This window comes from Bacteroides sp. 4_1_36, assembly GCF_003466325.1.
Classification (GTDB): Bacteria; Bacteroidota; Bacteroidia; order Bacteroidales; family Bacteroidaceae; genus Bacteroides; species Bacteroides uniformis.
The window spans coordinates 56,382-114,052 of the sequence record NZ_QSOX01000006.1; the positions used below are offsets into that span (position 1 = coordinate 56,382).

Consider the following 57,671-nt stretch of genomic DNA (forward strand, 5'->3'; position numbering starts at 1 on the left):
AACAGCAGGCGGTAATCGAGAAAGATAAAGAGTTGCACGATATGGAAAGGGAGTACGAAGAGGAGAAAGCCCGTCAGGAAAAGCAGATTATGCAGCTGGAGAAAGAAAAATTGGAATACGATTTGCAACATAAGAGTCAGGAAATGGCCAATCTGATGATAAACTTTGTCCGTAAGAATGAAATGCTGACTGAAATCAAGTCAGAGATACTTAAAGTATCCGCCTTGCTGAAGGGTGAGGGGGCTCGGGAAGGAAAACAGCAACTCATACTTATTAATAATAAAATAGACGGTAATATACAGAGTGATGAGGTTTTGAAGCGTATTGAAGACCAGTTCGATTTGATACATAACAATTTTATGAAACGTCTTCATGCCAAGCATCCTGAACTTTCCCACAACGAACGCATGATGTGCGCTTATCTAAAGATGAATCTTTCCACGAAAGAAATAGCACCTCTGCTGAACATTTCGGTTCGTGGAGTTGAAACAATCCGTTATCGTCTTCGTAAGAAGTTCGCTTTAGAGAGAGAGGATAGTTTGACGGATTATTTAAGCAATAAACTGTAGCCTTTAGATATTAACTTCCTTTAAAAGAAGGAAGAGTATGAAAGGGAGGAATGTTAAATTTCTCCCTTTTGTGTTATATAACATGTTGTGACGTAATACTTAAAAGTATATATTAATTATTGATTATTAGTAAGTTATTTGCTGATGACGTATTGATAACGTATTTGAATTTCAGATTTGACGTATTTAAGAATGATTGTTTTTTATTTGTTTTATTGCATTTTACTCTATGTTTGCACTGTTCGATTGAGAACAAAACCGAGAAACGTTAATCTTAATTTAGTAAAACTTATGAAAAAGTTATTATCAGTTTTATTTCTGTTAAGCTTTACCTTGGCTTCTGTATATGCCCAAAATATACAGGTAAAAGGTACAGTGGTAAGCGGTTCGGATAATGAACCGTTGCCTGGAGTAAATGTGGTAGTTAAAGGAACTACCAATGGTGGAATTACTGATTTGGACGGTAATTTTACATTGTCGGTTCCTGCCGACGCAACACTTTCTATTACCTATATTGGTTTTAAGTCGCAAGAAGTAGCGGTAAATGGAAAAAATTCCTTGAAAATAGTTCTTCAGGAAGATTCAGAAACGCTGGACGAAGTAGTAGTGGTGGGGTATGGTGTTCAGAAAAAAAGTGTGGTAACAGCATCTATTGCCAAAGTTAGTAGTGAGGATTTGGAAAACAAATCTCCGGTGCGTATGGATAATGCATTGAAAGGTTTGGCTGCAGGTGTGGATGTAACTTCAGCTTCTGGTCAGCCGGGTGATTCTCCTCGTGTACGTGTACGTGGTATTGGTACTATCAACAATAGTGATCCGCTCTACATTGTAGACGGTATGCCTATTGGGGGTGGTCTTGATTTTGTAAATCCTAATGATATCGAGTCTATCGAAGTGTTGAAAGATGCTGCTTCTGGTGCTATCTATGGTGCGCGTGCTGCTAATGGCGTTATTCTAGTAACTACCAAAAAAGGTAAGATGGGTAAGGCACAAATTAATTACAATTTTTCTTATGGCTGGCAGAGTGCATGGAAGAGACGTGATGTGACTAGTGCGACAGACTATGCTATCCTTCAGAATGAAGCCAATGTGAATGGTGGTCAGGCTCCAATTTATGCAGATCCTTATAATTTGATTGATGCTAATGGAAATTCTATCAAAGGATTTGGCACTGATTGGCAAGATCTTGTTTTCTATGACAATGCTCCGGTAGTGAATCATGATGTGACAGTTAGTGGTGCATCGGAAAAAGTAAATTATTATTTGTCTTTGGGGTATTATTCACAAGATGGTATTGTTGGTGGTAATCACGGACATTCTAATTATGACCGTTTGACTATTCGTTCCAATACTCAATATAATCTAATTGATGCATCTAAAGAACGCGGTTTCCTTAATAAATTGGATTTAGGTGTAAATTTGGCTTATATGCGTACGCATTCAACAGGTGTTGGTACTAACTCTGAATTCGGTTCAATTTTGGGATCGGCTCTTTATCTGTCTCCTATTTTGACCCCTACATTGACTGGTGATGCAGCTGAAAAGATGATTGAAACTTATAAAGATTTTGATTTGCCTCGTGATGCAAATGGTGATCCTTATACAGTACCTGGCTATGGAGGAGCTTATCAGGAAATGAATAATCCGCTGGCTATGATGACATTGACTCCTACAAAGAATTGGTCGCATAAGTTTGTTCCAAAGTTTTCTATTGATCTTCAATTGTGGGATAATTTGAAGTATCACTTCAATTATAGTGCTGATATGGGATTTTGGGGTAATGAAGGGGCTACTAAGAGCAAGTATTATCTCTCAGCTAATAATAAGGCAACACATACTAATGCATCTTCATTCAAGGCACAGAATGTGACATGGCAGATTGAAAATACATTGACTTATGATAAAACTATCGGCAAACATACATTTGGTGTTGTATTAGGACAGTCTGCCCTTAAATATAAGGGAGATCAACTTGGTGGTAACCGTTGGAATCTGGTGAATCCTAATAAACCTTCTATTGATTATGCTACAGGGAATGTTGAATATACAAAGGATGCAGATGGTAATATTACTGGTGCTACAGTTCAGTATGGCGTTTATGGAGGTCCTTATACAGAACATAGAATGTCATCTATGTTTGCTCGTTTGAGTTATAACTATAATGAACGCTATATGATTCAGGCTACAATCCGTCGTGATGGTTCAAGTCGTTTTGGTATTAATAATAAATATGGTACATTCCCTTCAGTATCTGTGGGATGGAATGTGACAAATGAGGAATTTATGGCTGATACGCGAGAATGGTTGTCTAACCTAAAGGTTCGTGCCAGTTGGGGTAAGAATGGTAATGATAACATAGCCGAATTTGGTTATACTTCATTGACAGCCATGGGTAATAATGTCCTTTTGGGCAAAGATGCCATCAAATGGAATGGTTCTAAAGCACAACGTTTGGCAAATCCTGATTTGAAATGGGAAGAGAGTGAACAAACTGACTTGGGTATTGATTTGGGATTCTTTAATAATGCTTTAACATTCAGTGCCGACTATTACATAAAGAAAACCAATGGCATGATTATTACGATGCCTATCCCGAGTTATGTAGGTGAAACTAAGCCTCTTGGTAACGTAGGTGATATGGAAAATAGTGGTTTTGAGTTTGAACTTGGCTATAAATGGAATATTGCTGATGCTAAATTTGCAGTAAAGGGAAATGCTACTTATCTTAAAAATGAATTGAAGAATTTGGGAAATGATACTGGCTATATGGATTTAGATGGTATTCAAGGATTCTCTGGCGGCGGTACACGCGGCTCTAACGGACAACCTTTCCCCTATTTCTATGGTTACAAGACTGACGGTGTTTTCCAGAATATGGATGAAGTTCGTGCTTATGTCAATAAAGATGGTAAAATGATTATGCCGGATGCGGTTCCTGGTGATACACGTTTTGTGGATGTAAATGGTGATGGCAGCATCTCGGCAGATGACCGTACTAACATTGGTAATGGTACTCCGGATTGGACTTATGGTTTGAATCTCAATGCTGATTGGAAAGGCTTTGATTTTAATATTTTCTTCCAAGGTGTGGCTGGTGCTGATGTGTTTGATGGCACTTATCGTACAGATGTTGCTTCTGGTAACTATCCTTCTTGGATGTTGGGACGTTGGACTGGTGAAGGTACTTCTAATAAGTATCCTCGTCTGGCTGTCGGTAATGCAACGAACTGGATGGTATCTGATCTTTATGTTTGTGATGGTTCATATCTTCGTCTTAAGAATATTACTTTGGGATATACATTGCCTAAGACTCTTACTCGCAAACTTACTATTGAACGTCTGCGTGTGTATGTGCAAGCTGAAAATCTTGTGACTTGGACCAAATATTGGGGATTTGATCCTGAAATTTCTTCAGGTGCAACTTCTCTTGGTGTTGACCGTGGTATTTATCCGCAGGCTCGCACATATACAGTAGGTGTAAATGTTTCTTTCTAATCTAAAAATAAGAACTATATGAAAACAAATAAAATATTAGCAATAGGCTTACTTGCTGCCGCTACAGTGTTGACTACCGGTTGCAGTGACAGTTTTCTTGAGGTGGAAAATCCGACAGGTGAACCATTGGAAGATTATTATACTACGGATGAGCATATTCAGGAAGCTCTGATTGCCGCCTATGACCCTCTCCATTGGCCAGATTGGGGATTGGGACAGTACAATGCCTTGAATATTGACGGTGAAATTATGGGCGATAATTTTTGGGTAGGTGGTGCAACCAAGACCGATATGCAGAATTGGCATATGTTGTTTAATTATGAGGCTAATGAAAATAATACACTTGGCTCTCTTTGGACAGTGGACTATTCTGGTATCAAACGTTGTAATGACTTACTGAAATATCTTGATTGGGGTACTGATGTTACTGAGGCCAATCGTAAACTCTATGAGATGCAAGCCCGTTTACTACGTGTTTTCTATTATAATATGTTGTGGCATTATTTTGGTAATGTACCTTTCTATTTGGAGAATCTTTCCGAACCTCCTTATACGGCTCCGCAATATACTGCCGATCAGGTTTATGCTGAGTTGATCGCAGAACTTGAAGCTGTAATTGACTCTAAGGTGTTACCTTTGAAATATTATAAAACAATCAAAGAAGGTAAAGAAGTTGACGACGAAGGTCAGTTGGGACGTGTCACTCAAGCTATGGCTTATATGGTATATGCTGAAATGGTAATGTATCAGAATGATGAAAGTCGTTTCTCAAAAGCTTTAGGTTATATGAAGGAGCTTATTGATAGTCCTAGCTTTAGATTGAATCCTAGTTTTGCCAACATCTGGGAAACGGAAGGTGAATGGTGTGACGAATCTATCTGGGAAATTAATTATGAGCAAACTAATAACGAACGTGGCTGGGGAAGTCCGTTAGCTGTTGGTGGTACAGTGCTTCCTACTCTGATTTCTCCTAACTCTTTCCCAGGTGATGATGGTTGGTCAAAGGGTAATGATGGCTGGGGATTTATGCCCATGCGTCTTGAAACTTATCAAATGTTTAGTGAACAAGACAAACGTCGTGATGCAACTTGCTGGGTGATTGCCGAAGATGTAGAATATACGAAACGTTATCAAGATACTCATATTTGGTTACAAAAATATCGTCCGTATGATAAGAACTTCAAGCAGTCTTCCGGTGACCAGAATTTGAACTATAATAACAATTATCGTTATTATCGTTATGCTGAGACATTACTAAATGCTGCAGAACTTTCTCTTCGTACAGGTGGAAGTGGTACAGGTGAGGCTAAGACATGGTTGAACGAAGTTCGCACCCGTGCCGGTTTGGCTGGACTTGCAAACGTTACGGTTGACGATGTACTTACAGAACGTCGTTTGGAATTTGTAGGTGAAGGCAAGCGTTATTTTGATTTGGTACGTGCTGAAGGAATCAGTGGAGCATCAGCCAGCAATAAGGCTACTACTGCACTGGTCCCCGATGAATATGGTTACCGTACTAATTCTTGGACTGCCAAGAAGAAATACATTCCTATTGCACAAGGAGAGTTGGATTCCGATCCGGCTTTGGTTCAGAATGCTTATAAATAGTTTACCATAACTCCATTAATAAATAATTGATATGAAAAATATATTTAAATATATGGCAGGCGTGTTGGTTGCTGGTTTTGCAATGACTTCATGTTCGCCTGAAGATTTTACGGGAGCCAATGGCAATATCCCACAAGCATCGGATTATACTGATAACTTTAAAGTTACTGTAGATCAGACAACCAATTATGCAAACTTTGAATTTACTTCTGCTCCTGGAGTGTCTCCTATTTGGATAATTGACGGCGCTTATCAAGCCTCATATGGTTTTTCCAAATATTATCGTAAAAAAGGTTCATATACAGTAGAATGTAAAGTAAAGAACGCAAATGGCATTAGTGATGGTTCGATAACCAAAACCTTTGAAATAGAGAAGACTATTATGAACGGTTTTGGTGGTTTTGTGGAAGATAGTGAATTTAACATGTTTAAGGGAGTAACTTTCAATGTGGCATCTTTCTACTATGCTCCAGGATGGGGGCAGATTGCAGATCCAAAATATACTTATCAGAATGGTGCATTTGTTGTTTCCTTACCGGAAGCTACTACCGATCAGTGGCAAGCTCAGATGCATGTGGAATTGGATAAGGTAATTGCTTTGTCAGTGGATAAAACCTATGATTTTTCGGTGATAATCACTTCTACTACCAAACATCCGGGCGTGACGGTTAAAGTACAGCAGAAAGGTGATGACAATACGTTTATCAATATGCAGCGTGTGGCTTTAGATGCTAATGAGCCTAAGTGTATATGGTTCAGTAACGTACCCGGTGTGAATATTACCGATTTGAAGTTTGCACTTGATTTTGGTGGTAATGAAGCTAATACGGATATTACTTTGGAAAGCTTTGTCTTGAAAGACCATGCTAATGATGACGGTACGGAAATTCCTGAAGTACAAGAGCCTGAACCTTCTTGGGTGAAGGTGGATAGTGAAGACAATCTTTGGAACGGGGCAACCTTTACCAATACTTTCTTCTATGCAAACCCGGATTGGAGTGCTAGACCTAATCCAGATTTAGTGGTGGATGGAAATGCTTATACACTCACTTTCCCTGATGCTACTGAAGCACAATGGCAGAACCAGTTCTCGTTTGTTACAGATTTGTCAGCCGATACAGAAACTGCCTATGATTTCTGTGTCACTCTAAATCCTAGTACTGATTTGAAGGGGGTAACAGTAAAACTGGTTCAGACTGATGAACCTGATGTCAAACATGATGATAACTTCTTCTTTGCAGAACAGACGGATTTGTTGGGTAATGAAGATAATAAATTTTGGGTTGCAAATAAAAAGGCGCCTAAAGATATGCATGCTATATCTTTAGTCTTGGATTTTGGTGGAAATCCTGCTGACACAAAAGTGACTATTAAAGATATTATTTTCCAGACTCATAGAGATTGATGGCTAGTATTAGATAGAATATTGGTCTGCTAAAAGCAGTGAATAATAAAAAGGGGGAAGGATGTGGGTTATCTTGGCAATTGCTGGAGTTTCATCCTTTCCCTTTTTCTCTACTTATGTTGTAAAATATATATATATATGAAATACTATTGTCTATTATCTATTCTTTTGTTTTCGTTGATTGCTTGTGGCAGTAGCGATGACAAGGAACCGCAATCCGAGGATGTTACCATTAAATGTTCTCCTGAAAAGATAGAGGCTGTTGCACAAGCTAGCCAATATGTGGTGAATGTGGTTTGTTCTGGTAAAGAGTGGACAGCTTTTGCCTCTGATGATTGCAGTTCATGGGTCAAAGTAAATGTAATGGGTTCTTCTTCTAGCCAAGGCACAGCGACAGTTATAGTCAGTGCTCATACGGGTACTACTTCTCGTACTGGTACGGTGGTGGTTAAATCTGGTGCTACTCGTGTATCTATTCCTCTTACGCAAGCGGCTCCTTTATCAGTGTCACAGACTGAGTTGTATTCTAATTCTATAGGAGAATCTTTTGTCTTATCTGTTATTGCTTCTGGCGAATGGAATGTGAAATCCAATGATAGTTGGATTAGCGCAGAAAAAAATAGTGGGGAAATTGTTGTGACCACTTTAGCTAATGATGCAAAGATTTCCCGTACGGGTACAGTTGAGGTTGTGGCTGGTGCAGAGAAAGTAACGGTAACAGTTATTCAAGAATCGGCTGAAGATCTGGATATCAATACTCCTGAGGGGTATCGGTTGGTTTGGCATGATGAATTTAATGAGGGCACATCTCTTGGCAATGATTGGACACACGAGGTTCAAGGAGCAGGGTGGGTAAATAATGAACTTCAAAATTACGTCAATGGTTCTGCTGACGGAAAGCGTGTGACAGAACTTGTGGACGGTAAGTTGAATATTAATTGTTTCAAAGGCTCCGATGGTAAAATTTACTCTGGTCGTGTGTATGCTAAAGTGAATACTGGTTGGGAATATGGCTATTTTGAAGCACGTATCATGTTGCCTGAAGGCAAGGGGACGTGGCCGGCTTTTTGGATGATGCCAGTTGGTAATGACTGGAATACTAACCCATGGCCCATGTGTGGTGAAATAGACATTATGGAGGAAGTGGGAGTCGTACCCAACGAAGTCTCTTCGTCTATCCATACGCAAGATTATAATCATACTATAGGTACGCAGAAAACACATGCCATGACTATAGAACAGGCAGAAGGAGAATTTCATCTCTATGCTTTAGAGTGGACAGAAGATGCCATCACTACATACGTGGATGGCAAGGTACAGTTGGCTGTTACCAAGCAACAATTGGGAGCTGGTCATAATCAATGGCCTTTCCATTATGCTTTCTATCCCATTCTGAATCTGGCTTGGGGCGGTGATTGGGGTGGAATGAACGGTGTGGATGAGTCTGCTCTTCCTGTAACGATGAAGGTGGACTATGTACGCGTGTTTCAGAAAAAATAGAGCCTTCATATTTAAATTTTATTTAAATATGAAGGCTGAATGTTTTTTATTTATAACATAAATACCTTATGCTTTAGGACAATTGATAATGAAAAAAGAAAAAATATTTATTTTTATCTGTTTAGTTTTGTTGTCTGCCTGTTCTCCTTCTTCTCTAGACGGTATTGTAATAGAGAAAGCGGCAGACGGTTATAAACTTTCCATTGACGGAAGAGAAACCTATATTAAAGGCGTAGGCGGCACATATCGGTTGGACATTGCCGCCCAGAGTGGTGCCAATGCCTTCAGAACCTGGGGAGGTAATGTGGAGGAGATAAAGAAAAACCTGGCATTGGCTTCGGAGCACAACATGTACGTAATGCAGGGAATAGGCATGACCAAAGACTCTATACGCTATTACGATGATGAATATAAGAACAAGATGCGCGAAGAAGTCCGCTTGTTGGCAGAAACGTTCAAGAATGATACGAGTTTGCTGGCTTGGGGTATTGGCAATGAAATTGAGTTGGGAAATGCTAATATAGCTGCCGCATGGAATTTTGTGGAAGAACTGGCACAGCTGATTAAGTCGATAGACAAGCGTCATCTGGTTTCGACAGTGATTTCCTACAATCCGTCGGCATTGGACTCTGTGGCAAAGTATGCTCCGTCTCTCGATTATGTGGGCATCAATGTATATGGTCCGATGGGAGAGGTGCAGGCTGTTGTTGACCGGTCGGACTACAAGGGTGCATTTATGATTACCGAGTGGGGACCGACCGGTTGGTGGGAAACAGCGTCAACCGAGTGGAAGGCACCCATAGAGCAGACCAGTGAAGAAAAACGGCAGGTATACGAAGAGCGTTATACGCAATATATTTCTGCCAATACCCGTTGCTTGGGCTCTTTTGTATTCTTGTGGGGACAAAAAGAAGAACGTACGCCTACTTGGTTCAGTATGTTTGTAGAGGATAAGGTGGATTCACTGCCATTGAAAGGAGAGAAAACTCCTATGGTGGAGGCCATGCAAAGAGTGTGGACCGGCAAGGAATTGGATGAAACGGCTCCGATAGTTCGGGGCATGACTATCGATGGTAAAAGTGCCATTGATAATGTCCGTATCAAAGCAGGTACTTTATTTAAGGCGGAGGTTTCCGTCACAGATAAGGAGAACGATTCTTTGGCTTATGTGTGGGAAGTACTGAAAGAGGCTACAGTCTTGGGTTTTGGAGGTTCTTATGAGCCACGTCCGGAAAGAATGGGTGACGTGGCCGTGTCAGACAAGAATGTGTATGAGACTATGATTAAAGTTCCCGGGGAATATCGTTTGTACGTATATGTACTTGATAATACGGGCTTTGTCTCAACAGCAAATATTCCATTTCAAGTAATAGATTAAAGATGAAAACAATGAAAATGCTCTCTGCTTGTTTATTGCTGCTTCCTTTTATATCTTGTACTCAAGTGCAGGATACAAAAAATGACGCAGTCATCGAGCAGAAAATAGAAACGCTGTTGTCCAGTATGACATTGGAGGAAAAGATAGGGCAGATGAACCAGATTTCTTCTTATGGCAACATAGAGGATATGAGCGGATTGATAAAGAAAGGTGAAGTCGGGTCTATCCTGAATGAAGTAGATCCGGTGCGTGTCAATGCCTTGCAGCGTGTGGCAATGGAGGAGTCCCGCTTGGGCATCCCCTTGCTGATGGCGCGTGATGTAATCCATGGTTTCAAGACCATATTCCCTATTCCCTTGGGACAAGCGGCATCTTTCAACCCGCAGGTGGCTAAGGATGGTGCACGGGTAGCGGCTGTGGAGGCTTCTGCCGTGGGTATCCGCTGGACATTTGCGCCGATGATAGATGTGGCTCGCGATCCCCGTTGGGGGCGTATGGCCGAAGGATGTGGCGAAGATACTTATTTGACTTCAGTGATGGGTGTTGCTATGGTTGAAGGTTTCCAGGGAGATTCGCTGAACAGTCCGACTTCCATAGCCGCATGTCCTAAACATTTTGTAGGTTATGGTGCTGCCGAGGGCGGGCGTGATTATAATTCCACTTTCATTCCGGAGCGTCGTTTGAGGGATGTATACCTTCCTCCTTTTGAAGCTGTGGCCAAGGCAGGGGCAGCCACTTTCATGACTTCGTTTAATGACAATGACGGAGCACCGTCTACCGGAAACACTTTTATTTTGAAAGATGTGCTTCGTGGTGAATGGGGATTTGATGGAATAGTAGTGTCAGACTGGGCTTCGGTAGCCGAAATGATGGCACATGGCTTTGCTGCCGATTCTAAAGAGGCAGCAATGAAGGCGGTGAATGCTGGTGTGGATATGGAGATGGTCAGCTATACGTTTGTCAAGGAATTGCCGGAATTGATAAAAGAAGGTAAGGTCAAGAAGTCTGCTATAGACGATGCCGTGCGGAATATTCTGCGTATCAAATTCCGGTTGGGACTGTTTGATAATCCTTATGTGGATGAGAAACGGATAGAGGAACTTTATGCTCCTTCTCATCTGGAGGCTGCCAAGCAAGCTGCTGTGGAATCGGCCATCTTGTTGAAGAACGAAAAGGAGACATTGCCTTTGCAATCTTCGGTAAAGACGGTTGCTGTGGTAGGTCCGATGGCAAATGCACCTTATGACCAATTGGGTACCTGGATATTTGATGGTGACAAGACAAAAACCGTGACACCGTTGAAGGCTATCAAGGAACTGGTGGGGGACAAAGTGCAGGTGATATACGAGCCGGGTCTGACTTATAGCCGTGACAAGAATATGGCAGGTGTTGCCAAAGCCGCTGCTGCCGCTGCACGTGCTGATGTTATTTTGGCGTTTGTAGGCGAAGAGGCTATTCTTTCAGGAGAGGCGCATTGCCTGGCCGACCTGAACCTGCAAGGTGCGCAAAGCGAACTGATTGCCGCTTTGGCGAAAACAGGAAAACCGGTGGTTACTGTCGTAATGGCAGGGCGTCCGTTGACCATAGGAAAGGAAGTCGAACTCTCGTCAGCTGTACTTTATTCGTTCCATCCCGGAACCATGGGAGGACCGGCATTGGCCGACTTGCTGTGGGGTAAGGCTGTGCCAAGTGGCAAGACTCCGGTGACTTTCCCGAAGATGGTAGGACAGATACCGGTTTATTATGCTCATAACAGTTCCGGACGTCCGGCTACGCGGAATGAGGTTTTGCTGAATGACATTCCGTTAGAAGCGGGGCAGACTTCGTTGGGATGTACTTCTTTCTATATGGATGCAGGTTTCGATCCGCTGTATCCGTTTGGCTACGGTCTGTCGTATACGACGTTCAAATATGATAATGTGAAACTCTCGTCTGCCAATCTGAAGAAGGAAGATGTGCTGACTGTGACTTTCGACCTTGAGAATACCGGAAAGTATGAAGGTACCGAGGTAGCCCAGCTTTACGTGCAGGACAAGTTTGCTTCGGTGACCCGTCCGGTGAAAGAGCTGAAACGCTTTGCTCGCGTCACATTGAAGCCGGGTGAGAAGAAAAATGTATCGTTTGAACTTCCGATAAGTGAACTTGCTTTCTGGAATATAGATATGGTGAAGACGGTGGAAGCCGGAGACTTTGCTCTTTGGGTGGCACCGGATAGCCAAAGTGGAGAAGAAGTTTTCTTTAAGGTAGTAGATTGATTGTTGATTTAAGGTTAAAAAGAGAAGGGGCGGACCGTGACGGTTCGCCCCTTCTGCTTTCTTCTTTATAAGCCCCGCCTTCCGGCAAATAACTCATCGCTTATCACTTATAACTTTCTTATATCCATACACCGCATTGTTTCCCAACTCTTCTTCGATGCGAAGCAGTTGGTTGTACTTTGCCATACGGTCCGAGCGGCTCAGCGAACCGGTCTTGATTTGTCCGCTGTTGGTAGCTACGGCTATGTCCGCAATGGTTGCATCTTCGGTTTCGCCGGAACGGTGGGAAGTCACGGTGGTATATCCGTGGCGGTGTGCCATTTCGATGGCGTTCAGTGTCTCGGTCAGCGAACCTATCTGGTTTACTTTAATCAGTATGGAGTTGGCACAGCCTTTTTCGATACCCATTGCGAGGAAGTCCACATTGGTGACGAACAAGTCGTCGCCTACCAACTGGCAGCGGTTGCCGATACGGTCGGTCAGTTTCTTCCAGCCGTCCCAGTCGTTCTCGCTCATGCCGTCTTCAATGGAGTCGATGGGATACTTGTTGATTAACTCTTCCAGATAGTCAATCTGTTCGTCGGCAGTACGTTTCTTGCCTTTTTCGCCTTCGAATTTGGTGTAATCGTAGATGCCATCATGGTAGAACTCGGAAGAAGCGCAGTCCATGGCAATCATTACATCTTTGCCCGGTTCGTATCCGGCAGCCTTGATAGCGGCAATGATGGAGTTCAAGGCATCTTCTGTACCCTCCAGATTAGGAGCAAAGCCTCCTTCATCACCTACTGCTGTGCTGAGGCCGCGGTCTTTCAGCACTTTCTTCAGTGCGTGGAACACTTCGGCACCCATACGCAGACCTTCATGGAAAGACGTGGCACCTACGGGGCGTATCATGAATTCCTGGAACGCAATGGGAGCGTCACTGTGCGAACCGCCGTTGATGATGTTCATCATCGGTACAGGCATCACGTATGTGTTTGTTCCGCCGATATAGCGGTAGAGTGGGATGTCAAGGTAAGCGGCGGCAGCCTTGGCTACAGCAAGAGATACGCCGAGGATGGCATTGGCACCCAGATTGGCTTTCGTTTTGGTTCCGTCCAGTGCAAGCATGGCATGGTCGATACCCATCTGGTCGAGGGCGGACATACCGATGAGCTTGGGAGCAATGATATTATTGATATTGTCCACGGCTTTCAGGACACCTTTGCCTCCGTAACGTTTTTTGTCACCGTCACGCAGTTCCAATGCTTCGTGTTCTCCCGTGGATGCTCCTGACGGGACAGATGCACGGCCTATGAAGCCGGATTCCAAGGTTACGTCTACTTCTACAGTTGGGTTACCTCTTGAATCGAGGATTTCACGTCCGATAATCTTCTCTATTTTCATATTCAGTCAATTTTAATTATAAACTATCTTACTAACAAATGAAAACAAGGAATTGTTTTTCGTTTTTAATCCTTTATTGTAATGCCTAAAAGAGCAGTCAACTCCATGGCTTGGGAAGTATTGACGATGGCTCCCCGTATGTCGGGCAGGTTGAGGCGTATACCTCCTATGTGCGAGTCGCTCAAGTCGATTCCTCTTAGAGGGGTGTGTGAAAACTCGGATTCTACCAGCTCACAGTTTTCAAAGGCGATGGAGGCAAGTTTGCAGTCGTTGACGTCGCTGTTGCGCAAGTCACAAGAGGTGAAGCGGGCTTGATTGATTTTACTCATGGAAAGATTGAGGTATCTGGCATTGCAGTCCTTCATTGTCAGATGGTTCAATATTGTTTCCGGCAGATTGGTTCCCACCAGTTTGCAGGATATGAATTCCACTCTGAACAGAGAACTTTCGGCAAATGAGATGTTGGAAAGGTCGCAATGTTCAAAACGTACATCAGTGAAATGGCAGGATTTCAGTTTGCAGGCGCTGAATTGGATATGACTGAAAGTACAGTTGGTGATGCTTTTGTAGGAATACTCCATGTGTTCCTCTGTCCGTTTACCGAAGTGAAGGTCTCTGACAGTTTCTTCCGTATTCAGCCATTCTTCCAATGATTTGGAACTTTCACTTTGTCCCTCTAAGGTAGGAGGGATGATGCGTACGGGAGGCATGACAAAAGGCTTGCTGGGTTTCATAGGGGGGGGTGGGTTATATACAGCGTCCGAAGGCGCCGCCGGCGAAGGCTGCCAGGACTCCTAATGTGATACTTAATAAGGTATATAAGGCAAACATTCCGTAGAATTCTTGCTTTATCAGAATCAGTCCGTCATTGCTGAAAGTGGAGAAGGTGGTGAATCCTCCGCACAGACCGGTAGTCAGCAACAGCCGTACCTCAGTAGAAAGGTTGAAACGGGCGGATAAGGTATAGAATAGCCCGATGAGGAAACTTCCGAGGATATTGACTGTGAATGTAGTCCATGGGAAAGAGTAGGGGACTATGCGCTCGTGGAGCATCATCTGCACGCAGTAGCGCAGTACGCTGCCGGTACCGCCGCCAAGGAATATAGCTATCAGTAATCTAGTCATAGGTTTTCTGGGGTTGGTTTTGGCTGCAAAGGTAGTGAAGACAAAGGAATTTCAGTAAATCATAGCCCGAAATTTCATAAAGCGATTCTGTACTGGGGGAAGTAGTTATTGGTGGGATGTATATAATTTTGATATTTGATATGAGTGATTGCCAATCTTGGTTCCGGATAGTTCGTGATGGGGCAGAAGCGATTTACTAAATCTTGGAGGAAGATTTAGTAAATCGTTGCCGGAGATTTAGTAAAATGTCCGGGAGATTTTAGTAAACGAGTAGAAGGGGCTTTGGAAGGATGACTGGTTTGTCTGTATTTTTGGATACGGTAATAACTAGTGAAACTTGAGCCACTCTTGAAATTGAGGTCTTAACCGTTCAAATGCCATATTGTAGAGACCTCTCTAGAACCTTGTCTTGATAATCAGCGATTTATTTTCATTGGCTGTAGAGATTGTATCCATTCCTTCTCATTCTCTTCCTGCCTTTCTTTCTTCACTTGTAGAGAAGGGTTGTTCTTAATTTGTTGTTTTTTAGAGTTTTAACGAAATTGGTTGTAGATGTCATTTCCTTGTATTCCCGTCATTCACACCCTAACTTTGCAACATCGAATTCAAGAGAATGAAAGTTTATCGTTGAGGCCTCACGATGGATCTCCACTTCTTGAAAGAGAGGAAAAGGCTTCGGCCTATTTATTACATTATTATATTAACTTTCTAAAACATTAAAAATTATGGGACTTCAGTATGTAGTGGCAAAGAGAATCTTTGGTTTTGACAAGGACAAAAATGTAAAGTATGTAGCTAAATCCGTAGGAGCGGGTGAATTGGATTTTGATAAGTTGTGTGCCAAAGTGAGCCGTATTCTTGGTATTCACAGAAAGACGGTGGACTTAGTGGCTGCAGGACTGGTGGACATCATGTCGGAAGAAATAGACGATGGAAAGACTGTTCGTTTAGGTGATTTCGGATTGTTCCGCCCTTCTTTTGTAGGGAAGAGTGCTGATACGGAGGCTGGCGTTTCGGCCAGTAACATTGTCCGTAAACGTATTCTGTTTTTTCCGGGGAAAGCTTTTAGTCAAATGTTGGGCAATATGAGCGTCACCAAGATGGTGGTTCCCGATACGGACTATACGGATGGAAGTAGCAATGGTGGAGGGGATAACTCCAATCCTTCGGGAGGCAATGACGGGGACCAAGGTGAAAATCCTTTGGGATAATTCCAGTGCACGATTAAAGTTGTAAAAATATGGAGGGCGAAGTTTTCGTAGCGATACTTCTCCTTCTATTTTGTTTGTAGGCAGGATATTGTTCAAGGGAAGTTGGTTTTCATGCAAACGTTTGCCGACAAATCATCATCATTTTAGTTTAATTGCGTCAGAGTGTATTTCTTTCCTGCCTATATTTGCATCTGGAACATAATTTTATAAATATAGCATGAGAAACATGAAAGCAATCTGTACAAAATTAGCCTGCTTCCTGCTCGTTTTGTTGGTGAGCGGCGTAGCAATGGCAGAGAGTATTACCTCTCCCAACGGACAACTTCAATTGAATTTTTCGGTAAATGCGCAAGGCGAACCCGTTTACGAACTTTCTTACAAAGGAAAGCCGGTGATTAACCCTTCCAAATTAGGACTCGAACTGAAGAACGACCCCGGTCTGATGAATGGCTTCACGATGGCGGATGCAAAGACTTCCACTTTCGACGAGACTTGGGAACCGGTATGGGGTGAAGTAAAGCAAATCCGTAACCACTACAATGAGCTGGCTGTGACGCTCAACCAAAAGGCGCAGGATAGGAACATCATTATCCGCTTCCGTTTGTTCGACGATGGTATGGGCTTCCGCTATGAATTCCCTTTGCAGAAGAACCTGAACTATTTCGTGATTAAAGAGGAGCGTACTCAGTTTGCCATGACTGGCGACCACACTGCCTTCTGGATTCCGGGCGACTACGATACGCAGGAATATGACTACACAGAATCCAAACTTTCTGAAATCCGCGGGCTGATGAAAGGGGCCATTACGCCTAACTCTTCGCAAACCCCGTTTTCGCCCACCGGTGTTCAGACTTCTTTGCAGATGAAGACTGCTGATGGTTTGTACATCAACTTGCACGAGGCTGCTTTGGTGGATTACTCTTGCATGCACTTGAATCTGGATGATAAGAATTTTGTTTTTGAATCTTGGCTTACTCCCGATGCAGTAGGCGATAAAGGTTATCTGCAAGCTCCCTGCACGTCACCGTGGCGTACGGTTATCGTAAGCGACGATGCTCGTGACATCCTTGCCTCTAAAATCACGCTGAACTTGAACGAACCTTGTGCTTACGAGGACGTTTCCTGGATTAAGCCCGTGAAATACGTAGGTGTATGGTGGGAAATGATTGCAGGTAAGAGCACCTGGGCATATACAGACGACCTTCCCTCCATCAAACTGGGTGAAGTGGACTACTCCAAAATGAAGCCCAATGGCCGTCACGGTGCCACTAACGAAAATGTAAAAAAGTACATCGACTTCGCAGCCGAGCACGGTCTGGACCAAGTATTGGTAGAAGGCTGGAATGAAGGCTGGGAAGACTGGTTTGGCAAATCCAAGGATTATGTATTCGATTTTGTGACCCCTTATCCCGATTTCGACGTGAAGATGCTGAATGAATATGCCAAGAGCAAAGGCGTGAAGCTGATGATGCATCATGAGACATCCGGTTCGGTGCGCAACTACGAACGTCACATGGACAAGGCCTATCAGTTTATGGTGGATAATGGCTACAATGCCGTGAAGAGCGGATATGTAGGTAATATGATTCCCCGTGGTGAACATCATTATGGGCAATGGCTGAACAACCACTACCTCTATGCCGTGAAGAAGGCAGCCGACTACAAAATTTGTGTAAATGCGCACGAAGCTGTACGCCCTACCGGTTTGTGCCGTACTTATCCTAACTTGATTGGCAACGAATCTGCACGAGGAACTGAATATGAGGCATTCGGCGGTAGCAAACCGTTCCATACCACATTGCTTCCATTCAACCGCTTGATTGGCGGTCCGATGGATTATACACCGGGTATCTTCGATACCAAACTTGACTTTATGGGCGATTTGCCCCACGGACAAGTGCAGACTACACTTGCTAAGCAACTCGCTCTGTATGTAACTTTATACAGCCCGTTGCAGATGGCTGCCGACTTGGTTGAGAACTACGAAAAGCACATGGATGCTTTCCAATTCATCAAGGATGTGGCAGTAGACTGGGACGACAGCAAGTACATTGAAGCAGAACCGGGTGATTACATTACCGTGGCCCGTAAGGCAAAAGGAACCGGCAACTGGTTTGTTGGAGGTATTACAGACGAGAATGCACGTACAGCCAACTTTACGCTCGACTTCCTTGAACCGGGCAAGCAATACGTAGCCACTCTCTATGCCGACGGTAAAGATGCTGATTACAAGGAGAACCCTACTTCTTATCAGATAAAGAAGGGTATCGTAACCAGCAAGACCAAAATGTCCGTGAAGGAAGCGCGTAGCGGTGGTTTTGCATTGAGCTTGATTGAAGCGACTCCGGCTGACAAGAAAGCTGTGAAGAAGTGGAGATAATTTAGGGTAGAAAGAGTTTTTATTAGGCATTAGTGAGGCCCCGCAGAAGTCCAATCTTTGCGGGGCTTTTTTTGTGTTAGGGTAAGCTCATTCTTATACCGTAAAAATAGCATCAAGACCCGAGTTTTTGGTAAGTTCGTTCTTTGGGGAAACCTTTATTTTTGCACTCAGATAACAGATTGCATAATCATTAAAAATCAGAGATATGAATACGGATAAGAAAATCAGTCGTCGGGAGGCTTTAAAGCGTATGGGATTTGCCGTGATGAGCAGTGCTATCGCATCTTCCGGCCTACTCTCGTTGGCATCCTGCGAAACAAAAAGGAGTAAGCGTATCATCTTTTATTTTACCGGAACGGGTAACAGTCTTTACATCGCCCGTCAGTTGGCTGGAGAGAACGCAGAATTGTTGAGTATCCCTCAGATGGTGAAACGGGGGAAGTATGAATTTGAGGCAGATGAAATCGGCATCGTTTATCCCATCTACGGTCATATGCCTCCCTATATGGTACGGCAGTTCATTCAGAAAGCAAAACTGAAGGCAGAATACAAGTTTGCTGTCCTCACCTATGGTGCAAGGAAGTGCGATGCGGTAGAGATTTGGGACCGTATATCCCGTAAAGCCGACAATGCGTTCGACTATATCAGCACTATCATCATGGTGGATAACTGGCTACCCAACTTCGACATGAACGAGCAACTCAAGATAGACAAGCACATCCCCGAGAACTTGCAGAAGATAACGGCAGATATCAACAGTCGGCAGCATTGGCACGAACCGGTGACGGAGGAGGAACGGCAACAGCACCAAGGTTTTATGCAGCGGAGTGGACTCGACCCCGAGGTGGGCTTCCTGATGAAAAGCGAGAAGTTCTTTACCGTGACCGATGCTTGTATTGACTGTGGCATCTGTACCTACGTTTGTCCGCGCGGCAACTATGAGCTGACGTCGAGAGGAGTGAAGACGTCCGGTGACTGCGAGTTCTGTTTTGCCTGCATACAGAATTGTCCGCAGAAGGCTATTCAGTTCATAAAGCAGGAAGATGGCTCTTTTCCTGACGGAACGGAGAAGAACCCCAATGCCCGCTATCGTAATGAGCATATTTCGCTAATAGATCTGAAACGGGCAAACAATCAAAAACTATAATCATTAACCTCTGTATTTTGTCGGATTTACACCCAGATGTTGTTGTACGTAACGGCTAAAATAAGCAGGAGAGGAAAAACCGAACATATCGGAAATACGGACGAACGTTAGTGATTTGTCGCGCAGCAAACGCGAGATGTCGAGTGTGGTATAACGGTTTATCCAGTAGTTTGCTGTATAACCGCTTACTTTCTTGGAAACTTCCGAAAGATATTTGGAGGTGACACATAGGCAGTCGGCATAATAGGTCACTTCACGATGCTCGCGGAAAGTTCCGTTCTCCAGCATGTTGAGGAAACGGCTCATGATGGAAGCATTTTGTACAGAGATATTGTCCTCGCCATATAGATGGGAGTGGAAATCGAAGAAGTCGAGTATCAACATCTGTGTGGAGGCGATAAGCATATCGCGATGGAAATGATGGTCTGTATTCCGGAGTCTGTATTCCACTTGTTCAAAATCCCGGAGACATAGCTCTTGCTGTTCGGTAGTCAGGGACATGATAGGATTGAGAAATAGGGAAAGTTGCCCTTTCATGCCGTAGTTGTTCTGTGGTGTACTCAGCACCACAAAGCCCGATGCGATATAGATGACCTTTACGCGAAAATCTTCTGAAGGTTGAATTTTCTCTACCAGTTTTCCTTTGCGGACAATCATCAGGTCGCCGGCACGTAGCTCGCGTTCCTCTCCATTGTACTTCAATCGGCAGATTCCTGACAGACAGAGGGCGTGTGCAAGATAGCCACTGTATGCGTCCGTCCCCAGACCTTGAAGAGTATCGGCTATTATAATATTTGCGGTTTCTCCCATTATACAGTTGTTTGGTTTCGATCACAAAAGTATATGTTTCCAATAATATAACTTCTATTGTGGGCAAGAAATATATTGCCTTTTTTATTCATTTCAAATCTGCCCGAATTTCGCAAATTCTTCATACCTTTGCATCCGTTAATTTTAGAAACCAATAACAAAACAGAACTTATGGGAGGTTTTTTCGGAACAGTCGCCAAGGCAACAAGCTGTGTGGCGGATTTGTTTTACGGCACAGATTATAATTCACATTTAGGGACAAAACGTGGTGGGTTGGCTACATACGATGCAGAAACGGAGCAGTTTACCCGTTCCATTCACAATCTGGAAAGCACTTATTTCCGCACGAAGTTTGAGGATGAACTGGATAAGTTCAAAGGAAATTCCGGAATAGGAATCATCAGCGATACAGACCCTCAACCCCTTATCCTCAACTCCCACCTTGGTCGCTTTGCCATTGTAACGGTAGCCAAAATAGTAAATCTGCAAGAACTGGAAACAAAACTGTTGGCCCAAAACATGCACTTCGCCGAACTCAGTTCGGGCAAAACCAATCAGACGGAACTTATCGCCCTCCTTATTATACAAGGAAAGACATTTGTCGAAGGAATTGAAAATGTGTATAAGCATATCAAAGGTTCTTGCTCCATGCTGTTATTGACGGAAGACGGCATCATTGCCGCTCGCGACCGCTGGGGACGTACTCCGATTGTGATTGGCAAGAAAGACGGAGCGTATGCCGCCACAAGTGAGTCGAGCAGCTTTCCGAATCTTGGTTATGAGATAGACCGTTATTTGGGACCCGGAGAGATTGTTCGCCTGCGTGCCGATGGTGTGGAACAGATGCGCAAGCCTGATGAGGGAATGCAGATTTGTTCCTTCCTATGGGTATATTACGGTTTTCCCACTTCCTGCTACGAAGGTAAGAATGTGGAGGAAGTGCGTTTTGCCTCCGGTTTCAAGATGGCACAGACAGATAAGTCAGAGGTGGATTGTGCCTGCGGCATTCCTGATTCGGGTGTAGGTATGGCGCTTGGGTATGCCGAAGGTAAAGGAGTTCCTTATCATCGTGCCATTTCCAAATATACTCCGACTTGGCCTCGTAGTTTTACTCCCAGCAAGCAAGAATTGCGTTCGCTGGTGGCAAAGATGAAGCTGATTCCCAATCGTGCCATGCTCGAGGGTAAGCGTCTGCTGTTCTGTGATGACTCTATTGTCCGGGGGACTCAGTTGCACGACAATGTGAAGGTGCTGTATGAGTATGGTGCCAAGGAGGTGCATATCCGGATTGCTTGTCCTCCATTGATATATAGCTGCCCGTTTGTAGGATTCACGGCTTCCAAAAGCGACATGGAGCTGATTACCCGTCGTGTCATCAAGGAGCTGGAGGGTGACGAGAATAAGAATCTCGATAAGTATGCCACTACTGGCTCACCCGAATACGAAAAGATGGTGGACGTTATCCGCGAGCGTTTCGGACTTTCATCCTTGAAGTTCAATACGTTGGAAACTCTGGTTGAAGCTATCGGATTGCCTAAGTGTAAGATATGTACGCATTGTTTTGATGGTAGCAGCCATTTTTGATTGACATTTTGTCCTTAAGAAATAAAAAAGGGGCGTGAATTGCTTGGCAGTTCACGCCCCTTTTTTTATCTTTACAGCACAAAATAGTGGTTAATGATTAGTGATTAATGATTAATGCCATTCGGATAATGCTTTTCGCCAATTACTAATCACTGACCATTAATCACTAACCATTAATCACTAATCATTATTCATCATGACTTTAGTAGAACGTTTTTTAAAGTACGTAAGCTTCGATACTCAGTCCAGTGAAGAGACTGAGATTACTCCGAGTACTCCGGGGCAAATGGTGTTTGCCCGGTATCTGAAAGAAGAATTGGAATCTTTGGGTCTGGAAGAAATCACGTTGGACGAAAATGGTTATCTGTTCGCCACTCTTCCTGCCAATACAGACAAGCCGTTGCCCGTCATCGGCTTTATTGCCCACATGGATACAAGCCCCGATATGAGTGGCAAGAATGTTTCTCCGCGTATCGTGCAGAATTATGACGGTAAGGACATTGTTCTTTGCGCCGAAGAGAATGTGGTTCTTTCTCCTGCCCAGTTCCCCGAACTGCTCGACCATCAAGGGGAAGATTTGATTGTGACCGACGGCAAGACCTTGCTTGGTGCCGATGATAAAGCCGGTATTGCCGAAATTGTATCGGCGGTGGTATATCTGAAGGAGCACCCCGAAATCAAGCACGGTAAAATTCGTATCGGCTTTAATCCGGATGAGGAAATCGGTTTGGGCGCCCATAAGTTCAATGTAGCGCAGTTCGGTTGCGAATGGGCCTATACCATGGATGGCGGAGAAGTGGGTGAACTTGAATTCGAGAACTTCAATGCGGCCTCTGCCAAGATAAGCTTCAAGGGACGGAATGTGCATCCGGGCTATGCCAAGAATAAGATGATTAACTCTATCCGCGTTGCCAACCGTTTCATGTCCATGCTTCCGGCTGACGAGGCTCCGGAGCATACCGAAGGTTACGAAGGTTTCTATCATCTGATAGGCATTACCGGCGAGGTGGAGCAGACAACAGTCTCTTACATTATCCGTGACCACGACCGCACCCGCTTTGAAGAGCGCAAGAAGGAGATGGAACGTCTTGTGGCAAAAATCAATGAAGAATACGGTCCGGGTACCGCTACTCTGGAACTTCGCGACCAATACTATAATATGCGCGAGCAGATTGAACCGGTGATGCATATCATCGACACCGCTTTTGCCGCCATGAAGGCGGTAGGTGTAGAGCCTCGTGTAAAAGCCATTCGCGGAGGTACGGACGGTGCCCAGCTCTCTTTCAAGGGCCTGCCTTGTCCCAATATCTTTGCCGGTGGCTTGAACTTCCACGGCCGCTATGAGTTCGTGCCTATCCAGAACATGGAGAAAGCCATGAACGTCATCGTCAAGATTGCCGAGCTCGTAGCAAGCAAATAGATAATTCATAACTCATAACTCTAATAGTTCCATGAAAACCACTCCGTTTACCGAAAAACACATCTCGCTGGGTGCCAAGATGCACGAGTTTGCGGGATATAATATGCCTATCGAGTATTCCGGCATCATTGACGAGCATCTTACAGTATGTCAGGGTGTCGGTGTATTCGACGTCTCACACATGGGAGAATTTTGGGTGAAAGGTCCCCATGCTTTGGACTTTCTGCAGAAAGTGACTTCCAATAACGTAGCTGCCCTCACACCGGGGAAAGTACAGTATACCTGCTTCCCAAATGAAAATGGAGGCATTGTGGACGACCTTCTGGTCTATCATTATGAGCCGGAGAAATACCTGCTTGTCGTGAATGCGTCGAACATTGAGAAAGACTGGAACTGGTGTGTGTCTCATAACACGGAAGGCGCTGAATTGGAAAATGCTTCCGAGCACATGGCACAGCTTGCTGTGCAAGGACCGAAGGCTATTCAGGCTTTGCAGAAGCTGACTTCCATTAATCTTTCCGACCTTCCTTACTATACTTTTACCCACGGTGAGTTTGCCGGAGAAAAGGATGTCATTATCTCCAATACCGGATATACCGGTGCGGGTGGTTTTGAACTTTACTTCTATCCGGAGGCTGCCATGAAGATTTGGGATGCCGTGTTCGAGGCAGGCGCGGAGTTCGGCATTAAGCCAGTTGGTCTGGGTGCGCGCGATACGCTTCGTCTGGAAATGGGCTTCTGTTTGTATGGCAATGATTTGGATGACACCACTTCGCCCATTGAAGCGGGTTTAGGATGGATTACCAAGTTTGTGGAGGGAAAGAACTTCACCAATCGCCCGATGCTGGAAAAACAGAAAGCGGAAGGCACTACCCGTAAGTTGGTGGGATTTGAAATGATAGACCGCGGTATCCCCCGTCATGGTTACGAGCTGTATAGTACAGACGGTACTGCCATCGGTGTGGTTACCTCCGGAACTATGTCGCCTACCCGCAAGATTGGTATCGGAATGGGGTATATCAGACCCGAGTACAGCAAAGTCGGTACGGAAGTCTGCATTGACATGCGGGGACGTAAGCTGAAAGCTGTGGTTGTGAAGCCGCCGTTCCGCAAACAGTAATAAGAAGAAGGAGGGTGTATCCCAAAATCACCTTATGACTGTTTCTTAGATACTGACATGGGCTTTATTTTTCAGACGGAAGAACAAAAAGACAAAAGTAAATATGTTCTTTTGTTCTTCCGCCTGAAAAAATAAAGCCTGTTTCATCCTCTATTATATTCTGCTTATCCTGTCCAGCATCCGGTTCGCCCAACCTATCTCTTTATCGGTCCATTCCTTTTCTGCTCCTTCTATACCTTGACCTTCGTAATCCGAAAGCAAGATGATGTATTCCTTCAGTATATCGGCGGCTTGGGCTTGCTTGTTCATACGCATCAGCAGTAAGATTTTTTGTTTATATATGTCCAGATTGGGGCTTGTCCCTGCCAGTTCCTTGGCTTTGTCAAGCATGGCGAGGCAGCGGTTGTTCACTTCTTCCGTATTGGACAGTGCCATTTCTGCCTTTACCAGAATAACGTAGTCATTGTCTGTGGCGAGTCTGTTGTCGATGTTCTTGCGTATCAGCCGGGCGGTTTCCTTATATTGTTTGTTGGCATAATTCATGGCTGCATTGAAGGAAATGACATCACTGGTAGTCCGGAGGTAGGGACGGGCGCTCAAGTTATGGGCTTTGCCGGCCTTTTCTATGCGCTTTTGCAGGTCGCTGATGCTGCCGTAGCGGGGAATGTCGTTACTGCGTTGGTGCAGGTTGTAATAACCGATGATTTTGCTGAGGGCGGATGCAACTCCGTCGGGGTTATAGCCCTTGAATGCCAGCAGTTGGCGTGCGATACGGTCTGAAGACGTTTCCTGGGAAGTCTTGTATTTCATCCCCAGCCGGTCTGTTGCCGGAATGCTCAAAAGAGAAGCGATGGCTCCGATGTCAGCCACCAGGCTAACGGCATAAGCGTCCTTGTCATCATCCCAATAGGCGACGTCAAGGGCTGCACTCGCGGTAGTAGCGAAGACATCTGCCCAGAAAGCCGCACGTTTGGCACGCCGCTCGGCACGGTAGATGTTGTTCACCTGATGGTCGAGAACGTAATGTCCCAGTTCGCACGCAATGACAGCCGCCAGTTCGTCTTCTGAATCAAGGATGCAGAGGAGGCCCGTACTGATAACCATCGAGCCGTTGGGAAGCATGAAGGCATCCGGTTCGGGCGACTGGATGATGCGTATGTTCAGACTCTCCCCGCGATTGCTGTCGATGGTGGTGGCGTTCAACTTGGAGAACACTCCCTGCACGTACGAAACGATGTAATCTTCCTGATAGGCTATCTCATTCAGTTTGTCGAGATAGTCCAGGCACTCTTCGTCGATTTCCTGGCGCAGTTTGTGCTTGTAGCCGCGGTCGCTGAAATATTCGTAAAGATGGTTTTTCAAATATATCTGCTGCCAGAATTCCCGGTCGGTTTGCGGAGCGGATATGGCAATGTGGTTCATCTCATTCAAAGGAATGGTCTCTTGTATGCCGTTCATTTCGACAGCATAGCAAATGTTGTTGCTGCTTTCACCGGGATTTTTCATTTTGACAACCCGGCGGATAATGACCGGTGTACCGGCGGGAGATTGCCGGTACTCTTTTGTCAATTCTCCTTTGACAGCGATGTTCCCGCTTAAATCTTTGTACTTTTTGGGCTTGGCAAATCCTGCCGTTGCGACAAGGATTGTCAGGATGAATAGGGTGGCAAGTCGTTTCATGATTAGTATATGTTTTCGGTTTTGATGATACAAAAATAGGGAAGTGTTTTTCCCCTTTCTCGTTTTTTTCCCTATTCTGTGATAGGAGATTCCCTATTTATCGGTCCTGCAGTGGGAGGCGGAAACAAAAAAGGGAACCTTTCAGTGAAAGATTCCCTTTTTTCAGTTTGCTTGAAACTGATTATTTCTTACGGTTACCGTAACGGCTCATGAACTTATCAACACGACCGGCAGTGTCAACCAGCTTAGACTTACCTGTGTAGAACGGGTGAGAGGTGCTGGAGATTTCCAGCTTTACCAGCGGATAAGTTTCACCTTCGAATTCGATAGTCTCTTTCGTGTTGCAAGTGGAACGAGACAAGAATACATCACCATTTGACATATCTTTAAATACTACCGGACGGTAATTTTCAGGATGAATACCTTTTTTCATTTTGATATTTTCTTTTAAAAATTTATATTCTGTTACTATTTTGGTAATAAATAGTGTAATGGTCTTCTTTTCAGAGCGCAAAGATAGTGCAAGTTGGAGACTCTACAAAATAAATTCAGATTTATTTTTATTTAGTAGGTTTATCGCATTTTATTTCTGATTTTTGCAGGACTTAATCTTGTGAATTTATGAGGAAACTACTTGTCTTATGCTCTTTCTGGCTGTGCGTGGCAACGCTGGGGGCACAAAATGCGGAACGGAAACTGTATAGTGTTGCGTTCTACAATCTTGAGAACTTGTTTGATACGATTCATGATGCAGGTAAGAATGACTATGAGTTCCTGCCCGACGGCAGTTACCAATGGACGGCAAAGAAGTATGAGTCCAAGCTGCAGAACCTTTCCAAAGTGTTGGGTTCCCTTTCGCGTGATTTAGTGCCGGAAGGTCCGGCATTCATCGGTGTGGCAGAGGCGGAGAACAGCCGGGTGCTGGAAGACCTCGTGAAGCAGCCGGCCATTTCCAATTATGAGTTCGTGCATTATGAAGGACCGGACAGACGGGGCATCGACTGTGCCTTGCTGTACGACCCGAAGCAGTTCAGCGTTACCCACTCAAAGTTGGTGCTTTCTACTCCTTTTGAGGGGGATACGGTGCACTTGACGCGCGGCTTCCTGATTGTGGACGGACAACTGGCGGGAGAGCGTGTCTGCGTGATAGTGAACCACTGGCCCTCCCGTGGGGCAAAGTCACCGGTGCGTGTGCATGCAGCCAGGCAGGTAAAGGCCTTGAAGGACTCTCTGATGCGTAGCGACAAGAAGCTGAAACTCATCGTGATGGGGGATATGAATGACGACCCGATGGATGAAAGCATGGAGGTGCTGGGTGCACGCAAATATCCGAAGCAGGTGAAGAAAGGCGAATTCTACAATCCCTGGTGGGAGACACTGGAAGACAAGGGAGTGGGGACATTGCTCTATCGGGGCAAGTGGAACTTGTTTGACCAGATTGTCATTTCGAAACCGTTGCTGAAGGCTAAGAAAGGGTTGCGCTATGATCACAATGAAGTTTTCATCCGCGATTATCTGATTCAGCAGGATGGCAAATACAAAGGTTCCCCCTTGCGTACGCATGGGGGCAGGACTTGGCTGAACGGTTACAGTGACCATTTGCCGACCATCATCTATCTGAAAAATTAGTATTACATAATAATGTGTAAACAGATGCCGGAGAGCAAACATGTTCTCCGGCTTTTTTGTTGATAGAAGTATAGATGGCAAAAGTATGGCTGGCAGAGATAAATGCAAAGAGTTTGTAATATAGAGATTACAATAATCTGTTAAATGAAGCCAATAGCTTTAAAATAGAATGGATTTGGTAGGATGAGCCGGATATTTTATTCCCGTCAAGTTCTTTACTTTAAAGGATAATGATTACTTTTGCGTAGAATTTTAATTCACTAACAATAAAATTTAAACAAAATGGTTAATTACAAAGATTTAGGACTGGTAAACACAAGAGAGATGTTTGCTAAGGCTATCAAAGGTGGATATGCTATTCCGGCATTCAACTTCAACAATATGGAACAGATGCAGGCTATCATCAAGGCTGCAGTTGAAACAAAGTCTCCGGTTATTCTTCAGGTATCTAAGGGTGCCCGTCAGTATGCCAACGCTACGCTGTTGCGTTACATGGCTCAGGGTGCTGTTGAGTACGCTAAGGAATTGGGTTGCAAACATCCTGAAATTGTTCTTCACCTTGACCACGGAGATACATTCGAAACTTGCAAGAGCTGTATCGACTCCGGTTTCTCTTCAGTAATGATTGACGGTTCACACCTTCCGTACGAAGAAAACGTTGCACTGACTAAGAAGGTAGTTGACTATGCCCATCAGTTCGACGTAACTGTAGAAGGCGAACTCGGTGTATTGGCCGGTGTAGAAGATGAAGTTTCTGCAGAACACCATACATATACTAATCCTGAAGAAGTTATTGACTTCGCTACCCGTACAGGTTGCGATTCACTGGCTATCTCAATCGGTACTTCTCATGGTGCATACAAGTTCAAACCCGAACAATGCCACGTTGACCCTGCTACCGGTCGTCTGGTTCCTCCTCCTTTGGAATTTGCCGTTCTGGATGCTGTAATGGAGAAACTTCCGGGATTCCCCATCGTTCTTCACGGTTCTTCTTCAGTTCCTCAGGAAGAAGTTGATACTATCAACAAGTATGGTGGTAAGCTGGAAGCTGCTATCGGTATCCCCGAAGAGCAGTTGCGTAAGGCTGCCAAGTCTGCTGTTTGCAAAATCAACATCGACTCTGACTCACGTCTGGCTATGACAGCTGCTATCCGCAAGACATTTGCTGAAAAACCGGCAGAATTCGACCCGCGTAAGTATCTGGGTCCGGCTCGTGACAATATGGAAAAACTGTACAAGCATAAAATCATCAACGTGCTTGGTTCAGAGAACAAATTGGCTCAACTGGACTAATCGAAAGATAATCCGAATATAGCGTCAGCCCTTGCAATATTGATGTTGCAAGGGCTGACTTGTTATATATAGGCCGGTGTTGTGGGATGGTTAAGTTCGCCGGTTATTTCAGAAGCGGATGTTTCAACGTGTACAACAGTCTGTTTCCTTTAACAAAACAGTCTGTTTCCCTTAACTGAACAGTTTGTTTCAATAAAGAGAACACTTCGTTCCAATATGCAAAAACACTTCGTTCCAATACGTAAGAACACTTTGTTTCTACATATCCGAACACTTTGTTTCTCTATACTGGAACAAAGTGTTCACCGTTATGAACTAACAGATTAGCTATATTTGAGACCGGTGAAAAGCATATCCCCGTGACACCTATTCCATACTAAAAATCCCTTGCAGATGGCTGGCAGGCGAGGTGTCTGCAAGCTATCTGCAAGGGAGATTTGCAAGAATGAGCTCTCTGTGTGGAGTGCGCGTTATAATTCTATCACTAATGATTCTCTGGGGCCCATCTTCAGCTCTTCACCGAAGGTGATGGCCTTGCCGCTAAGAATATCTTTTCCCTGCTTGCTGTCTTTTAGGATTTCCTTGTAGAATTTCAAAGGAACGGTGGTCTCTGCATCTGTACCGTTCAGCATCACGAATATCGTCTTGCCTTCGTACTGGCGTGCGTAGGCATAAACACCATTCTGTACCATGAACTGCACCATGCTGCCTTTGGCAATCACATCGTTTCCTTTGCGCCAGTTTAGGATGGTCTTGTAGAAGTCGTAGCACTCGTTCTGTATTTTGGTACGTCCGGCTGGGGTCAGTGCGTTTGTTGCGTCACCGGTCCATCCGCCGGGGAAGTCCTTGCGGACATAGCCGTCGCTCTTGCTCTTCACGCCATTCATCATGACTTCCGTTCCGTAGTAGAGTTGCGGAATGCGGCGGGTGGTAAGCAGCAGGGTAGAGGCTTGCTTCAGCATCGGAAGGTTGTTGCCTTCGCCCAGGAAGCGGTCGGTGTCGTGGTTTTCGATGAATGCCAGTACGGAAGCGGGGTTGGGGTAGAGGAAGTCGTATACGAAGTTATTGTATATGCGGTCCAGTCCCTTGAACCAAGTTTCGGTCTGTTCATTCTTGGCGGTGTTTATCTTATCGAAGAAGCTGAAGTCCATAACGGTCTTGAGGTTACTGTTCTTGGGGGCTGATAGCTTGGAATCCTTCTGCCACCAGGCGGTGTAGGCGGGTTCGGTAACCCAGGTCTCGCCCACGGTGTTGTAGTTGGGATATTCTTCGTTGAGCTCTTTCATCCAGTTGCTCATGGCATCATAGTCGGCATACGGGTAAGTGTCCATGCGGATGCCGTCGATGTTGGCGAATTCAATCCACCAGAAACTGTTCTGTACCAGGTAGCGGTAAACGTGAGGATTCTTCTGGTTGAGGTCGGGCATGGAAGGTACAAACCAGCCGTCGTTCATCTGGTCGGCATCGTACTGGGAAGTATAAGGGTCTACGTGCGGGGTCAGTTTGAAGGAGGTCTGCACGAAGTTGTTTTCGTGGTCGGGGTTGTTGAACCAATCTTTGGAGGGCATGTCCTTAATCCATACATGCTCTACGCCGCAGTGGTTGAAAATCATGTCCATTACGATTTTGATGCCGCGTGCATGGGCTTTTTCAATCAGTTGCTTGTATTCTTCGTTGGTACCGAAGCGCGGGTCTACCTTGTAGTAGTCTGTGGTGGCATAGCCGTGATAGGAACCGCCGGTCATGTTGTTTTCCAGTACCGGAGTAAACCAGAGGGCTGTGACGCCGAGGTCGGAGAAGTAGTCCAGGTGTTGTTCGATGCCGGCAAGGTCACCGCCGTGGCGTGCATTGGGGTCATTGCGGTCTATCTTGTACTCGGCCATGCCCGCAATCTGGTCATTGTCCGGATTGCCATTGGCAAAGCGGTCGGGCATCAGCAGGTACAGTGCGTCGGAGGCGTCGAAACCTTTATGTTCGCAACCTTTCTTGTTGCGTGCCTTCAGTTCATATTCCTTTACGAGTTTCTTTTTTCCTTCAGTGAAGGTGAGGTTGAATTTGCCGGGTTTTACATCCTTGTCCAGTTTCAGATAGACCAGGAGGTAGTTGTTGCTTTCCAGCTTGACGGTGCTGCTCAATGAGACGCCGGGATAATTGACGGATACTGCCGCGTTGCCGATGCCTTCGCCATAGACCATCAGCTGGAGTTCCGGGTTCTGCATGCCGGTGTACCAAAACGGAGGGTCGATTTTGTTCACATTCATAGCTGCATACGTACTGAGGGAGAGTAAGAGTGTTCCCAAGATTAAGAATACTTTTTTCATGATAGTAACTTTACGGTTAATTTTTGCGCTAATTTAAAACAAATAACGGAGAAAGTTAATCTTTCTCCGTTACTGTACCTTATTATATTATGCAAACGTTTTCATTGGGGCTATTTGATGGGGGTTACGCTGGCGGTATCGACCTTTCCCTTGAAGAAGTCCTCTTTCTTGCGCTTTTCTCTGATGTCCTTCAGCCAGTTTTCGGCGGCATTGTATCGGTTGTCTTCTCCGATGATGGGAACTCCGTCCGCATCTACTTCCTGCACTTTGTCCTTGCTGTTTTTCGGACGGGTTTTCAGGTAGGCCGTTAGGTATCTCTCTGCTTTGGACGCATCTTTCAGATAGTAATAATAGATAAAGGCTGCGTCGTAGAGCAGTTTGTGTTTCTGCCGGTCGTATTTTTCGTATTGCGTCAGAAGGGTATTCGCCTGGTCGGTGTATTGAAATGCCATCTTGTAGCAGTCCGCAAGCCCCACATATAGGCGGGACATGACACTGTCGCTGGGCATGGCGAGGCTTACGGCAGTTTCCAGATAAGTCACTCCATCCTCTTTCCATGATGTCTTGGAGCAGGCGCGTCCCAGATAATAGAGAACGTTGATGTTGGTATTGTCATCTTTAAGAGCCCTTTCCAGCAGGTCGTGTGCTGGGTAGAAGTCTTCGAGGGCATAATAGCTGATTCCGGCGTAGAAGCAGGTTTGGAAGGAGCTGTCTTTTTCCTGTAACAGTTGTTCATATCTTTCTATTGCTTTGGGGTAATCTTTGTTCAGGCAATAGGCTTGGGCATTGATGCGGTTCACAAGGACGTTGGTGGAGTCTATGGAACGGTATTTCTCCGTTATGTTTATGGCGTCTTCATACTGGTGGCCTGCTACATAGATGTTGCCGAGTTTGGCAGCAGACAGGTAATCATTGGGATATCTTTTCTGTATGTCCAGGTAGGCATCTATCACATGCATGATTTCTGTGTTGTCATAGACTTGCCCCATACTTTCGGCTCTAAGGTGTAGTACATAGGCGGAACTGTCCCTTTCTGCCAGCAGGTTGCTTTCCTTTAGAGACTCACGGTATCTCTTCATGTTCATCAGCAGACTGATATACTGGATGCGTGCGTATTTATTGTCCGGATTTATGTGGAGCGCATTTTGGTAGTAATCCAGTGCCTCGCTATATTTGGCAAGTGATTTGCAGCATTCGGCAGCTTCAATGTATGCCCGGGGATTGAGAGAATCCTGAGCTACGACTTCCTGAAATACGCTCAGAGCTTCAAGGTTATTGCCCAGCCCTTTCAGCGCTTTCCCTTTTTGGTAGAGTAGGGGGACGGTCGGGGTTTCTTGATCGATCAGCATCAAGGCTGTTTCATAATCGTAGTTGGCCATCGCCTCTTGAATGGGATTTGTGGTCTGTGCCGCCAGAAGCGAACAGCATGCACTGAAACATAAGGAGATAAAAAGCTTTCGCATACAGTATATCATTTATATGAGGTTAAACTGACTGCAAGTTACTAAAAAGAATGTATTTACGAAATAATCGTAATTTGTTTTAGATAGATTAACGAAAAAGCCCCTCCAAAAATGAAGGGGCTCTAAAATAGTTCAGAATTCAAGCCGGATAACGGAATGAATAAATGTATTACATTAAGAATCCCAGCAGGATACCTGCTGCTACAGCGGAACCGATTACACCGGCAACGTTCGGGCCCATGGCATGCATCAGCAGATAGTTGGTAGGATCGTATTCCAGACCTACTACTTGGGAGATACGTGCAGAGTCGGGTACGGCAGATACACCGGCATTACCGATCAACGGATTAATCTTGTTGCCTTTCTTCAGGAAGAGGTTGAAAATCTTCACGAAGATGACACCGGATGCTGTGGCAATGACAAATGATAAGGCGCCCAGACCGAATATCTTGATTGAATCAAGGGTTAAGAACTCGGATGCTTGCGTAGAAGCACCTACTGTCAAACCAAGCAGAATAGTAATGGTATCAATCAGCGGACCACTGGCTGTGTTTGCCAGACGACGTGTAACTCCACTTTCTTTCAGTAAATTACCGAAGAACAGCATACCCAGCAAAGGCAGACCGGATGGTACAAGGAATGTGGTTAGTAACAAACCGATAATCGGGAACATTACTTTTTCCGTATGTGAAACCACACGGGGAGGTTTCATACGGATAAGACGTTCATTTTTACTGGTCAGCCAACGCATAATAGGCGGCTGTATCACCGGTACTAATGCCATATATGAATAGGCTGATACCGCAATGGCACCCATTAAGTTAGGAGCCAGTTTGGAAGAGAGGAAGATGGCAGTCGGACCATCGGCACCACCAATGATACCGATTGCACCAGCCTGCATCGGGTCAAATCCTATGGCAAGGGCAATCATATAAGCACCGAATATACCGAATTGGGCTGCTGCACCAACCAACATTAATTTGGGGTTCGATATCAAAGCAGAGAAATCCGTCATGGCACCGATACCCAGGAATATGAGTGGCGGGTACCAACCGGAGGTTACTCCCTGGTACAGAATATTAAGTACGGAACCTTCTTCATAGATACCGACTTTTAATCCGGCTTCCATATTGAAAGGTATATTACCAATCAGCATACCGAAACCGATAGGAATTAATAGCATCGGCTCAAATTCCTTGGCTACAGCCAAGTATATGAAAAACAAACCTACCAGAAGCATTACCACATGTCCTACCGTTGCATTGGCAAAACCTGTATAAGTCCAGAAGTCGGCAAGGTTGTTTCCTAAAAATGTGATAAATTCTCCCATATTATTCAATAATTACGAGGTCAGTACCTTCGAGAACAGAGTCCCCTTTGTTTACATTGATGGCTGTAATCTTACCGTCTTTATCAGCATTGATATTGTTTTCCATCTTCATGGCTTCCAAAATGATGATAACTTGTCCCTTCTTTACTGTATCGCCGACATTTACTTTGATATCGAGGATTACACCGGGAAGCGGAGATTTTACACCTGACTTGCCGGTAGAAGCAGCGGCCGGTTTTACTACCGGAGTAGCAGGAGCAGCAGGAGCGGATGTGGCTGCCGGACGTGCTACCGGTTTAACGACTACCTTCGGTGCTTTTTCCATTTCAACTTTGTAGGGAGTACCGTTCACTTCTACATGAGCGATGTTGTCTTCAATATCTCCAATGGCAACTTTATATACGTTACCGTTAATTTTATATTTATATTCTTTCATCGTTTTATTTTATTATGGGTGACTTACTTTTTGTGAGGAGTCTCACGCAACGTATAAATCTTTGAACTCCACGGTGAGTAACTGCGTTTTACACGGGTAATGGTAAGTATCGTGTCTTCCACATCGTGTACATCGCTTTGGAATTCGTGCATGGCCATTGAAATGGCAGCAAAAACTTCTCCCGGAGCCTGCCCCAGTTGTTTCTCTTTTGCTTCTTGTTTATCAGTAATACCTTTAGCTTTCATGGCATTGCGTTTGCTGAGGTTAACTGATATTTTACCTATAATCTTGAAGGAGATGTAGAGTAATATCAGCCCGCAGAATACAACGCTCATGGCAGAAATAGCCATACCGATACCTACGCTGTCATGCTCTTCGAATTTTTCCATTTTGGCATTGCTGTCGATAGTCTTGTTGTTGGTACTCGGAGTGACATATTTATCTTCGCTTCCACCCTTTACTTCCCATTGGTCGGCTGCATCACTGACACGGGCATAGGATTGGTTGGCTTTTAAAGTACCGGCAGGCACTATGACTTGATCAAGCAATTTCTTGCCGGAATCATACAACCCAATCCAGTTGGCATTTGTGGCATCCAGTTTGAAGTTCGTATGAAATGTACCGCGTCTTGGTTCTCCATCAGCCCAGAAAAGTGCATGCTGACGTGGTTTTATGAGTGTCAGAACGTCACCTTTGGGAATGAAATAACTGGCAGTATCACCCGGCTGGCTGCTGAATTTCAGATAGCAACCTGCAAGGTCGGCGCTGCCGTATGATCTGTTGAATATTTCAATCCATGCGCTGTGCACACCGTAGTCATCCTGATAGTTGCTTTCGTTGTTGACCAGCACTTCATTCAGCAGCAGTTTGTTGTTCGATTTCTGTTCTTTGCAAGAAGAGCAAAAGCCCAACACCAGCATCAATGAAAGGAATATTCCGATTTTTGTTTTATTCATAATCGTTCTTGTTTTAGTGTGAAAAGCTTGATTACAAGGGAATATTACCATGCTTCTTAGCCGGGTTAGTCAATTTCTTGGTTTGCAACTGTTGCAGGGCACGAATGATGCGGAAACGTGTGTTACGCGGTTCGATAACATCATCAATGTAGCCATATTTAGCTGCATTATAAGGATTGGCAAACAACTTGGTGTATTCAGCCTCTTTTTCAGCCAGGAATTGAGCCGGATTTTCCTGCTCTTTGGCTTCGCGGGCATATAATACTTCTACAGCACCTGCACCACCCATTACAGCGATTTCAGCAGTAGGCCAAGCATAATTCATGTCGCCACGCAGCTGCTTACAGCTCATCACGATGTGCGAACCACCGTAGGATTTACGCAGTGTGATGGTAACCTTGGGTACAGTAGCTTCACCGTATGCATACAGCAGTTTGGCACCGTGCAGGATGACGCCGTTGTACTCCTGGCCGGTTCCCGGAAGGAATCCCGGTACGTCTACCAATGATACGATAGGAATATTGAAGGCGTCGCAGAAACGGACGAAGCGTGCGCCCTTGCGGGATGCGTTGCTGTCGAGCACACCTGCCAGATACTTCGGCTGGTTGGCAACAATACCTACGGACTGTCCGTTGAAACGTGCGAAACCAATAATGATATTCTTTGAATAATCTTTTTGGATTTCGAGGAACTCACCATTATCTATGATAGCACCAATTACCTCGTACATATCGTACGGTTTGTTCGGGTTATCAGGAATGATGTCGTTCAGGGAATCTTCCAGACGGTCGATAGGGTCTGTACAGTCTACATAGGGAGCTTCTTCCAGGTTGTTCTGGGGAATGTAGCTCAACAGTTTGCGGATAAGAGCCAAACCTTCTTCTTCTGTCTGTGCAGTAAAATGAGTAACACCAGATTTGGTGGAGTGAACGCTCGCGCCACCCAGGTTTTCCTGGCTTACGTCTTCTCCGGTTACAGTCTTTACTACCTTCGGACCGGTAAGGAACATGTAGGATGTACCTTCCATCATCAAAGTAAAGTCTGTCAAGGCAGGAGAGTAAACGGCGCCACCGGCACAAGGACCGAAAATACCGGAAATCTGCGGAATGACACCCGAAGCAAGTATGTTACGTTGGAAGATTTCAGCGTAGCCAGCCAAGGCATTAATACCTTCCTGAATACGTGCACCGCCCGAGTCGTTGATACCGATACACGGAGCACCCATTTTCATGGCTTGGTCCATAATCTTACAGATTTTCAGAGACATGGTTTCGGACAGTGAACCGGCAGAAACTGTGAAGTCCTGTGCGAAGATATAAACCAGACGGCCTTCGATTGTACCGCAACCGGTTACTACACCGTCACCGGGGTAGTGTTTCTTTTCCATGCCGAAGTTCGTACATCTATGTTCTACGAACATGTCCATTTCTTCGAAACTGCCTTCGTCAAGAAGCATGGCTATACGCTCACGAGCTGTATATTTACCCTTCTCGTGTTGCTTTGCAATCGCTTTTTCACCACCACCGAGACGTGCTGCAGCGCGGCGGTCTATAAGCTCTTTAATCTTTTCAAGTTGATTACTCATGAATTTATATTCTTTAAGTGTTTATACAATTTATGATTTGATGATTTTACAGTCTTGCTTATTCCGGTTTCTCGCAAAGCTCGGTCAGGACACCGAGAGTTGACTTCGGATGCAGGAATGCAATGTTCAGACCTTCTGCACCTTTGCGGGGAGCTTTGTCTATAAGGCGGATACCTTTTTCTTCGACTTCGGCAAGCGCACCGGCCACTCCGTCTTCAACGGCAAATGCCAGATGATGCATGCCACCGTTACCGTTGTTCTTTTCGATGAACTTGGCAATTGTGCTTTCGGGAGAAGTAGGTTCCAACAATTCGATCTTTACATCGCCCACTTTCAGGAAAGCGGTTCTAACTTTCTGATCTTCCACGGTTTCGATGTTGTAGCATTTCAAACCTAAAACGTTTTCGTAGTACGGAAGGGCTTCTTCAATGCTCTTAACGGCAATGCCCAGATGCTCAATGTGTGAAATCTTCATAACTATATAAATTAATGTTAGTATTGTATCCTTTTTAATAAAGGTATAAAGCAGCACAAAGAAAGAGAATTCTTCCTTAATAAAGAAATTTTTCATCAATTAATTAATGGTTAATTGAACTTTAGAAGGATTTTTTCAGACTTTAGATAGAGACCGGTTGTTTTCTTGATATCGTCCGCTAACGGACATCCCCACTGTCCGAAAATGAACACTTACCCCTCTATGAAACCTTTCCGGCCACTTGGCACACTCTTTGCTTTTCTGTTTGCGACAATTTTAAAGATTGAACATGAAAAAGAATATTTTACTTGCAGTTTGTTTTTTGATGCCGTTGGCAACCATGGCGCAGAATGATACTTTGGGACATGAACGCAATATTACGCTGTCGGAGGCCATTGTACTGGCCCGTACGCAGTCTGTGGATGCTGCTGTGGCATTGAATGAATTGAAAACCGCGTATTGGGAATACCGTACATTCCGTGCGGACTTGTTGCCGGAAGTGAATTTCACCGGTACACTACCCAACTATAACAAGTCCTACAGTACCTACCAGAATTCCGACGGCTCCTATAGCTTTGTTCGCAACAATACACTGGGGCTGTCCGGACAGCTTTCGGTAGACCAGAACATTTGGTTTACGGGGGGTAAGCTGTCACTGACTTCTTCGCTGGATTATCTCAAACAACTGGGTTCCGGAGGAGCGAAGCAGTTCATGTCAGTCCCCGTGAGCCTGGAGTTGACGCAGCCGGTCTTCGGAGTGAATACCTTGAAGTGGAACCGCCGTATAGAGCCCGTACGCTATGCTGAGGCAAAGGCCGAGTTCATTTCAGCTACGGAAGAGGTGACGATGAAAACCATCACTTATTTCTTTGAGTTGCTGCTGGCCAAAGAATCGCTCGCTACCGCCATGCAGAACAAGACGAATGCCGACCGCCTTTATGAAGTGGCCATAGCCAAACGTAAAATGGGACAGATATCCGAGAATGATTTGTTGCAGCTTAAACTGAATTCATTGCAGGGCAAGGCCGACGTGACTGAGGCAGAGAGCAACCTGAATGCAAAAATGTTCCAGCTCCGTTCTTTCCTCGGGGTGTCCGAGCAGGAAAGCCTGAATCCGGTGTTGCCCGCCACTGTTCCCGATATAAAGATGGAGTATGACCGTGTGCTGAACAAGGCACTGGAACGCAACTCCTTTGCACAGAACATTCGCCGCCGCCAGCTCGAAGCTGATTATGAAGTGGCAACGGCACGCGGAAACTTGCGCAGCATCGACCTCTTTGCCAGTGTGGGCTATACGGGGCAGAACCATGAATTCTCTTCAGCCTACCGGGACTTGCTTGATAATCAGATTGTGCAGGTAGGCGTCAAGATTCCTATCCTTGACTGGGGCAAGCGCCGCGGCAAGGTAAGGGTGGCAAAGAGCAACCGTGAAGTGGTTTTATCCAAAATCCGCCAAGAACAGATGGACTTTAACCAGGACATCTTTTTGCTGGTGGCTAACTTCAACAACCAGGCGCAACAGCTGGACATAGCCAAAGAGGCGGATGTCATTGCTGAGAAGCGTTACAAGACCAGTGTAGAGACCTTTATGATAGGTAAAATCAGCACCCTGGACCTGAACGATGCACAGAACTCTAAAGACGAAGCCCGTCAAAAGCATATTTCAGAGCTGTACTACTATTGGTATTACTTCTATCAGCTCCGCAGCTTGACCCTTTGGGATTTTGAACGCGATACGGAATTGGAAGCTGATTTTGAAGAGGTGGTAAGAGGATAAGTCGACGGGTTGCAAGTGATAAGTTATGAGTTATTTGCCGGTAAAAGTACCGTATATGCGATATTATAGGTAAATAACTTATAACTTATCATTCATAACTCTGCTTTTTTACTTATTTTTGCGGGAAACAAACTACAATTTTTATGATACTGATAATAGACGACGATAGTGCTGTGCGCTCTTCCCTCAGCTTTATGCTGAAGCGTGCCGGATATGAGGTGAAAACGGCTCCGGGCCCTCGCGAAGCTATGGATATAGTTAGGGCCGAAGCTCCCGCCTTGATTTTGATGGATATGAACTTCACTCTTTCCACTACCGGAGAAGAGGGACTTACCTTATTGAAGCAGGTAAAGGTGTTCCGTCCCGATGTGCCCGTTATTTTGATGACGGCATGGGGAAGTATCCAGCTTGCCGTGCAGGGTATGCAGGCCGGCGCATTCGATTTCATAACCAAGCCTTGGAACAATGCTGCTCTTTTGCAGCGCATCGAGACGGCCCTTGAACTTACGGCCGCCCCGAAAGAGGTGCCGGAAGAGCAGACTACCGCATTGAATCGCAGCCATATTATAGGTAAGTCCAAAGGGCTGATGGAAGTGCTGAACACAGTGGCTCGCATAGCCCGTACCAATGCTTCGGTGCTGATTACGGGCGAAAGCGGAACGGGCAAGGAGCTGATTGCCGAAGCCATCCATATCAACAGCCAACGCGTGAAGCAGCCCTTTGTCAAGGTGAACCTTGGTGGCATCTCGCAGAGCTTGTTCGAGAGCGAGATGTTCGGCCATAAGAAAGGGGCGTTTACCGATGCCAGTGCCGACCGTATAGGGCGTTTTGAAATGGCAAACAAAGGTACCATCTTCCTCGACGAGATTGGTGACCTCGACCCTTCCTGCCAGGTGAAACTGCTGCGCGTGCTTCAGGACCAGACATTCGAAGTGCTGGGCGATAGCCGTCCCTGCAAAGTCGATGTGCGCGTCGTTTCCGCCACTAATGCAGACCTCCGCAAGATGGTGTCCGAACGTACTTTCCGTGAAGACCTTTTTTACCGTATCAACCTGATTACCGTAAAACTGCCCTCCTTGCGGGAGCGCCGTGAGGATATACCTTTGCTGGCACGTCATTTTGCCGACCGTCAGGCAGAGGTGAACGGCTTGCCGCGTACGGATTTCTCGGCCGACGCTCTGAATTTCCTTTCCCGCCTGCCTTATCCGGGCAACATTCGTGAGTTGAAGAATCTGGTGGAGCGTACCATTCTGGTCAGCGGCAAGCCGGTGCTGGATGCCACGGATTTCGATGCCCAATATCTGCGTCACGACGAACCGGCCAAAGCTGCCGAAGGTACTTCTTTTGCAGGTATGACCTTGGATGAAATAGAGCGGCAGACTATCTTGCAGGCGTTGGAACAGCATAAAGGGAATCTCAGTCAAGTGGCAGTGTCATTAGGCATCAGCCGCGCTGCGCTTTACAGACGTTTGGAAAAATATAATATTCAAGTCCCGTGCGCATAAAATTCTTTTTCTTCATACTCGTCCTTTTTCTGCTCGGTCTGGGTGGAATGCTGGTATATCTGCTGAGTGGAAAGCCTTCTTTGTATCTGTACGTATTGGAGGGGCTCATCGGGTTTATCCTTATCTATCTGATAGTATTCTATAATAAGATAGTGAAGCCGATGAACACCATAGGCAGCGGTATGGAGTTGCTGCGCGAGCAGGATTTCAGTAGTCGTCTCAGCCGGGTAGGGCAGTACGAGGCAGACCGCATTGTGAATATCTTTAACCGAATGATGGAGCAGCTCAAGAATGAACGGTTGCGCATGCGCGAGCAGAATCACTTCTTGGATTTGTTGATTCAGGCATCTCCAATGGGGGTTATTATCCTGACAATGGACGATGAAGTGTCGCAACTGAATCCGATGGCGGTAAAGATGCTCGGTGTCCGTATGGAGGAGGCGATGACAAAACGGCTGGACCAGATGGACTCCCCGTTGGCTGCCGAACTTTCGTCTATTCCCAAAGACGAGACGGCGGTGGTCCGTCTCAATGATGCGAATATTTATAAATGCACCCATTCTTCTTTTATTGACAGAGGGTTCAAACATCCTTTTTTCTTGATAGAGCGTATGACGGAAGAAGTGATGCGTGCCGAGAAGCGTGCCTATGAAAAGGTAATCCGCATGATAGCTCATGAAGTGAACAATACCACTGCGGGCATCACTTCCACACTCGATACAGTGGAGCAGGCACTTTCTACAGAAGATGATATGGAGGACATCTGCGACGTGATGCGCGTTTGTACGGAGCGTTGTTTCTCGATGAGCCGTTTCATTACCCGTTTTGCAGATGTGGTAAAGATACCCGAACCTACCCTGGCACCCGTCCAGCTGAATGAGTTGGTGTCCATGTGCAAGCGTTTCATGGAAGGAATGTGCAATGACCGCAATATAGAGCTACGTCTGGAATGCGACCCAGAGGTGGGAATGGTGCGTATGGATGCTTCTCTTTTTGAGCAGGTGCTTGTGAATATCATCAAGAATGCCGCCGAAAGTATAGAGGGGGACACCGGAGAAAACGGACAGCAAGGTGAGATAATAGTAAGGACCACTGCCCCCGCTTCTGTCGAAGTCGTTGACAATGGTCCGGGGATAAGTAAAGAGACCGAAGCTAAACTCTTCAGCCCCTTCTTTTCCACCAAGCCGAACGGGCAGGGAATTGGCCTGGTGTTTATCCGGGAAGTTTTGAGCCGTCATGGTTGCACGTTCTCCCTGCGTACCTACAGCGATGGATTGACCCGCTTCCGTATACTATTTAATTGAAAATTGAAAGTTTTACCTTTCACCTTTCAATTTCTGCTTTTAAAGAATTCTTTTGCATATTCGTCCAATATCCTTTTAATGCCTTGGCCGATGGTCGCATAGTCTTTCTCGTCCAGATTGGCGAGTGAGGCGCGCACGCTCCATTCGGGGCCGTCAAAACCACCGCCGTTCAGCAGCACCAGAGAGGTTTCTTTGGCAAGGCGGAAGACTACGTTCAGCGGGCTGTAGGTACGTTTCAGATATTCTACAAAGTCGTCCCCATAGAACTTCTTTGCCCAAACCAGCATGTCGATTTCTGTATAATAACCTACACGCAACGGGTCTTCCGTCAGCGTGAAACCGGTATTCTCCCAAAGGGCATGCAATCGGCGGCGGATAATCTCCTGCATCTTTTGCTTGTATTTGTTTTCCTTGTCCAGCAGGGCAAAGGCGGCGAAAAGGCCCATCTGCATCTGTTGTGGCAATGACAGTCCGGCGGTATGGTTCAGTGCCACCTGGCGACTGTCGGCAACCATACGGTCGATAAACTTCAGTTTTTCAGGTTCCAGAGTGAGGGTGGAGTAGCGGCGGTGCAGAATCTCCCGTTTCTCTTTCGGCAGTTTGGCTATCAGCTTGTCGAACAGATTGAATTCGTGCAGGGCGATGACCGCATTGCGCCATCCGGTGGCACCGAAGTATTTGGAGAATGAATAGACGCAAAGCGTATTGTAGGGAATTTCTGCCATGAACGAACGGAAGTGCGGACTGAATGTACCGTATACGTCGTCTGTAATAATCATCAGATTAGGGTTGTCATTTCTGACGATACTCACGATGCGCGCCATTGTATCCGGACTGAGTGTGTAGCTGGGCGGATTACTGGGATTGGTGACAAAGAGGGCCTTGATTTTAGGGCTTTTCAAGCGGTCTATGTCTTCGTCGCTGTACTGCCAGAGGTGCATCCCTTCGTTATTCATGCGGTTGGCATGTATTTTGGTCACTCGAAACTGGTAGCGGCTGAGTTGTGGGATTTCAATATAGGGGGTAAAGGCAGGAACCATGAGGACGATGCCGTCCCCTTTGTTCAGCAGGAAGTTTTCCTGCAGGGAGTCGAAGATGTAGCACATGGCGGCTGTTCCACCTTCGGTGGCAAACAGGTCATAGGCACCCCGGGGAGGACGGTTGTCGCACATCTCTTGCGAAAGGTAATCTTGCACAAGGATTTCCGTAAAATGAAGGATGCGGTCGGGCACGGGATACTGGTCGCCTACAATGCTTTCGGCCCATTCGTGTACAAGGCTGTCGGGGTCGGCGGCATGCTGCATCAGCAGGTAGTTGTAGGTTTGTTCCAGCAATTTGGCGCCCGGTACGTTATTGTTCTTTTTCAGGAAGGCTTCGAAGCGAGAGGCAATGCCTTTTTTTTCGGGGATGCCTGCAATTCCCTCGGGCAAATCCATGATGCGGCGGCACTCTTCCAGGCCGAAGCTTCCCAACAGGAAGAAGGCTTCGCGTGGAGCGGTTGCAATCCAGTTGGGGTTGCCGCGCCCTGCGTTCAGCATGGTACGGGCGGTTTTCTTCAGACTCTCGTCTGCCATGTCTATCAGGCGGTTCTTCAGTTCGAAAGGACTGATAGATTCCATTTTCTTTTCTAAAAGTTTTGTATCCATAAGCTCAAGTTTAGGTTCGTTATTTATTGTTTTCAGTCATTCGGCGAATAATCTCTGTTCATGCGGTATACTATTTCTTTCCTTGCTTGAAATTAATCGTCCGATATATGTTTCCTTTTCGTCCGACAGTTGTTGAATCATCGTCCGACAACTGTTGAATTATCGACCGACAGCTGTCGGACGAATAGCTATTAGTGAATGGGTATATAGTCGCTTGCATTTCCGGCAATAATTCTTTGAATGCTCCGGATTAGTAAGCATTGGTACAGAATCGTCTTATATTAGCAAAACGATGACTACACCCCATATTATTAATAAGGTATTGCCCACGGCATAGGTCACGGTGTATCCCAGAGCAGGTGTCTCACTCTCAACGGCATCCTGCACCGCGCCTAAAGCGGCCGTAGTGGTACGTGCCCCCGCGCAGACGCCCAAAGCCAGTGCCGGATGGAACTTGAAAACATACCTTGCCAGCAGCAAGCCGATAATCAGCGGCAGGGTGGTGGCGGCTGCTCCCACCAGAAACAGGCTGATACCTACGTCGTGGAAGCCCTGCACGAAACTGGGACCTGCCGAAATGCCCACTACCGCAATGAACATGTTCAGACCGACATTGTTCAACACCCATTGTGAAGGTTCGGGAATGCGCCCGAAGGTGGGGTGCTTACTGCGGAGCCAGCCGAAGAACAAGCCCGCAATCAATGCGCCGCCGCTTGTGCTCAAGCTGATGGGGATGCCGCCGATATGGACGGAAAGTGCTCCGAACAAACCTCCGACAAGGATACCAAGGCCTACGAATATCATATCCGTCTGGTTGGTAGGGCGGTCTATATACCCCAGACGTTTGGCTGCTGCTTCCACTTCCTGCCTGGTACCTACCACTTCGATGACGTCGCCGGCATCTACTACCGTTTGTGCCAGCACGGGAATGGATATTCCGGCGCGCTTGATGCTCCGGATACTGACACCGTGCATGAACTTTTCCCTTCGGATAACTGCAACCGTCTTGCCGGCAACCGTCTTGCGTGTGATTGTAACCGGTAACTTTTCGGCAGGAAAATCCAGGAGCTGGGCATCTTGTACTTCCGGCCCTATCCAGCTTTCTTCGCCTATGATGTATTCGCGGCGTCCGCTTAGCACTACTTCGTCTCCCGGCTCTATCTGTATGTTCATGCTGACTTCCACCACAACTCCGGATTTGCGGAGGCGTTCCACAAATAGACGTTTGTCGTGCTGCCGGAAGTAGACTTCCAGGTCAATCACCCGCTTTCCATTCTTGAACCATTCGTTTTCGACCCGGTAGGCACGGAAAGTGACGGGGCGTGCCGCCGGCATGAATCCCGGTTCGTCAGCCAGAGAGCTGCCCATCTTCGCCTCCAGTTCCTTGCAGGCGGCTTTCACCTTTTCCAGCCCGCCTAGCATCTTGGGACCAATGGATGATAGGACCCATGCCGAGCCTGCCGTACCGAAAATGTAGGTGACGGCGTAGGATACGGGAATGATGTTGACGTAACTTTGTCGTTGGGCCTCGTCCAGTCCCATATTGGCCATGGTGTCTTCTGCCACTCCGATGACGGCGGAGATGGTTTGCGAACCGGCCAGCAGTCCGGCAGCTTCACCGGCATTGTAGCCCATCATCAGGGCCAGCAGCCAGGTCACTAACAGTACGGATACACACATCAGTACGGCAAAGCCTACTTGGGGTAATCCGTCCTTTTTCAGTCCGCGGAAGAACTGGGGACCCACTTTATAGCCCACGGCAAAAAGGAAAAGCAGAAAAAATACCGACTTTATCGGACCCGGTACGGCTATATTCAGTTGCCCTACCAGTACGCCTACAAGCAGTACACTGGTCACTGTGCCCAGCGTAAACTTACCGATACGCAGTTTCCCCAGCCAGAATCCCAGGAATATAGTGAGGAAAATGGCAAGTTCGGGGCGTTCCCTGAGCTGGTTGAAAATCCATTCCATAATCAAGTTGTTTAGGTTATATATTGGTTGTTCCGATGCTTTCTGGAGCGTCGTTTCGCTATACAACGGCTTTTAACGGGAAGTGTTTTGTACAAAAGGAGTTTTTTAGAACATTTATTCCGTAAAACCGAACTTTAAGAAAAAGTTTTCTTCCGTACCTTTGCCATCCAAATTAGGTAAAACAAGGTATGAAGTTGTTTTTTAGGGTATTTCTGCTTATCCAGCTGGTTACTCTTCCATTGAGAGCACAATATATGGTGCAAGGCGTTGTCACCGATTCGTTGACGAAGGAGCCGTTGCCTTATACGTCAGTTTATCTGAAAGGAACTACGGAGGGAGGGATGACGGACAATAACGGCCGTTTTTCCTTCAAGACCTATCGCCCGGAGGCCACGCTGGTCATTTCGGCCGTGGGATATAATGAATATGTCCGGCTGATTCATCCTGCAAAGTCTTCTAAGTTCAATATTGCCCTTTCGCCAGCCACTTATGCACTGGATGAGGTGGTGGTGAAGCCGAAACGTGAACGGTATAAGAAAAAGGATAATCCCGCAGTGGAGTTTGTACGCAAGATGATAGAGCATCGGGATGACTACTCGCCCGACGAACGCGACTTCTGGAAACGTGACCGCTATGAAAAGATGACTTTTGCCATCAATAACTTCGACAGCTTGAAGCAACAGAAGTGGCTTTACCGTAAGTTCAAGTTTCTGACGGATTATGTCGATACCTCTGCCGTTACCGGCAGGCCGGTACTGGCCATCTCCAACCGTGAGTTACTTGCCACAGACTATTACCGCAAGTCTCCGCATAGCCGGAAACAGTGGGTCACCGCCCGCAGGCAGGCAGGAGTGGACGAAATGCTTTCCCAGCAGGGTATGGAGCAGGCTATCAGTGTCACCATGACCGATGTAGACCTTTATGAGAACAACATCACCTTGTTCACCAATAAGTTTGTCAGTCCGCTTTCCTCCCTTGGGCCGTCTTTCTACAAATATTATCTGATGGATACGCTTACCGTTGCCGGAAAGCCTTGTGTTGACTTGACATTTGTCCCTTTCAACTCCGAGTCGTTCGGTTTTACGGGACATTTATACGTCATGCTGGACAGTACCTATTTTGTAAAGCGTGCCGTCATGAACTTTCCTCAGAAAATAAATCTGAACTTTGTGGACTACATGAAGATTGAACAGAATTTTGACCGCGCGGAGGACGGTACGAGGCAGTTGCTCAATGAGAGTATCACTACGGAGTTCAAGTTGGTGGACAATAGTGACGGTATTTATGCCAAGCGGGATGTGTATTACAGAAATTATCAGTATGAACCGGATGACAAGGCTCTGCAGGCTTTCCGAAAACCGGAAAAGGTGATTGAAGAGACATCGGCTTCCGGCTATTCGGAAGCATATTGGGATGCCAACCGCCAGGTGGAAGTCAGCAAGAAAGAAACTTCGGTGGACAAGATGATGGCCCAGTTGCGCAGCTATCCCGTTTATTTCTGGACGGAGAAAGTGTTGAAGGTGCTGTTCACGGGGTATATTCCCGCTCCGAAGGAAAAAGAACCTTTGTTCTATATCGGTATGATGAATACCACCATCAGCGGAAATACACTGGAAGGGGTGCGCTTGCGTGCCGGCGGTATGACGACGGCATGGCTCAATCCGCATCTGTTCGGTAGGGGGTATATGGCATACGGTTTTCGCGACCATCGTGTAAAAGGACTTGCCGAACTGGAATATTCTTTTCATAAGAAGAAGGAATATGCCAATGAATTTCCTATACATTCGTTGAAGCTCCGTTACTTGTCAGATGTCAATCAATATGGACAACACTATCTTTATACCAGTCAGGACAATGTTTTTCTTGCTTTGAAACGTCAGAAGGATGACCGTATCGGTTATCAGCGGAAGGCGGAACTGACCTATACCAATGAGTTCCATTCCGGTTTTTCCGTACAGATGACGACGCGTCTGCGTAAAGATGAATCATCCCATCTGATTCCTTTCGTCAAGCAGGACGACCATAATACGTATGTAAAAAGTATTTCGACCAGTGAACTGGAATTGAAGCTGCGCTATGCTCCCAACGAGAAATTCTTCCAGACCCAATGGAACCGTTTCCCCGTTTCGCTGGATGCTCCGGTCTTTTCGCTTACACATACCATGGCTGCCAAAGGGGTACTGGGAGGAGACTATACCTATCACTATACGGAAGCGGGTTTTCAAAAGCGTTTCTGGTTCTCAGCATTCGGTTATACGGACGTTATCCTGAAGGCCGGGAAAGTATGGAACAAGGTTCCTTTCCCTTTGCTCGTCATTCCCAACGCGAACTTGTCCTATACCATACAGCCCGAGTCCTATTCACTGATGAATGCCATGGAATTCATGAACGATGAATACGCTTCCTGGGATGTGACCTATTACTTGAACGGCTGGCTCTTCAACCGTATTCCTTTGTTGAAAAAGTTGAAATGGCGTGAAGTGCTTTCCTGTCGCGGCTTGTATGGGAATTTGAGTGATAAGAATAATCCGGCTTTTCAGCAGGATTTGTTCCGTTTTCCTGCCGGCAGCACTACAATGGGGCATACGCCATACGTAGAGGCAGGTGTAGGTGTTGAAAATATTTTCAAAGTATTGCGTGTCGATTATGTATGGCGTTTGACTTACCGAAATTTACCAAATATCGACAAATCCGGGCTCAGAATCAGTCTACACATGACATTTTAACTTAAATCTTACTAATAGGACATTAAATCGGATAAAATGACTAATCCCAATTGAGTAAAATACCCTAAATTTGAGCAATTTTTTAAACTCTAAATAATACAATGGCAATGAAAGAAAACATTAAGCCGGCAACCGGACGCCTGGGCGTGCTGGTAGTCGGAGTAGGTGGTGCGGTTGCAACCACCATGATTACCGGTACATTAGCTGCTCGCAAGGGCTTGGCAAAAGCTATAGGCTCAATCACACAAATGGCTGCTATGCGCATGCAGGATGGCAAAGAGAAACTTATCAAAGACATAGTGCCTTTGGCTGATTTGAATGATATCATTTTCGGCGGTTGGGACATTTTCCCGGACAACGCCTACGAAGCTGCTATGTATGCCGAGGTTTTGAAAGAGAAAGACTTGAATTTGGTAAAAGACGAACTGCAAGCCATCAAGCCGATGCCTGCTGCATTCGACCACAATTTTGCAAAACGTTTGAACGGTACGCATATTAAGAAGGCTGCTACTCGCTGGGAAATGACAGAGCAGTTGCGTGAGGATATCCGTAACTTCAAGGCAGCCAATAACTGCGAGCGTATTGCTGTGCTGTGGGCTGCAAGTACCGAAATATATATTCCTCTGTCCAAGGAGCACGAATCTCTCGCTGCTTTGGAACAGGCAATGAAGGAAAACAATACTGAAGTAATCTCTCCGAGTATGTGCTATGCATATGCTGCCATTGCAGAAGGCGCTCCGTTTATTATGGGTGCTCCTAATCTGTGTGTGGATACTCCAGCCATGTGGGAATTCTCCAAGAAAATGAATGTGCCCATTTCCGGTAAGGACTTCAAGAGTGGCCAAACTTTGATGAAGACGGTGCTTGCTCCGATGTTCAAGACCCGTATGTTGGGTGTAAGCGGCTGGTTCTCTACGAATATTCTGGGTAACCGTGACGGCGAGGTACTCGACCAACCGGAGAACTTCAAGACAAAAGAGGTCAGCAAGCTGTCTGTTATCGACAATATCTTCGAACCGGAGAAATATCCTGACTTGTACGGTGATGTTTATCATAAGGTACGCATTAACTACTATCCTCCTCGTAAGGATAACAAGGAAGCATGGGACAACATCGATATTTTCGGCTGGATGGGCTATCCGATGGAAATCAAGGTTAACTTCCTGTGCCGTGACTCCATTCTTGCTGCTCCCATCGCGCTCGACTTGGTTATTTTCAGTGATTTGGCATTGCGTGCAGGTATGTGCGGCATCCAGACGTGGCTATCCTTCTTCTGCAAGAGCCCGATGCACGATTTCGAGCATGAGCCGGTACACGATTTGTTCCAGCAATGGCGCATGGTGAAAGAGACTCTCCGTAACATGGTGGGTGAAACAGCACCGAGTTATCTGGATTAAAAAAACAGTGATAAGGTGATAAAAATAAGGTGGTAAGGTGATAGAGTGATAGCACTTTACCACTTTATCACTTTTATTACTTTATTGCATTTATCACTTTACCGTTTTTATCGCATTTATCACCTCATTACTTTTTTGATGAAGAAACCCTCCCTCCTCCCAGTCATTATCGGTACGGGCTTTGGCTCGGGCTTTTCTCCTTTTGCACCCGGCACTGCGGGAGCTTTGCTGGCTACGCTTATCTGGTTCGGGTTGTCTTATCTGGTTTCAAGTGCCTGCCTTTTGTGGCTGACAGTAGCATTGATTTTGGTATTTACACTTGCCGGTATCTGGGCTGCTAACCGCCTGGAGGCATCTTGGGGCGAAGACCCTTCGCGCGTGGTGGTCGATGAAATGGTCGGTGTGTGGATTGCCTTGCTTGCGGCGCCCGCCGGACATGTATGGTATGCATTGGGAGCATTTGTCTTGTTCCGTTTGTTTGATATATTCAAGCCCTTGGGCATTCGCCGTATGGAAAGTCTGCCGGGTGGAATCGGGGTAATGATGGACGATATTCTGTCTGGAGTCTACGGATTTATAATTTTGATTGTGGCAAGATGGATAATCAGTTGAAATCAAATGGCAAAGGTGTGTCGTGGCGCCATTCTGTCTGGATCTTCTTCAAGGCCCAGATTTCTGCGCAATTCGCAAGCTTTGTCGATTTTCTGGTGACTATCCTTCTGGTAAAGGCTTTTGCTGTTTTTTATCTTTATGCCACATTCACGGGTTCCGTGGTAGGAGGCATTGTAAACTGTGCCATTAATTACGGATGGGTGTTCCATGCCGAAGACTGTAAGAAAACGCATGTTGCCGTGAAATATCTCTTTGTCTGGGGAGGCAGCATTATACTGAATACCTGGGGCACTTTTGCACTGACCGAGTGGCTTACGGGCATGACATGGGTCAATGGGCTGTTGGGATATTATATAGACAATGTATTTATTCTGTCAAAGATAATAGTAGCAGTGCTGGTAGCTTTTTTTTGGAACTACCATCTGCAACGTTTTTTCGTTTATCGTAATCACAATATAAAAGGCTTTCTGAAACATTATTTAGAGAACAAAAAAGACGAATATGAATTATAGAGATTGGTTGCAGCAGGTGATATACAAGATTATCAATCCTGTGGTGCATGGTATGATTAGAATTGGCATTACGCCTAACTTTATTACGACTACGGGGCTGGTACTGAATATCGTGGCGGCTGCCTTGTTTGTGTATGCCGGGGTGTACAAGAGTGGTGAACTGGCCTATGTGGGCTGGGGAGGCGGTATTGTGCTCTTTGCCGGGTTGTTTGACATGATGGACGGACGTGTGGCACGCGTGGGTAAAATGAGTTCTACTTTCGGTGCGCTCTACGACTCCGTACTCGACCGTTACAGCGAGCTCGTGACATTGTTCGGCATCTTCTATTACCTGATGCTGCAAGGCTATTTGTGGGGCTCCATCATTACATTCATTGCGCTGATAGGTTCGCTGATGGTGAGTTACGTGCGTGCCCGTGCCGAAGGTTTGGGGCTGGAGTGTAAAGTCGGTTTCATGCAGCGCCCCGAACGCGTTGTGCTGACTGCCCTCGGTGCCATGTTCTGCGGTATCTTTGGTGATTGTACTTTATTCGACCCGATGCTGATACTAATTGTGCCTATGGCAGTGATTGCAATATTGGCGAATTTGACGGCATTTGCCCGCTTGGCGCATTGCTATAAACTACTGAAAGACAAGGAATGAAAAATAGTTTGTTTCCCTCTGTGAGAGAGGTAGTGCTGGTGATTGTCATCACAGCGTTTTTCCTGATTCTGACAGCGGTCTGTATCGGGCTTCGTCCGGAACATTTCCTGATGGGGGGTGTATTTCTGTTATTGTTCTTTGCCGGACAGACAACCCGTAAGTTGGCAGTGGCGCTGTTGCCGTTTTTCATATTCGGCATTTCGTATGACTGGATGCGCGTATATCCCAATTACCAGGTGAATCCCATTGATGTAAAAGGACTTTATGAGGCAGAAAAATCCCTTTTTGGCTTGTCTGTAGACGGTGCTGTCCTTATCCCTTGTGAGTATTTTGCTTTGAACCATTGTCCTGTTGCCGATTTCTTTGCCGGGATATTCTATCTCTGTTGGGTACCGGTTCCCATTGCATTCGGGTTGTGGCTCTATCTGAAGGGTGACCGTAAGGTATATCTTCGTTTTGCGATGGTGTTCCTGCTGGTTAATCTCATCGGTTTTGCCGGCTATTACATCCATCCCGCTGCTCCGCCCTGGTATGCCATGAATTATGGTTTCGAGCCGATACTCGACACTCCGGGCAATGTGGCAGGCTTAGGGCGCTTTGACGAATTGCTGGGATGCTCCATCTTCAACTCCATTTACGGAAGGAATGCCAATGTATTTGCGGCAGTGCCCTCGCTCCATGCCGCCTATATGGTGGTGGCTTTGGCCTACGCGGTTATGGACCGCAGCAAAAAGTGGTTGATAGCGTTGTTTGCGGTGATTATGGTCGGTATCTGGTGGACGGCTGTCTATTCGGGACACCATTATCTGATTGATGTGATGCTGGGCATCTCTTGTGCATTGCTGGGTATTTTTGTTTTTGAGAAAGGACTGATGAAGTGGGGAGCGTTCGGACGCTTCTTTGAAAGATACAGTCGATACATTAAATAAGGTATACAATGAATAATTTTGTTTTTTATAGTCCTACAGAGTTTGTCTTTGGCAAGAATACTGAAGTGCAAGTCGGTGCATTGGCGCGTAAGTATGGTGCACAAAAAGTGATGATAGTATATGGAGGCGGTTCTGTTGTACGGAGTGGTCTGCTGGATAGGGTGAAGCAATCCTTGCAGGAAGCCGGTGTGGCTTATTGCGAAATGGGAGGTGTCCAGCCCAATCCCATTGACGGGAAGGTATACGAAGGTATTCAGCTTTGCCGTCGTGAGCAGGTGGATATGATGCTTCCTGTGGGAGGTGGTTCGGTCATAGATACGGCAAAGGCCATTGCTGCCGGAGCCCTCTATGATGGGGACTTCTGGGATTTCTTTATCGGTCGTGCCAAGGTGGAGAAAGCGTTGAAAGTAGCCGTGGTGCTGACTATCCCGGCTGCCGGAAGCGAGGGTTCGGGCAATACGGTAATTACCAAGACAGAGACACTCCAAAAACTGGGTCTCTGTGCCCCCGAGCATTTGCGTCCCGTATTTTCCATCATGAATCCTGAACTGACCTACACCCTCCCGGCTTATCAGACGGCTTGTGGCATTGCCGACATGATGGCCCACATCATGGAGCGTTACTTCACGAATACACCGGATGTGGAAATCAGCGACCGGCTTTGTGAAGGCACCTTGACAGCTATCATTAAAGAAGCTTACCGGGTGAAACAGCAACCGGACAACTATGCCGCGCGTGCCAACATTATGTGGTGTGGCACTGTGGCGCATAACGGAACTTGTGGGGTAGGGCGTGAGGAAGACTGGGCATCCCATGCACTGGAACATGAAATCAGTGCTATCTATAATGTAGCCCACGGTGCCGGCTTGGCTGTAATCTTCCCTGCCTGGATGGCTTTTATGGCAGAACATAATCCGGCAAAGATAGCCCAGTTTGCCCATCGTGTTTTTGATATACCCAAGTCCGAAGATTTGGAAGAGATGGCTTTGGCAGGTACTGCCCGACTGAAACACTTTTTCCGTTACATGGGCTTGCCGGTTAGCTTTAAGGAGTTGGGTATCGAGCATCCCGATATAGACCGTATGCTCGTCAGTCTGCGGCGCAATAAAGGCGAACTGCTTGGCAACTACGTGAAGCTGACCATGACTGATTGCAGGGAAATCTATCGTTTGGCTTTATAACGAAAGGCATGTTTGGGGAGAGCTCCCCCAAAGCAAGAGCTAAAAAAGACGGCGAAGATAAATACCCTTCGCCGTCTTTTTTATTTGATTTCGATTTCTTCCTTCATGTCTATCTCTTCCCCTTGCAGGTCGTAGAATACATATTCCAGGAATGCTAATTTCTGGTTTGGAATAATCTTGATACCGAATCCGTACTTCATCTGCCACTTCCGTTTCAAGGAGACGAGTCCCTGATTGACGTAGGCTGCGATGTACGGGTGGATGTGTAACGAGAATTTCTTTATCTTCAATTTGTTGACCAGGTAGTCAATCTTACTCTCTAAGGTGTCCGTAAAGAGGATGGACGATTTGATGGTGCCTTTACCGAAGCAGGTGGGGCAGGTTTCCGTCGTATTTACATCCATAGCCGGGCGTACACGCTGGCGTGTAATCTGCATCAGTCCGAATTTACTGAGCGGCAGGATGTTGTGACGTGCTCTGTCTTTCTGCATGTTGGCACACATACGTTCGTAAAGCTTCTGTCGGTTTTCGGCTTCATTCATGTCGATGAAGTCCACCACGATGATACCACCCATATCCCTTAGTCTGAGCTGGCGTGCCAGTTCGTCGGCTGCACCCAGATTCACTTCCAGTGCGTTGGCCTCCTGCCCGTTGGCATTCTTGGTGCGGTTACCGCTGTTCACGTCTACTACGTGAAGCGCCTCAGTATGCTCAATAATCAGGTAGGCACCACTTTTGTATGAAATGGTCTTGCCGAATGACGACTTGATTTGTTTGGTGATACCAAAATTGTCGTAAATGGGGAGTTGACCTTTGTACAGCTTCACAATTCCTGCCCGTTCAGGGGCGATGAGGGTTACGTAATCCTTGATTTCGTGGTACACAGCCTCGTTGTTCACGTGGATGTTTTCGAAGGAAGGATTGAACAAGTCGCGCAACAGTCCTACGGCACGGCTGGTTTCTTCGTAAATCAGTGTCGGAAATTTGGTGGCCTTCTGTACTTTTGTAATGGCATCTTCCCAATGTTTCAGTAATACTTTAAGCTCTCCGTCGAGCTCGGCAACACGTTTTCCTTCGGCCACGGTGCGGACGATGACGCCGAAGTTTTTCGGCTTGATACTCATCAACAGTTGCTTGAGGCGTGCGCGCTCTTCGCTCGATTTAATTTTTTGTGATACGGAAACCTTGTCATTGAAGGGAATCAGCACGAGGTATCTTCCGGCAAAGGAAAGCTCGGAAGTCAGTCGCGGCCCTTTGGTAGAGATAGGTTCCTTGACAATTTGCACCACTACTTCTTGTCCCACCTTGAGTGTGTTGGAAACCGTTCCGTCCTTTTCAAGGTCGGGAAGTATGGTTGCTTTGGTAATGGGATTCAGCTTCTTCTTGTCGCTTAAAGTTTGCTTTACGTACTTCTCTAACGAGTTAAATTGAGGACCCAGGTCCAGATAATGAAGAAAAGCGTCTTTCTCGTAACCCACGTCCACGAAGCAGGCATTCAGGCCGGGCATCAATTTCTTGACGCGTCCCAAATACATGTTGCCCACCGAAAAGGAGATGTTTCTTCCTTCGCTCTGGAGTTCCACCAGCTGCTTGTCTTCAAGCAGTGCAATGGATACCTCTTTGGGCTGTACGTCTACAACGAGTTCGCTTGTCACAATAATTGGCTTTTAAATGATTCAATTTACTACTTAAACAAAGAACAAACCCGCGAGACATTTTGCTTCACAAGTTTGTTCTTTATTTTGTCCTTCAGACTAAAAATTACTTTTTGCTTTTATGTCTGTTCTTTCTTAGTCTTTTTTTACGCTTGTGCGTAGACATTTTATGTCTTTTTTTCTTCTTTCCGCTTGGCATAGCTTCAAAATTTTATGGGTTAATACTATTGTTTATTATTTCTTCACTGAGAGGGTGAACGTTTTTGCAGGCTTAAATGCCGGAATGTTATGTTCCGGAATGATTATTGTAGTGTTCTTGGAGATGTTGCGAGCAGTTTTCTGGGCTCTTTTCTTCACTACAAAACTACCAAACCCGCGGAGGTAAACATTTTCATCTTTGGATAAAGATGCCTTTACTGCGTCCATGAATGCTTCAACGGTTGTAAGTACGGTTGTCTTATCAATTCCGGTGTTCTTTGTAATTTCGTTTACAATATCAGCTTTAGTCATTTTTCTTTAAAAAAAATATTATTACTATAGTTTTCCTAATTTTTTGGACTGCAAATATATAGCTTTTCCGTGGCTCTAAAAAATATATTTCGGACAATTTTCTAAAAAAGTCTTGGCATTAAGCTTTGTTAGGCTGAAAATGAAGTATTTTTGCAGCATGAATATTTTTAGCGGAACATTGTTGGACTGGTATGCGGAGAACAAACGCGACCTTCCGTGGCGAAATACCACGGACCCTTATCTGATATGGATTTCTGAAATCATCTTACAACAGACAAGAGTGGCGCAGGGGTATGAGTATTTTCTGCGTTTCATAAAACGCTTCCCGGATGTGGTGTCGCTGGCTGCTGCGTCCGAGGACGAAGTGATGAAATATTGGCAGGGCCTGGGGTACTATTCGCGTGCCCGTAACCTGCATGCCGCAGCCAAAAGCATGAAGGGGACATTTCCGAAAACCTATGCAGAGGTACGTGCCTTGAAGGGAGTGGGGGATTATACGGCAGCGGCCATCTGCTCCTTTGCCTATGACATGCCTTATGCGGCGGTCGACGGGAATGTGTATCGGGTGCTTTCCCGCTATTTCGGCATTGATGTTCCCATTGATTCTACTGAAGGGAAAAAGACTTTTACCGCTTTGGCGGGTGAGGTGCTCGATAAATCCAGGCCGGCAGATTATAACCAGGCAATTATGGACTTCGGAGCCGTGCAGTGTACGCCGCAGTCGCCCAACTGTCTGTTTTGTCCTTTGTCCGGCAGCTGCCGGGCATTGTCTGAAGGAAAAGTGCAGCAACTGCCCGTGAAGCAGCACAGAACCAAGACCACCAACCGCTATTTTAATTATATATATGTACGCATGGGCGTGCATACCTTGATACATAAGAGGACGGAGGACGATATCTGGAAAAATCTCTTTGAATTGCCTCTGGTTGAAACGGAAAAAGATTTATCCGAAGAGGAATTTCTGGCATGTCCGCAGTTTCATGCGCTGTTTGCAGAGGGAGAGGTACGGATGGTCCGTATACTGCTTCGGGGGGTGAAGCACGTATTGTCCCACAGAGTGATTTACACCAACTTCTACGAGGTTACTCTGCCCGATAATTCGAGCTCCTTCTCAAGTTACCAACGGGTTGCAGTCGAAGATTTGGGCCGTTATGCGGTACCCCGGCTGATACATGCTTTCTTGGAGAAATATGTATAAAAGTTGTTTGTATTCTTGCATGGTGTGAATATTCTCGTTAATTTTGGCAGCAAATTAATAAAATAGAAGCTTATGTCAGTAAATAAAGTGATATTGATAGGAAATGTGGGACAAGACCCTAAAATAACCTATTATGAAGGTGGAAACTGTGTTGCCCAGCTTTCTTTGGCCACTACGGAGAAAGGATACACTTTGCAGAATGGTACGCAGATTCCGGACCGTACCGAATGGCATAACCTGATATTCCGTGGCCGTTTAGGCGAAATCGTTGAGAAATATGTGCATAAAGGCGATAAGCTTTACGTGGAAGGTAAGATACGTACCCGTTCTTACGATGACCAGGGAGGCATCAAGCGTTATGTGACTGAGATATTTGTCGACAATATGGAGATGCTGACTCCGAGAACGGCAACTCCCGGTGCTGGCCCTTATGCGCCGCAGGCGGGAGCCGCCCCCCAGCCACAACAACCAGTACAACCGCAGGCTGCCCCTGCACAAGATAACCCGACGGACGACTTGCCGTTCTAATTGTTTAACTAAAACC

General features: G+C 45.9%; 44 protein-coding genes (1 of these 44 only partly in view). 27 read left to right on the plus strand and 17 right to left on the minus strand.

The annotated features are described in order from the left end of the window. The 7 genes from DXD65_RS08035 to bglX all read left to right on the plus strand — a co-directional run. Window positions 1-569, plus strand: the end of a protein-coding gene (locus tag DXD65_RS08035) for a triple tyrosine motif-containing protein (RefSeq protein ID WP_117887559.1). Its footprint begins 2,323 nt before the window's first position; 569 of the gene's 2,892 nt are visible here — the last part of the coding sequence; its start codon lies beyond the left edge, outside the window; its stop codon occupies window positions 567-569. A gap of 291 nt (window positions 570-860) precedes the next feature. Continuing rightward, entirely contained in the window at window positions 861-4,064 is a 3,204-nt protein-coding gene (locus DXD65_RS08040) for a SusC/RagA family TonB-linked outer membrane protein (protein WP_005826839.1), read from the plus strand. A gap of 18 nt (window positions 4,065-4,082) precedes the next feature. Continuing rightward, window positions 4,083-5,672 (plus strand): RagB/SusD family nutrient uptake outer membrane protein, encoded by a 1,590-nt coding sequence (locus DXD65_RS08045; RefSeq protein ID WP_005826837.1) that lies wholly within the window; start codon window positions 4,083-4,085, stop codon window positions 5,670-5,672. Window positions 5,673-5,703: 31 nt separating this feature from the next. Then, window positions 5,704-7,077, plus strand: coding sequence for a hypothetical protein (locus tag DXD65_RS08050; RefSeq protein WP_005826835.1), 1,374 nt, complete (start codon window positions 5,704-5,706; stop codon window positions 7,075-7,077). A 138-nt stretch (window positions 7,078-7,215) separates the two neighbouring features. Next, entirely contained in the window at window positions 7,216-8,577 is a 1,362-nt protein-coding gene (locus tag DXD65_RS08055; protein ID WP_005826833.1) for a family 16 glycosylhydrolase, read from the plus strand. Window positions 8,578-8,665: 88 nt separating this feature from the next. Beyond that, a complete protein-coding gene (locus DXD65_RS08060) occupies window positions 8,666-9,955 on the plus strand; it encodes a glycoside hydrolase family 2 TIM barrel-domain containing protein (protein ID WP_005826831.1) in 1,290 nt (429 codons plus the stop codon). A 2-nt stretch (window positions 9,956-9,957) separates the two neighbouring features. Then, window positions 9,958-12,210, plus strand: coding sequence for a beta-glucosidase BglX (gene bglX, locus DXD65_RS08065; protein ID WP_005826828.1), 2,253 nt, complete (start codon window positions 9,958-9,960; stop codon window positions 12,208-12,210). A 93-nt stretch (window positions 12,211-12,303) separates the two neighbouring features. Here bglX and eno read toward each other — a convergent pair whose 3' ends face one another. The 3 genes from eno to crcB form a co-directional block, all read right to left on the minus strand. Further along, a complete protein-coding gene (gene eno / locus DXD65_RS08070) occupies window positions 12,304-13,596 on the minus strand; it encodes a phosphopyruvate hydratase (protein ID WP_117887532.1) in 1,293 nt (430 codons plus the stop codon). A 65-nt stretch (window positions 13,597-13,661) separates the two neighbouring features. Next, complete coding sequence (locus DXD65_RS08075) at window positions 13,662-14,330, minus strand: pentapeptide repeat-containing protein (protein ID WP_016273353.1); 669 nt, start codon at window positions 14,328-14,330, stop codon at window positions 13,662-13,664. Between the two features lie 13 nt (window positions 14,331-14,343). Continuing rightward, window positions 14,344-14,721, minus strand: coding sequence for a fluoride efflux transporter CrcB (gene crcB, locus DXD65_RS08080; protein WP_117887533.1), 378 nt, complete (start codon window positions 14,719-14,721; stop codon window positions 14,344-14,346). Between the two features lie 725 nt (window positions 14,722-15,446). Here crcB and DXD65_RS08085 point away from each other — a divergent pair. The 3 genes from DXD65_RS08085 (at window position 15,447) to DXD65_RS08095 (ending at window position 19,459) form a co-directional block, all read left to right on the plus strand. Then, complete coding sequence (locus DXD65_RS08085) at window positions 15,447-15,932, plus strand: DsbA family protein (protein WP_005835937.1); 486 nt, start codon at window positions 15,447-15,449, stop codon at window positions 15,930-15,932. 217 nt (window positions 15,933-16,149) lie between these two features. Next, window positions 16,150-18,312, plus strand: a complete 2,163-nt coding sequence (locus DXD65_RS08090) for a glycoside hydrolase family 97 protein (RefSeq protein WP_005826812.1) — start codon at window positions 16,150-16,152, stop codon at window positions 18,310-18,312. Between the two features lie 205 nt (window positions 18,313-18,517). Further along, window positions 18,518-19,459: an EFR1 family ferrodoxin gene (locus DXD65_RS08095; protein ID WP_117887534.1), complete on the plus strand. Its 942-nt coding sequence runs from the start codon at window positions 18,518-18,520 to the stop codon at window positions 19,457-19,459. A gap of 3 nt (window positions 19,460-19,462) precedes the next feature. On the opposite strand, the gene DXD65_RS08100 is transcribed toward DXD65_RS08095, so the two are convergent. Next, window positions 19,463-20,269 (minus strand): helix-turn-helix domain-containing protein, encoded by an 807-nt coding sequence (locus DXD65_RS08100; protein WP_005826809.1) that lies wholly within the window; start codon window positions 20,267-20,269, stop codon window positions 19,463-19,465. 171 nt (window positions 20,270-20,440) lie between these two features. Here DXD65_RS08100 and DXD65_RS08105 point away from each other — a divergent pair, with 171 nt between their 5' ends. From DXD65_RS08105 to gcvT, 3 genes are all read left to right on the plus strand, one after another. After that, a complete protein-coding gene (locus tag DXD65_RS08105) occupies window positions 20,441-21,853 on the plus strand; it encodes an amidophosphoribosyltransferase (protein WP_005826808.1) in 1,413 nt (470 codons plus the stop codon). Between the two features lie 196 nt (window positions 21,854-22,049). Then, window positions 22,050-23,273 (plus strand): peptidase T, encoded by a 1,224-nt coding sequence (pepT, locus tag DXD65_RS08110; protein ID WP_005835942.1) that lies wholly within the window; start codon window positions 22,050-22,052, stop codon window positions 23,271-23,273. 31 nt (window positions 23,274-23,304) lie between these two features. Then, entirely contained in the window at window positions 23,305-24,393 is a 1,089-nt protein-coding gene (gene gcvT / locus DXD65_RS08115; RefSeq protein WP_117887535.1) for a glycine cleavage system aminomethyltransferase GcvT, read from the plus strand. A gap of 153 nt (window positions 24,394-24,546) precedes the next feature. Here gcvT and DXD65_RS08120 read toward each other — a convergent pair whose 3' ends face one another. Beyond that, entirely contained in the window at window positions 24,547-26,073 is a 1,527-nt protein-coding gene (locus tag DXD65_RS08120; RefSeq protein ID WP_117887536.1) for a M48 family metallopeptidase, read from the minus strand. Window positions 26,074-26,254: 181 nt separating this feature from the next. After that, entirely contained in the window at window positions 26,255-26,506 is a 252-nt protein-coding gene (locus DXD65_RS08125; RefSeq protein WP_005835945.1) for a type B 50S ribosomal protein L31, read from the minus strand. A 188-nt stretch (window positions 26,507-26,694) separates the two neighbouring features. Here DXD65_RS08125 and DXD65_RS08130 point away from each other — a divergent pair, with 188 nt between their 5' ends. Further along, on the plus strand, window positions 26,695-27,702 hold the full coding sequence (locus tag DXD65_RS08130) for an endonuclease (RefSeq protein WP_005835947.1): 1,008 nt from the start codon (window positions 26,695-26,697) through the stop codon (window positions 27,700-27,702). A 282-nt stretch (window positions 27,703-27,984) separates the two neighbouring features. Continuing rightward, window positions 27,985-28,995, plus strand: coding sequence for a class II fructose-bisphosphate aldolase (locus tag DXD65_RS08135; protein ID WP_005826798.1), 1,011 nt, complete (start codon window positions 27,985-27,987; stop codon window positions 28,993-28,995). A 470-nt stretch (window positions 28,996-29,465) separates the two neighbouring features. Here DXD65_RS08135 and DXD65_RS08140 read toward each other — a convergent pair whose 3' ends face one another. From DXD65_RS08140 to mce, 7 genes are all read right to left on the minus strand, one after another. After that, on the minus strand, window positions 29,466-31,316 hold the full coding sequence (locus tag DXD65_RS08140; RefSeq protein ID WP_057256382.1) for a glycoside hydrolase family 13 protein: 1,851 nt from the start codon (window positions 31,314-31,316) through the stop codon (window positions 29,466-29,468). Between the two features lie 110 nt (window positions 31,317-31,426). Further along, complete coding sequence (locus tag DXD65_RS08145) at window positions 31,427-32,779, minus strand: tetratricopeptide repeat protein (protein ID WP_005826790.1); 1,353 nt, start codon at window positions 32,777-32,779, stop codon at window positions 31,427-31,429. A gap of 169 nt (window positions 32,780-32,948) precedes the next feature. After that, window positions 32,949-34,109: a sodium ion-translocating decarboxylase subunit beta gene (locus DXD65_RS08150; RefSeq protein WP_005826789.1), complete on the minus strand. Its 1,161-nt coding sequence runs from the start codon at window positions 34,107-34,109 to the stop codon at window positions 32,949-32,951. 1 nt (window position 34,110) lies between these two features. Then, window positions 34,111-34,545, minus strand: coding sequence for a biotin/lipoyl-containing protein (locus DXD65_RS08155; protein ID WP_005826788.1), 435 nt, complete (start codon window positions 34,543-34,545; stop codon window positions 34,111-34,113). Between the two features lie 23 nt (window positions 34,546-34,568). Continuing rightward, a complete protein-coding gene (locus DXD65_RS08160; protein ID WP_008663742.1) occupies window positions 34,569-35,501 on the minus strand; it encodes an OadG family transporter subunit in 933 nt (310 codons plus the stop codon). Between the two features lie 31 nt (window positions 35,502-35,532). Next, window positions 35,533-37,086 carry an acyl-CoA carboxylase subunit beta gene (locus DXD65_RS08165; RefSeq protein WP_005826784.1) on the minus strand — a complete coding sequence of 518 codons (1,554 nt, stop codon included), beginning with the start codon at window positions 37,084-37,086 and terminating at the stop codon, window positions 35,533-35,535. Window positions 37,087-37,144: 58 nt separating this feature from the next. After that, window positions 37,145-37,561 (minus strand): methylmalonyl-CoA epimerase, encoded by a 417-nt coding sequence (gene mce, locus DXD65_RS08170; protein ID WP_009036790.1) that lies wholly within the window; start codon window positions 37,559-37,561, stop codon window positions 37,145-37,147. Window positions 37,562-37,850: 289 nt separating this feature from the next. Here mce and DXD65_RS08175 point away from each other — a divergent pair, with 289 nt between their 5' ends. The 3 genes from DXD65_RS08175 (at window position 37,851) to DXD65_RS08185 (ending at window position 42,147) form a co-directional block, all read left to right on the plus strand. After that, window positions 37,851-39,338 (plus strand): TolC family protein, encoded by a 1,488-nt coding sequence (locus DXD65_RS08175; protein WP_061411189.1) that lies wholly within the window; start codon window positions 37,851-37,853, stop codon window positions 39,336-39,338. Window positions 39,339-39,481: 143 nt separating this feature from the next. Next, entirely contained in the window at window positions 39,482-40,843 is a 1,362-nt protein-coding gene (locus tag DXD65_RS08180; protein ID WP_117887537.1) for a sigma-54-dependent transcriptional regulator, read from the plus strand. Continuing rightward, complete coding sequence (locus DXD65_RS08185; protein WP_117887538.1) at window positions 40,834-42,147, plus strand: sensor histidine kinase; 1,314 nt, start codon at window positions 40,834-40,836, stop codon at window positions 42,145-42,147. Before DXD65_RS08180 ends, DXD65_RS08185 begins: the two co-directional genes overlap by 10 nt. Window positions 42,148-42,173: 26 nt before the next feature. Here DXD65_RS08185 and aspD read toward each other — a convergent pair whose 3' ends face one another. Beyond that, a complete protein-coding gene (gene aspD, locus DXD65_RS08190) occupies window positions 42,174-43,793 on the minus strand; it encodes an aspartate 4-decarboxylase (protein WP_009036793.1) in 1,620 nt (539 codons plus the stop codon). Window positions 43,794-44,069: 276 nt separating this feature from the next. After that, window positions 44,070-45,764, minus strand: coding sequence for an aspartate-alanine antiporter (aspT, locus tag DXD65_RS08195; RefSeq protein ID WP_005826770.1), 1,695 nt, complete (start codon window positions 45,762-45,764; stop codon window positions 44,070-44,072). Between the two features lie 188 nt (window positions 45,765-45,952). On the opposite strand from aspT, the gene DXD65_RS08200 reads away from it, so the two are divergent. The 7 genes from DXD65_RS08200 (at window position 45,953) to DXD65_RS08230 (ending at window position 53,764) form a co-directional block, all read left to right on the plus strand. Continuing rightward, window positions 45,953-48,490: a DUF5686 and carboxypeptidase-like regulatory domain-containing protein gene (locus DXD65_RS08200; protein ID WP_008663728.1), complete on the plus strand. Its 2,538-nt coding sequence runs from the start codon at window positions 45,953-45,955 to the stop codon at window positions 48,488-48,490. Window positions 48,491-48,597: 107 nt separating this feature from the next. Continuing rightward, a complete protein-coding gene (locus tag DXD65_RS08205) occupies window positions 48,598-49,887 on the plus strand; it encodes an inositol-3-phosphate synthase (RefSeq protein WP_034525517.1) in 1,290 nt (429 codons plus the stop codon). A 138-nt stretch (window positions 49,888-50,025) separates the two neighbouring features. Continuing rightward, complete coding sequence (locus DXD65_RS08210; RefSeq protein WP_005826764.1) at window positions 50,026-50,499, plus strand: phosphatidylglycerophosphatase A; 474 nt, start codon at window positions 50,026-50,028, stop codon at window positions 50,497-50,499. Beyond that, window positions 50,484-51,011 (plus strand): GtrA family protein, encoded by a 528-nt coding sequence (locus tag DXD65_RS08215; RefSeq protein WP_005826761.1) that lies wholly within the window; start codon window positions 50,484-50,486, stop codon window positions 51,009-51,011. Before DXD65_RS08210 ends, DXD65_RS08215 begins: the two co-directional genes overlap by 16 nt. Continuing rightward, complete coding sequence (locus DXD65_RS08220) at window positions 51,001-51,654, plus strand: CDP-alcohol phosphatidyltransferase family protein (RefSeq protein WP_005826758.1); 654 nt, start codon at window positions 51,001-51,003, stop codon at window positions 51,652-51,654. Before DXD65_RS08215 ends, DXD65_RS08220 begins: the two co-directional genes overlap by 11 nt. Continuing rightward, window positions 51,651-52,583, plus strand: coding sequence for a phosphatase PAP2 family protein (locus DXD65_RS08225; RefSeq protein WP_117887539.1), 933 nt, complete (start codon window positions 51,651-51,653; stop codon window positions 52,581-52,583). The genes DXD65_RS08220 and DXD65_RS08225 overlap by 4 nt, the downstream gene beginning before the upstream one ends. An 8-nt stretch (window positions 52,584-52,591) precedes the next feature. Then, window positions 52,592-53,764, plus strand: a complete 1,173-nt coding sequence (locus tag DXD65_RS08230) for an iron-containing alcohol dehydrogenase (RefSeq protein ID WP_008663720.1) — start codon at window positions 52,592-52,594, stop codon at window positions 53,762-53,764. A gap of 80 nt (window positions 53,765-53,844) precedes the next feature. Here DXD65_RS08230 and DXD65_RS08235 read toward each other — a convergent pair whose 3' ends face one another. After that, on the minus strand, window positions 53,845-55,419 hold the full coding sequence (locus tag DXD65_RS08235; protein ID WP_005826752.1) for a ribonuclease E/G: 1,575 nt from the start codon (window positions 55,417-55,419) through the stop codon (window positions 53,845-53,847). Between the two features lie 234 nt (window positions 55,420-55,653). Beyond that, complete coding sequence (locus DXD65_RS08240; protein WP_005826750.1) at window positions 55,654-55,929, minus strand: HU family DNA-binding protein; 276 nt, start codon at window positions 55,927-55,929, stop codon at window positions 55,654-55,656. 157 nt (window positions 55,930-56,086) lie between these two features. Between DXD65_RS08240 and mutY the strand changes: the two genes are divergently transcribed. Beyond that, on the plus strand, window positions 56,087-57,127 hold the full coding sequence (gene mutY, locus DXD65_RS08245; RefSeq protein ID WP_117887560.1) for an A/G-specific adenine glycosylase: 1,041 nt from the start codon (window positions 56,087-56,089) through the stop codon (window positions 57,125-57,127). 72 nt (window positions 57,128-57,199) lie between these two features. Beyond that, window positions 57,200-57,655, plus strand: a complete 456-nt coding sequence (locus tag DXD65_RS08250; protein ID WP_005826745.1) for a single-stranded DNA-binding protein — start codon at window positions 57,200-57,202, stop codon at window positions 57,653-57,655. Window positions 57,656-57,671 lie beyond the last annotated feature (16 nt).

Excerpts from the sequence above, each read along its gene's own strand:
- DXD65_RS08095 (WP_117887534.1), top strand. The coding sequence starts at position 18,518 with ATGAATACGGATAAGAAAATCAGTCGTCGGGAGGCTTTAAAGCGTATG.
- DXD65_RS08120 (WP_117887536.1), bottom strand. The coding sequence starts at position 26,073 with ATGAAACGACTTGCCACCCTATTCATCCTGACAATCCTTGTCGCAACG.
- DXD65_RS08175 (WP_061411189.1), top strand. The coding sequence starts at position 37,851 with ATGAAAAAGAATATTTTACTTGCAGTTTGTTTTTTGATGCCGTTGGCA.
- DXD65_RS08160 (WP_008663742.1), bottom strand. The coding sequence starts at position 35,501 with ATGAATAAAACAAAAATCGGAATATTCCTTTCATTGATGCTGGTGTTG.
- DXD65_RS08150 (WP_005826789.1), bottom strand. The coding sequence starts at position 34,109 with ATGGGAGAATTTATCACATTTTTAGGAAACAACCTTGCCGACTTCTGG.
- DXD65_RS08125 (WP_005835945.1), bottom strand. The coding sequence starts at position 26,506 with ATGAAAAAAGGTATTCATCCTGAAAATTACCGTCCGGTAGTATTTAAA.
- DXD65_RS08220 (WP_005826758.1), top strand. The coding sequence starts at position 51,001 with ATGAATTATAGAGATTGGTTGCAGCAGGTGATATACAAGATTATCAAT.
- DXD65_RS08135 (WP_005826798.1), top strand. The coding sequence starts at position 27,985 with ATGGTTAATTACAAAGATTTAGGACTGGTAAACACAAGAGAGATGTTT.
- DXD65_RS08055 (WP_005826833.1), top strand. The coding sequence starts at position 7,216 with ATGAAATACTATTGTCTATTATCTATTCTTTTGTTTTCGTTGATTGCT.
- DXD65_RS08045 (WP_005826837.1), top strand. The coding sequence starts at position 4,083 with ATGAAAACAAATAAAATATTAGCAATAGGCTTACTTGCTGCCGCTACA.
- DXD65_RS08215 (WP_005826761.1), top strand. The coding sequence starts at position 50,484 with ATGGATAATCAGTTGAAATCAAATGGCAAAGGTGTGTCGTGGCGCCAT.
- DXD65_RS08240 (WP_005826750.1), bottom strand. The coding sequence starts at position 55,929 with ATGACTAAAGCTGATATTGTAAACGAAATTACAAAGAACACCGGAATT.
- aspT (WP_005826770.1), bottom strand. The coding sequence starts at position 45,764 with ATGGAATGGATTTTCAACCAGCTCAGGGAACGCCCCGAACTTGCCATT.
- crcB (WP_117887533.1), bottom strand. The coding sequence starts at position 14,721 with ATGACTAGATTACTGATAGCTATATTCCTTGGCGGCGGTACCGGCAGC.
- DXD65_RS08180 (WP_117887537.1), top strand. The coding sequence starts at position 39,482 with ATGATACTGATAATAGACGACGATAGTGCTGTGCGCTCTTCCCTCAGC.
- DXD65_RS08075 (WP_016273353.1), bottom strand. The coding sequence starts at position 14,330 with ATGAAACCCAGCAAGCCTTTTGTCATGCCTCCCGTACGCATCATCCCT.
- DXD65_RS08165 (WP_005826784.1), bottom strand. The coding sequence starts at position 37,086 with ATGAGTAATCAACTTGAAAAGATTAAAGAGCTTATAGACCGCCGCGCT.
- DXD65_RS08090 (WP_005826812.1), top strand. The coding sequence starts at position 16,150 with ATGAGAAACATGAAAGCAATCTGTACAAAATTAGCCTGCTTCCTGCTC.
- DXD65_RS08040 (WP_005826839.1), top strand. The coding sequence starts at position 861 with ATGAAAAAGTTATTATCAGTTTTATTTCTGTTAAGCTTTACCTTGGCT.
- DXD65_RS08145 (WP_005826790.1), bottom strand. The coding sequence starts at position 32,779 with ATGCGAAAGCTTTTTATCTCCTTATGTTTCAGTGCATGCTGTTCGCTT.
- aspD (WP_009036793.1), bottom strand. The coding sequence starts at position 43,793 with ATGGATACAAAACTTTTAGAAAAGAAAATGGAATCTATCAGTCCTTTC.
- DXD65_RS08105 (WP_005826808.1), top strand. The coding sequence starts at position 20,441 with ATGGGAGGTTTTTTCGGAACAGTCGCCAAGGCAACAAGCTGTGTGGCG.
- DXD65_RS08130 (WP_005835947.1), top strand. The coding sequence starts at position 26,695 with ATGAGGAAACTACTTGTCTTATGCTCTTTCTGGCTGTGCGTGGCAACG.
- DXD65_RS08225 (WP_117887539.1), top strand. The coding sequence starts at position 51,651 with ATGAAAAATAGTTTGTTTCCCTCTGTGAGAGAGGTAGTGCTGGTGATT.
- pepT (WP_005835942.1), top strand. The coding sequence starts at position 22,050 with ATGACTTTAGTAGAACGTTTTTTAAAGTACGTAAGCTTCGATACTCAG.
- DXD65_RS08100 (WP_005826809.1), bottom strand. The coding sequence starts at position 20,269 with ATGGGAGAAACCGCAAATATTATAATAGCCGATACTCTTCAAGGTCTG.
- DXD65_RS08210 (WP_005826764.1), top strand. The coding sequence starts at position 50,026 with ATGAAGAAACCCTCCCTCCTCCCAGTCATTATCGGTACGGGCTTTGGC.
- DXD65_RS08085 (WP_005835937.1), top strand. The coding sequence starts at position 15,447 with ATGGGACTTCAGTATGTAGTGGCAAAGAGAATCTTTGGTTTTGACAAG.
- DXD65_RS08140 (WP_057256382.1), bottom strand. The coding sequence starts at position 31,316 with ATGAAAAAAGTATTCTTAATCTTGGGAACACTCTTACTCTCCCTCAGT.
- DXD65_RS08200 (WP_008663728.1), top strand. The coding sequence starts at position 45,953 with ATGAAGTTGTTTTTTAGGGTATTTCTGCTTATCCAGCTGGTTACTCTT.
- DXD65_RS08060 (WP_005826831.1), top strand. The coding sequence starts at position 8,666 with ATGAAAAAAGAAAAAATATTTATTTTTATCTGTTTAGTTTTGTTGTCT.
- mce (WP_009036790.1), bottom strand. The coding sequence starts at position 37,561 with ATGAAGATTTCACACATTGAGCATCTGGGCATTGCCGTTAAGAGCATT.
- mutY (WP_117887560.1), top strand. The coding sequence starts at position 56,087 with ATGAATATTTTTAGCGGAACATTGTTGGACTGGTATGCGGAGAACAAA.
- DXD65_RS08205 (WP_034525517.1), top strand. The coding sequence starts at position 48,598 with ATGAAAGAAAACATTAAGCCGGCAACCGGACGCCTGGGCGTGCTGGTA.
- bglX (WP_005826828.1), top strand. The coding sequence starts at position 9,958 with ATGAAAACAATGAAAATGCTCTCTGCTTGTTTATTGCTGCTTCCTTTT.
- DXD65_RS08230 (WP_008663720.1), top strand. The coding sequence starts at position 52,592 with ATGAATAATTTTGTTTTTTATAGTCCTACAGAGTTTGTCTTTGGCAAG.
- eno (WP_117887532.1), bottom strand. The coding sequence starts at position 13,596 with ATGAAAATAGAGAAGATTATCGGACGTGAAATCCTCGATTCAAGAGGT.
- DXD65_RS08250 (WP_005826745.1), top strand. The coding sequence starts at position 57,200 with ATGTCAGTAAATAAAGTGATATTGATAGGAAATGTGGGACAAGACCCT.
- DXD65_RS08155 (WP_005826788.1), bottom strand. The coding sequence starts at position 34,545 with ATGAAAGAATATAAATATAAAATTAACGGTAACGTATATAAAGTTGCC.
- DXD65_RS08050 (WP_005826835.1), top strand. The coding sequence starts at position 5,704 with ATGAAAAATATATTTAAATATATGGCAGGCGTGTTGGTTGCTGGTTTT.
- gcvT (WP_117887535.1), top strand. The coding sequence starts at position 23,305 with ATGAAAACCACTCCGTTTACCGAAAAACACATCTCGCTGGGTGCCAAG.